Raw genomic sequence first — 56248 nt, 5'->3', positions numbered from 1 at the left:
TGCGCCACCGGCCCCGGATTGGCGAGACCCGTCGTTTCGATGATGATGCGGTCGAAATGCAGCTCGCCCGCCTCGCGCTTTTGCGCCAGGCTGGTCAGTGCCACGATCAGGTCGCCGCGTACGGTGCAGCAGATGCAGCCGTTGTTCATTTCGACGATCTGCTCGCTGCTGTCCTGCACCAGGATCTCGTTGTCGATGTTTTCCTGGCCAAACTCGTTCTCGATGACGGCAATCTTCAACCCGTGATCTTCCTGCAGGATGCGGTTCAGGAGCGTGGTTTTGCCGGCGCCGAGAAAGCCGGTCAGGATGGTGCTGGGAATTAAGGCCATGTTGTCGTCAGTCAGTGTGCTGCCCGGGAGCGGGCGAATAATCGAGCGATTATGCCGGATTTCGCCAATTGCTTCCAACTACCGCCATGCGGCTTGATGCGGATCATGCCGGAAACGCGTTTCCGGACCTTACTTTGCCTTGGCGCGCGGGTGCGCCTGGTCGTACACGGCCGCCAGGTGCTGGAAGTCGAGCGCGGTGTAGACCTGGGTCGAGGTGATGCTGGCGTGGCCAAGCATGTCCTGCACGGCGCGCAGGTCGCCCGACGATTGCAGCACGTGCGAGGCGAACGAGTGGCGCAGCATGTGCGGATGCACGTGCACCGGAGTGCCGGCGTCGATCGCATGCTGTTTCAGGCGCAACTGCACCACACGGGGCGAAACGCGCGTGCCGCGCTCGGACAGGAACAGCGCGGCGCTGCCGTCGGCCGGAGGCGGGCGCACCGCCAGCCAGGCCGCCAGCGCGGCGCGCGCGTGGCTGCCCACCGGCACCGTGCGCATCTTGTTGCCCTTGCCGGTGACCAGCACGTCGCCCGAGGCCAGGTCGATCCAGCCGAGCGAAGCGGCCTGGCCGTCGCCGCCCTTGGTGTAGGCCACGTCGAGCCCGGCCAGTTCGGCCACCCGCAGGCCGCTCGAATAGAGCAGCTCGAACATGGCGCGGTTGCACAGTTCGGCGCTGGTGAGGGTGGTGCGGCCGGGCGGCTGGCTCGAGACCAGCTGCACGGCGTCGTCCACCGCCAGCGCCTTGGGCAGCGGGGCCGGGCGCTTGGGGGCGCGCACGCCGTCGGTCGGGTTGGCCGCCAGCGTCATGTGTTCCGACAGCCAGCCGAAAAAGCCGCGCCAGCTCGATAGCTTGCGGGCGATCGAGCGCGGTCCCAGCTCCTGGCTGTGCAAAATCGAGGTCAGGCGGCGGATGTCGGCCTGGCGCACCTGCTGCCAGGGCATGCCCTTGGCCAGGGTGCTCAACTGTTGCAGGTCGCGCCGGTAGGCGTCGATGGTGTGCGGCGAGAGCTGGCGCTGTGTGGCCAGCTGGTCGAGGTAGCGCCCGACCCAGTCGGTGGCGTCGGGCGCGGCCGGATGGTCCATCTCAGGCGCGCAGGGCGGCCAGCGCGGCGCTGGCGGTTTCGCCGATGTGGACCAGGAAATCGGTGCCCATGCTGGCGGTGAAGCGTTCCGGATCGGGCGAGCCGAGGATCAGCAGGCCAAAGGCGCTGCCGTTGCTGCGCAGCGGCAAAATGACGGTCGACTGCACCGAGGCCGCGTCGGCCAGCCAGCGCACCGCTTCGAAGTCGTGGTTGCTGCCGCAGTAAGGCGCCAGCAGGCTGTTGGCGAACAGGCGCGCATCTTCCGACACGCCGTTGACATACCAGTTGCCGGCATGCGCCGGGGCCAGGTTCCACAGGCGCAGGGTCGCTTGCGGCACGCCGAAATGGGTGGCCAGGCCGTCGACCAGGGCGCGCGGCATGTCGCTGTCGTGGCGCGTCTTGAGCAGGGCCTGGGTCCAGCCGTGGAACTTGTTGGCGATGGCGGCGTTCGCTTCTGCCAGGCGGACCAGGTCCGACATGCGCAGTTCGAGCGCCTTGTATTTATCGCGCATCACTTCCATCTGGCGTTCCTGCAGCGAGACGGCCTTGCCGGTCAGCGGGCTCGACAGCTTGACCTCGCCCAGCAGCTTGGCGTGTTCCTGGAAAAAAGTCGGATGGCCGGCCAGGTAGTCGGCGACGGCGGTGGGGTCCAGTGTGGCTGTCATGTGCGTCTTTACGTGAAGTCTTGGTGCGGGGAATCGTGTTGCTGGCGAAAAAACTTCCCGCAATTCTAACCGACAGCTTGCGCGCGCCCATGAAAAAAGACGCCCGCAGGCGTCTTTTTTACAGGGCGGGGAAGTCCCGCACACTTACTTCAGAAGCGGTGACGTACGCCGATCTGGATGGCGTGGCTGTCTTCGCCCGCGACTTTGGTGAAGCCGCCCGGCGAACCGGCCCCGCCCGGCGTGTACTGGCCGTCGTTCTGGTTCTTGATGTGCGACAGCACCGAGTAGATATCGGTACGGGCCGACAGGTTGTAGTCGTAGCCGACCGCCACCAGGGTCGCATCGCTGTTCGACACGGTACGGTCGTTCTGGCGTGCCGCCGAGGCCATCAGGCGGCCCTGGCCCAGACGGTAGTGCAGGCCGAACTGGTAGCTGCTGGCATCGACCTGGCTGTTGCGGGTGATGTTGGTGGTGTAGATGCTGGTCAGGGCGGCTACGTTGGCAGCCGGCACGCCGGCGGCGCGCAGGCCCGGGGCGACCTGGCCGTTGAACACGGCGAGGTAGTCGGCCAGCAGGGCCGAATTGCGGTTGACCTGGTCGTGGTAGCCGGCGAAGAACTTGAAGTCGCCGACCTTGACCGAGCCGCCCACGGTGGTGGTGGTCAGGCTCTTGCGGCCTTGCAGGTCTTCACCCTGGTTGTGGCCTACGCCGATATCGAAAATGCTGGTTTTATAGGTGATCGCGCCGCCCATGAACTTGTTGTAGCGGCCCAGGTAGCCGGAGTTCTTGGCGCCGTACATGAGCGAGCCGCCGAAGCCGGACGGGGTGGCGATGCGGTACTGGATCGATTTCTGCGAGCGGATGTCCGCGCCCAGCGCGGTAAAGCCGGCGGTGCCGCCGGTGATGCCGCCCCAGGTGCCGCCGGTGCCGGTTTCGAACGCGTCAGCCGCGGCGAACACTTCGTAGCCAGGGGTGTACATGCGGCCGACCAGGATGGCGCCGAACGGGGTGACCATGCCGACCATGGCGGTACGGTCGAACAGGGCTTTCTCGGCGTTGACGGCAATCGCTGGCTGCAGGCCGGCGCGCAGGGTCGCCAGGGTCGGCGCCAGGGCCGGGGTTTTAAAGGCATCCATGCCCTTGGTCAGGTACAGGCCTTGATTCGGGTTGACCAGGCCGGGACTCTGGGTGCCGGTGTCGAGTTCGACGCGCGCTTCCAGATTGAAGATGGCCTTGTAACCACCGCCGATGTCTTCGGTACCTTTGAGACCGATGCGCGAACCGTCCGCGATACCACTGACGAGTTTGGCCGATTCACCTTTGGTTTTCATAAAACCGGCGTCGGCAATACCGTAAATGGTCACGCTGGACTGGGCCAGGACCGGGGCTGCGAAACAGATAGCGATTACACCAGCGATTAATTTTGTTTTCATTGTGTCTCCAGGAGATTATTTTGTCTAAAAACGAACGTGCGTACTAATTCGTTTTAACCAATATGCCATCGTTTTTTAGCCTTGTACAGAAAGCCGATCGCGCACGCAAGTGCTGGTTGCGAAAAAGACACAGACGAAGCAAAAACGTCAATACCGTCTTATCTGAAACACCACAGCATAACGCGAAAAACACCAGGGGCGCCGATGTTACCATCGCCGCCCCTGTTTTTATCCGACCGATTTATATTGCATGCGATTTATATCGCACTGCATCAAAAAGCGTGATTGACGCCCAATGCATAGATATTCATGCTCGATGGAATGGTCGGGCCTTTCTTGTTGGATGCATCCGCATAGACATATGTACGTGGCGACAGGCTGTATTCATAGCCGATCGACATTTGCTTGGTCTTTTGCATGCCCTGGTTCAAAGCGCCCTGGTTTTTCTGGCCATAACCGGCCAGGATTTTGCCCGCGCCCATTTTGTAATTGGCGCCGACTACCCACGAACGCGCTTCTTCGCTGTTAAAGAAGGTGTGGCCGCGGTCTTGCTGCACGCGCGTGGCCATCAGCTTCAGTTCCGGCGTGGCCATCACGTAGCCTGCCACCGAGACCAGGCGCGATTCGACCGCATTGCGTTCGGCGGCCAGCATGATGGCGCCGGCGGCGCCCGTGTAGGTGGCCGAGACCGAGTACGGATTGGCCGACGCTTCCGAGCCGGGACGGTATTGCGGGTTGGCCGCGGTGCCGCGCCCGATGAGCGCCGCCGAACCCGAGGCCGCTTCCTTGGTGCCGACCGTGGCATTGATCTGGAAGCCGTTGTACACGTTCGAGTTATAGAACAGGGCGTTGTTGAAGCGGTTGGTCGAATTGCCGATCGAGCCCAGCGGGTCCGAGGTGTAGCCGGCGACCATCAGGTCGGTCTGGAAACCGGCTGGGCTCGGCACGCCGTGGAAGGGCTCGAACAGGGTGCTGGTTTCCTGGAACGCGGTCAGGCCGCGCCCGAGGCGCACCATGCCGAAGGCGCCTTGCAGGCCGACCCGGCTCTGGCCCTGGAACAGGGGGCGCTGGACGCCGTTGGCGCCCTGCTCGATAGTGCCCGAGTCCGGTTCATAGCGAATTTCCAGCTGGAACAAGGCTTTCAGGCCACTGCCGAGATCTTCCACGCCTTTGAAACCGAGGGTGTTATTGGCGCGCTTGCCGATGTTGAGCGATTGGTCGGTACGTTTGATCATGCCGGCATCGACGGTGCCGTAGATGACCACAGAAGATTGTGCTTGTGCAAAGCCGGCGCTTGCGCCCAGAACTGCCAGAGCGACCAGTGATTTTTTCATGTACCCATCCTTAAAAGTGAATCAGTCGAATCCGCAAGTGCGTTGAGTTTTCAATTTTCTGAGCACCCGGATTAAGAAGCCTTAATTGCCTGGCCATGTCCCACTGGCTGTCCTGGTCGATTATGAGGGGTAGAATTGGTTGAAAGCCAATCATTCCGGCAGTGCTGTTGTATTTATGAAACGTCAGTGCGTATTGATACAGGCAAGAACAAGCGCATTTTTATGAAATCGTTTCATGCGGTATCCCACATATTCTTACTAACAAGCTTTGTGCGAAATCAAGGAAGTCGCCATCAGCGGACATCGCGCCGCGTGCCTGACGTAGACTTTAGAACGTCGGCTGCACCCGCATCAGCCAGGCAAATGTTGTATATTGGCAACCAAACCGGCGCCATGCGGTGCAGCAGGCTCAAGGAATTGATCTCGTCCCCGGGCCCCTCAACAAGGTGATGGCAACAATCATGGCAAACCGCGAAGAACTAGCGCTCATCCGTGGCGCGCGCGCAGGCCGCGCCCAAGCCCAGCTTGACCTGGGCACCCTGTATCTGTTCGGCAGCACGGGCTTGCCCAAAAGCCTGCCGACCGCCCTGCACTGGCTCGACCGTGCCGCACAGCAAGATTGCGCTGGCGCGTGCCAGCTGATCGGCAACCATATTCCGTTCGAGGTGGCGGTGCAGAGCCAGCGCCCGGTGGCCTGCTGGTTCGAGCAAGCCTACGACGATGGCAACCTGCGCGCCGGCCTGGTGCTGGCCCAGCTGATCCTGGGCGGGCATGGCGGCGACACGCCGCCCCCGGCGCGGCGCGAGAAAGCGTTTGGGGCGCTCCAGGCCGGGGCGGCGGCCGGCCTGGCCGAGGCCCAGTGGCTGCTGTCGCAGCATCGGCGCCTGGCCGGCGCGCTGGCGGTGGCGCCCGAGGTCCTGGCGCCGCCGCCGGCAACGCCCCTGGCGCGTCCGGCTGCTGCTGCGGGAACCGTCACGGCGCCGCGCCCGGCCGAGGCGCGCTGGATGCAGCGCGGCGCCGACAGCGGCTTGCCGCAGGCCCAGCTGTCGCAACTCGAGCTTGACTGGGAAGAAGGACGCCTGGACGCCTACGCGCAGCGCGCGCTGCCGCTGGCGCGGGCCCTGGTGCGCCGGGTGGGCACGAGCACGCGCGCCGCCAGCGGACTGAGCGCGGCGGATGTCACGCTGCTGTCGCGCTGCGCGCGCACTGGTGGCCGAGGCCGAGGCCAGGGATGCCGAGGCTGGCCGCGCCGATACGGGCCGTGCCGAGACTGGCCGTGCCGATACTGGCCGTGCCGAAGCCCATCATTTTTTCGAGCTGGCCGCGGCCGAACACGACCCTCATGCCCAGTTCGCCGTTGGGCTGTGGTGCGCGCGCATGCAGGTCGACGGCAAGCGGATTGCCGTGGGCGAAGGCTCGGCCAACTTCAAGAAAGCCATCCGCTGGCTGACCCTGGCCGGCAACCAGGGCCTGGCCCAAGCCTGGTACGCGCTCTCGCGCATCTACATCAAGCCCGAGTTCTCCCAGCGCAACGTGCTTGACGCCCAGCGCTATCTGGAGCGGGCCGCCGAAATGGGCTACCGCGACGCCCAGCTCGAGTGCGGCAACAGCGCCTGGCGCGCGCGCCGTGAGAATGAAAACAACGATGTGCGGGCGGTGTACTGGCTGCAAAAGGCGGCGCTGCAAGGCTGTCCGCTGGCGGCCACGGCGCTGCACAAGATCGCCCCGCGCTGCGAGGGCACGGCGTACACCGAAACCGGGGCCCTGGCCGCGTACGACCTGGGCGCTGCCCATCCGCTGCTGGCCGCGCGCCTGGAGCTGGCCGCCCTGTTCGGGCTGACCCGCGCCGAAGCGTTATTGCTCGATGTAACCGCGGCCGACCAGGGGCATTGCCTGGTGATCGATATCCGCGGCAGTTACGGGCGCAGCAAGCGGCGCCTGGTGGTGATCGATTCGATGCACGAGCGGCACGCGCTCGACCGCATCGTGCGCCTGTTCGACGGCATCGATTGCGGCCCGACCGGGCCGGAGGGCAATTACCGGCAGCGGCTGTACCGGCTCAAGACGCTGGTGCCGGAGTCCGAGCATGCCGACGGGGAGGTGGAGGCGTACGAGATGGCGGCGTGAGGGGAAGGTGGGGGCCGCAAGCCCCTGATCCGGGCTACACCTCGATCTCGCCCTCGAACACCGTCACCGCCGGTCCGCTGAGCATGACCGGCTCGCCATCGCCCGCCCACGCGATCGACAATTCCCCGCCGCGCGCACTGACGCGCACGGGCGAATCGAGCAGGCCGCGCCGGATGCCGGCTACCACGGCCGCGCAGGCGCCCGAACCGCAGGCGAGCGTTTCGCCGGCGCCGCGCTCGTACACGCGCAGCTTGATGTGCCCCCGGTCCAGCACCTGCATGAAGCCGGCATTGACCTTGTTCGGAAAACGCGCGTGCGCCTCGATCAGCGGCCCGGTCTCGAGCACCGGCGCCAGCTCGACATCCTCGACCACCTGCACCGCGTGTGGATTGCCCATCGACACCACCGACACGAACACCGTCTTGCCACCCTGATACTTGATCGGCAAGGGCCACAAGGTATCCTGTCCCTCGGCCCAGCCGCCCAGCCCGGCCGCGTCGAAGGGCACCCTGGCCGCGTCGAGCACCGGCGCGCCCATGTCGACCGTGATGCTGCCATCGGCTTCCAGGCGCGGCGTGATGATGCCCTTCATGGTTTCCACGCGGATACTTGACTGGGTCGTCAAACCCTTGTCGGTGACAAACTTGACGAACGCGCGCGCGCCGTTGCCGCACTGCTCGACTTCGCTGCCATCGTTATTGAAGATACGGTAGCGGAAGTCGCAGCCGGCGCCCTGGGCTTTTTCCACTACCAGGATCTGGTCGGCGCCGATGCCGAAGCGCCGGTCCGCCAGGCGCTGCCACTGGGCGGGCGTGAAATCGACCTGCTGGCTGATCGCATCGATAACGATAAAATCATTGCCGGCGCCGTGCATCTTGGTAAATGTGAGTTTCATGAGCGTCAGTATAGCGGTAGAAAAGCTAGTGTTTCAGGTACGGCGACGGTTCGCCGGGCGGACGGGTCTTGAAGCGCTTGTGCGTCCAGAAATACTCGGCCGGCGCCTCGCGCACCCGCTCTTCGATGAAGGCGTTCATGCGGCGGGCCGACTCGGCCATGTCAGCGCCCGGATAATCTTCCCACGCCGGATAAAACGTGACCTTCCAGCCCGTGTAATTTGGCAAGAACGTGGCCACCACCGGAATCACCTGCGCCCCGGTGGCGGCCGCAATCCGGCCCGGCGCGGTGAGGGTGGCGGCCGGAACGCCGAAAAACGGCACGAATTCGGCATCCTTGTCGCCGAAATCCATGTCCGGCAGCATAAAGTAGGGCACATGCTCGCGCATGGCGCGCAGGATCGGCTTGACGCCCTCCTTGCGCGAAAACAATTGCACCGGACGAAAGCGCGAGCGGCCCTTGCGCAACACCTCGTCGAACACGGCATTTTTCTGCGGCACGTAGATCGAGCTCAAGCTCGTTTCCAGCATCACCGCCACGCCGGCCACGTCCAGGCTCACGAAGTGCGGACAGAGCAGGATGGTCGGCCGGGCCGCGATCTGCGCCAGCGGCACGCCGGGATCGACCTTGATCAAACGGCGCAGGCGCGCTTCCGGCGCCCACCACAAGATGCCGCGCTCCCACACGCTGCGCGAATACGACTGGAAATGCTGGCGCGCCAGCACCACCCGCTGCGCTTCCGGCAATTCCGGCATGCACATGCGCAGATTGGTCAGGGCGATGTGGCGGCGTTTGCGCAGCACCAGGAACAGCAGGCTGCCCACGCCGCTGCCGAGCCGTCCCAGTACGGGCAGGGGCAACCAGTGCATCAGCCAGACCAGGCCGATCAGGACCTTCATGCGTCCACCTGCGCATCGGGCGCAGGCACGCCGCCGGGCTGCTTGTAGCGGTTATAACTCCAGAAATACTGGGCCGGGCAGCGCGCGATCAGCTGCTCCATGGCATGGTTGATGGTCGTTGCCTGCTCGGCCGGGCTGCCCGCCAGTTCCTGCCCGAAAGGCACGAAGCGCACGATGAACCCCTTGCCACCGGCACGCCGCTCGGCGTACACCAGGATGATTTCGGCATTGCCCAGCTGCGCCAGCTTGGCCGGCAGGGTCATGCTGTAGGCCGGGCGTCCGAAAAACGGCGCCCACACGCCTTCGCCCTGCTGCGGCACCTGGTCCGGCAGCACCCCGATCGGCTCGCCGCGCTTGAGGCACTTGGCCAGGATGCGCACGCCCGACAGGTTGGCCGGGGCCAGATGCAGGTTATTGCGCGCCCTGGCGCCCTCGATCAGCGGTTTCAGCGCCGCCTGCTTGGGCGGGCGGTACATCACGGTGAGCTTGGTGCGCAGCGCGATCTGCTGCGCGGTGATTTCGAAGCAGCCCAGGTGCGGGGTCAGGAACATGATGCCGCGTCCGCTGTCGATGACCGACTGGACGTAGTCCCAGTTCTCGTCGGTGGCCATGCTGGCCACTTTCTCGGGCGGCGCGCACCACACGAAGGCCAGTTCAATGATCGACTTGCCGGACTCGGCAATGGCGGCCGACAGATGCTGGCCAAAGCCGGCCGCGCGCATATTGGTGCGCATCAGCTTGCGGTAAGAAGGAGAGGCGAGATACACGAACCAGCCCAGGCCGGCGCCCATGACATGCAGGACCGGCAAGGGCAATTTCGATAAGGTGCGGAAAAGGGGAACTAACATGGTTTTTGACGGTGTATCAACAAACGGCCAGTTGCTTAGCCAAAATTTCTCAAGGAGCGTAAAATACCACGTATGCAGTATCCGCCGAGTTAATAGACAACTTGCGAAGCGGAATATAAATGTCGCTAAAGCGTCGCAGGCAACCCGGTTACTGCGACATCAACATCACCAGTAACAGGAGCATTGCATGTCAAACGACTATCTCTTCACGTCCGAATCCGTGTCCGAAGGCCATCCAGACAAGGTTGCCGACCAAATTTCCGACGCCATTCTCGACGCCATCCTCGAACAAGACCCGAAAGCGCGCGTTGCCGCCGAGACCCTGTGCAATACCGGTCTGGTCGTGCTCGCCGGTGAAATCACCACCCACGCCAACGTCGATTATATTCAGGTCGCGCGCGAAACCATCAAGCGTATCGGCTACGACAACACCGACTACGGCATCGACTACCGCGGCTGCGCCGTGATGGTGTGCTACGACAAGCAGTCGCCCGACATCGCCCAGGGCGTCGACGAAGGCGCCGGGCTCGACCTGGACCAGGGCGCCGGCGACCAGGGCCTGATGTTCGGCTACGCCTGCGATGAAACGGCCGAGCTGATGCCGGCCGCCATTCACTACGCGCACCGCCTGGTCGAGCGCCAGTCGCAACTGCGCAAGGATGGCCGCCTGCCGTGGCTGCGTCCGGACGCCAAATCGCAAGTCACGCTGCGCTATGTCGATGGCCGCCCGGTTGGCGTCGACACCGTGGTGCTCTCGACCCAGCACGCGCCGGAAGTGACGCACGCGCAGATCGAAGAAGCGGTGATTGAAGAAATCATCAAGAAAGTACTGCCGGCCGAGTGGCTGCACAACACGCGCTACCTGGTCAATCCGACCGGGCGCTTTGTGATTGGCGGACCGCAAGGCGATTGCGGCCTGACCGGGCGCAAGATCATCGTCGACACCTACGGCGGCGCGGCACCGCACGGCGGCGGCGCGTTTTCGGGCAAGGACCCGTCCAAAGTCGACCGTTCGGCGGCGTACGCGGCCCGTTACGTGGCCAAGAACGTGGTGGCGGCCGGACTGGCGCGCCAGTGCCAGGTGCAGGTCAGCTACGCGATCGGCGTGGCCAAGCCGATCAACATTACGGTGTACACCGAAGGCACGGGCGTCATTTCCGACGAAAAAATCGCCGCCCTGGTGATGGAACATTTCGACCTGCGTCCGAAAGGCATCGTCCAGATGCTCGACCTGCTGCGTCCGATTTACCAGAAGAGTGCGGCGTACGGCCACTTTGGCCGCGAAGAGCCGGAATTCACCTGGGAACGCACCGACAAAGTCGCCCTGCTGCGCGCCGAAGCCGGCCTGTCCTAAGCAACACCGCCGCAAACCGCCGCCAGCGCGGTTTGCACCCCCAACCGGGGTCAGAGCTATAATTAGAAACATTTCTAGTTAAAGCTCTGACCCCGGTTGTCGTTTCGGGCCTACTCCTGCTAAAAGCGCAAAAATCTGGCGACGTAACTTCCATTGTTTCCATTTGCAGCGCCCCACAATCGCCACTTCTTGCGTGCATTTTTTCACCATACAAAATTGCACAACCGGGGTCAGAGCTTTAATTAGAAACATTTCTAGTTAAAGCTCTGACCCCCGGTTGTAGGCGGTTTCGCAGGTTTTGCGGATTTTGCCGCACCCGAGAAATTTGGCTGGCGCAACTTGGCGTTAGCGGCTACACTTCTTCGTTCCGAGGAGCGTTGCGACGAAATGACCCATTTCGCCAGGCTCGGAAAGTCCACCGCAACTGCGCTCACGTTACTTTTTTCTAACTGAAAGGAGGGCGTGATGAACGCCGTACTCAAAACTTCGCAAGACTTCCATATCGCCGACATTTCCCTGGCCGCCTGGGGCGACAAGGAAATCAAGATCGCTGAAACCGAAATGCCCGGCCTGATGGCAATCCGCGAGGAATTCGCCGCGGCCCAGCCCCTCAAAGGCGCGCGCATCACCGGTTCGCTGCACATGACTATCCAGACCGCCGTGCTGATCCAGACCCTGGAAGCCCTCGGCGCCAAGGTGCGTTGGGCATCGTGCAACATCTACTCGACCCAGGACCATGCCGCCGCCGCCATCGCCGCCGCTGGCACGCCTGTGTTCGCCGTCAAGGGCGAAACCCTCGACGAATACTGGGATTACACCCACCGCATCTTCGAGTGGCCAAGCGAAGCCGGCCAGCCGGTGTATTCGAACATGATCCTCGACGATGGCGGCGATGCCACCCTGCTGCTGCACCTGGGCACGCGCGCCGAAACCGATCCGTCGGTGCTGGCCAACCCGGGTTCGGAAGAGGAAATCTGCCTGTTCAACTCGATCAAGAACCATCTGGCGACAGATGCCACCTGGTACTCCAAGCGTCTGCCGCAAATCCTCGGCGTGACCGAGGAAACCACCACCGGCGTGCACCGCCTGTACCAGATGCACAAAGAGGGTAAGCTGGCCTTCCCGGCAATTAACGTCAACGATTCGGTTACCAAGTCGAAGTTCGACAACCTGTACGGTTGCCGCGAGTCGCTGGTCGACGGCATCAAGCGCGCCACCGACGTCATGATCGCCGGCAAAGTGGCCGTCATCGCCGGCTACGGCGACGTGGGCAAGGGCTCGGCCCAGGCCATGCGCGCCCTGTCGGCGCAAGTGTGGGTCACCGAAATCGATCCGATCTGCGCACTGCAGGCGGCGATGGAAGGCTACCGCGTCGTGACCATGGATTACGCCGCCGAACACGGCGATATCTTCGTTACCTGCACCGGCAACTATCACATCCTGACCGAACAGCACATGCTGGCCATGAAAGACCAGGCCATCGTCTGCAATATCGGCCACTTCGACAACGAGATCGATGTCGCTTCGCTGAAGAAATATCAGTGGGATAACATCAAGCCGCAGGTCGATCACGTGATCTTCCCGAGTGGCAAGCGCATCATCCTGCTGGCCGAAGGCCGCCTGGTCAACCTGGGCTGCGGTACCGGTCACCCGTCGTACGTGATGAGCTCCTCGTTCGCCAACCAGACCATCGCCCAGATCGAGCTGTTCGCCAACACCGACAAGTACCCGGTCGGCGTGTACGTGCTGCCGAAGCACCTGGACGAGAAAGTCGCGCGCCTGCAGCTCAAGAAGCTCAATGCACAACTGACCGTGCTGACCGACGAGCAAGCCGCGTACATCACCGTCAGCAAGGAAGGCCCTTACAAGCCTGACCATTACCGTTATTAATCGGTAACGACGGCGCGTATCTGAAAAGAGCGCGCCGTTTTTTTGTTGTTTCCGATGTCTTTTTCACATTCACCTGACTCCCGCCTTCCTTATGCGCTTACTTTTGACGTGGTTGATTAATGCAGTGGCGCTATGCGCGCTGCCATTCCTGATGAGTTCGGTTCATGTCACCAATCTGGTGTCTGCCCTGATTGCCGCGCTGGTGCTCGGCCTGGTCAATACCCTGATTCGTCCGGTGCTGGTACTGCTGACCCTGCCCGTAACCCTGTTATCCATGGGGTTGTTTATCCTGGTGATCAACGCGCTGCTGTTCTGGACAGTCGCCACCCTGATCGACGGATTCCAAGTTGCAGGTTTCTGGTCGGCCTTTATCGCCGCCATCCTGTACAGCATCATCTCGTGGGCGCTGTCTACCTTACTCCTCAAAAAAGATGGCAACTCCTGACTTCAGCATTGAATTCTATCCGCCCAAGACGCCCGAAGGGGCGGACAAGCTGCGTGTGGCACGCGCCAAACTGGCGCTGCTGCAACCTAAATATTTCTCGGTGACCTTTGGCGCCGGCGGCAGCACGCAGCAGGGCACGCTCGACACGGTCGTCGAGATCCTCGGCGAGGGCCACCAGGCCGCTCCCCACCTGTCGTGCGTGGGGGCCTCGCGCGAATCGATCCGGGCCATCCTGAAACAGTTCCAGTCGCATGGGATCAAGCGCCTGGTGGCCTTGCGCGGCGACTTGCCAAGCGGCTACGGCGGTGCGGGCGAACTGCGCTATGCCAGCGAACTGGTCGAGTTCATCCGGGCCGAGACGGGCGACTGGTTTCATATCGAAGTGGCGGCGTATCCGGAAGTCCATCCCCAGGCCCGTTCGCCGCAGGATGACTTGCAGAATTTCGCGCGCAAGGTGCAGGCCGGCGCGAATGCCGCGATTACCCAGTATTTTTACAACGCCGATGCGTATTTTGCGTTCATGGACCAGACCCGCAAGCTGGGCATCGATATTCCCGTCGTGGCGGGGATCATGCCGATTACCAATTACACGCAGTTGATGCGGTTTTCGGACATGTGCGGTGCAGAAATTCCGCGTTGGGTGCGCTTGAAGTTGGCCAGTTTTGGCGATGATAGCGCGTCGATCAAGGCATTTGGGCTCGATGTGGTGACGCAGCTGTGCGAACGCTTGCTCGCCGGCGGCGCACCGGGCTTGCATTTTTACAGCATGAACCAGGCCGTGCCGACGACGGCCTTGTGGGAGCGCTTGAAGGCTGCTTGAGTCATCGATATTTGATTGTCGCGCTTGAGTCTGATCCGTCTTCCCCGCCTGCGCGGGGAAGACGGATCATAGGTCAGTAACGCAAGGGAGCGATTACCCCTCCGTCAGCACCACATCCAGCGCCACATCATGCTGGCCTGCGGCAAACGCCACCCGCTCCCCCGCATACGCCACCCCCACTGTCACCGGCCTCGGCTCCTTTTCCAGGGTGCGGTCGTAATACCCCCCGCCATACCCCAGCCTGAAGCGCTCCGCCGTAAATCCCAGACACGGCACCAGCAGCACGTCCGGCCTGCCGACCACCCTTTGCACCGCCGGCACCGCCACCCCCATGCGGTCGCTGACCATGGCCTCGCCCGGCACCCACTCCACGAACGCCAGCGCGCAATCGGGCGCCACCACCAGCGGCAGCGCCAGCCGCACCCCCGCGCCGGCCAGCGCAAGATAGACCGGCTGCAAATCCGGCTCGCCCCGCAGCGGCCAGTACACCCCCAACACCGGCTCCGTACCTCTCGCACTGTGACTGCGCCACCACGCCAGCACGCGCGCCCCGATCAGGGCGTCCAGGCGCGCCTTTTCCAGCGGATCGCGCGCGCGCCGGGCCGCCTTGAGGGCGGCGCGCAAGCTTGCCTTGTCGACAATATGTGCGATTGCATCATTTGCGTGCGCCGATGCTGGCTGCGCGGCATGCCCGCATGGTATTCTAGGTTCGCCGGTCATGTGTTAAATGAAGTATCAATGGAGAGTTGCATTCAGATGTTCCTGCCGAAATTGTTTGCCTTCGCGATTGCCGCCGGAGCCTGCCTGATCCCAGCGTACGCCCAGACGAGCGCGCCCCCGTACGACCCGCGCGCCGATGACGATACCTTCCTGCTGCTGCGCGAAGCCGCGCGCCAGGACGATGCCGCCAAGGCCAACGCCTACGCCGCGCGCCTGCAAAACTATCCGGTGCCCTCGTATGTCGATTATTATCGGCTCAAAACCCGGGCGCGGGTGGCGTCCGCCGATGAATTCCGCGATTTCCTCAAGCGCTACCAGGGCCTGGCCATCGCCGACCGCCTGCGCAATGACTGGCTGCTGGAACTGGGCCGCGCGCGCGACTGGGCCAATTTCGACCAGCAATACCCGCTGTTCGTGCTCAACGACGACACCCAGGTCAAGTGCTACGCCCTCATGTCGCGCGTGGCGCGCGGCGAGAAAGTGGCGGAGGACGCGCGCGCGCTGCTGGCCAATCCGCCCGGCTATGGCGACGCCTGCGGCTCGCTCATTTCCACCCTGGCCCAGTCCGGCCAGTTCGATGCCAACGACTTGCTGGCCCAGCTGCGCCTGGCCGGCGAAACCCGCGCGACCGGCCCGGCCAAACGCATCGCCGCGCTGCTCGGCGTGTCGGAACTGCACGCGACCCAGGCGGTCGACCTGCCGGCGCTGGCCATGGCGCGCGGTATCGGCGAGAGCCGCGCCGACCACGAAATCTACTTGATGGCGGTGGCGCGCATGGCGCGCACCAGCCAGAACCTGGCCGTGGTGGCCCTGAACAAGAACGCGCCGCGCCTGTCGCCCCAGGAACAGGCCATCGGCTGGGCCGGCATTGCGCACGCCGCCTCGCTCACGCTCGCTCCCGAAGCCTACGAATACTGGCAAAAGAGCGCCGGTGCGCCGCTCACGGCCGAACAGATCCAGTGGAAAGCCCGCATCGCCCTGCGCCGCGCCGACTGGAAAACCGTCAAGGCCACCATCGACGCGATGCCCGCGCCGATGCGCGCGCAACCGGTGTGGACTTACTGGCTCGGCCGCGCACTGCAGGCCGAACACGGTGCCCACGACCAGGCCGTGGCCCTGTACCAGCGCATCGCCGACCAGAACAGCTTCTATGGTCAGCTGGCGCTGGAAGAACTGGGCCAGCTCATTTCGATCCCGCCGCCGGGCCCGGCCCTCACGCCCGAGGAAATGGCGCCCATGGCCGGCAACCCCGGCCTGCGCCGCGCGCTCAAGTTCTTCAGCCTGCGCCTGCGCCTGGAAGGCACGCGCGAGTGGAACTGGGAGCTGCGCAAGTTCAGCGAACGCGAACTGCTGGCGGCCGCCGAATTCGCGCGCCAGAACCAGATCCTCGACCGCATGGTCAACACGTCGGACCGCACCCGCACCCAGTTCGACTACACCCAGCGCTTCCCGGCGCCGCACAACGACATCCTGCACCCGACCGCGCAGCAGCTCGGCCTGGACCGGGCCTGGGTGTATGGCCTGATCCGCCAGGAATCGCGCTTCATCATGGATGCGCAGTCGAACGTCGGCGCCTCGGGCCTGATGCAGGTCATGCCCGCTACCGGCGCCTGGGTGGCGCGCAAGATCGGCCTGGGCGACTACGTCAAGGGCAAGCTGACCGACGTGCGCACCAACATCCTGCTGGGGGCCAACTACATGAGCATGGTGCTCGACAACGCCGACGGCTCGCAAACCCTGGCCACGGCCGCCTACAACGCCGGACCGGGACGCATGCGCAACTGGCGCGGCAAGCTGGCCGAGCCGATGGAAGGGGCCATCTTCGCCGAGTCGATTCCCTATATGGAAACCCGGATCTATGTGAAGAATGTGATGTCCAACGCGACCAACTACGCCGCGCTGTTCGAGAACAAGCCGCAGTCGCTCAAGGCGCGTCTTGGCAAAATCACGCCGCGCAGCGCCCAGGGCAACGACCTGCCTTGATGCGCCTCCTGGCACAGAAGGAAGGTGCACGATGAAAGAGATGACGGTAGTGGTATTTGGCGGCTCCGGTTTCATCGGCAGCCATCTGGTGGCGCGCCTGTCGCAGGAGGGCGCGCGCGTCATCGTGCCGACCCGCCGCGCCGAGCGCGCCCGGCACCTGATCTTTTTGCCGCGCGTCGATGTGGTCGGCGCCAACGTCGCTGACGACGCCACCCTGCGCCGCCTGCTGGACGGGGCCGACGCCGCCATCAACCTGGTCGGCGTGCTGCATTCGCGCCGCGGCCAGCCGTATGGCCCCGACTTCAAGCGCGCCCACGTCGAGCTGCCGCGCCGCATCGTGGCCGCCTGCGCCGCCACCGGCGTCACGCGCTACCTGCACATGAGCGCCCTGGGCGCGGCCGCCGACGGCCCCTCGATGTACCAGCGCTCCAAGGCCGACGGCGAGGTAGCCGCGCGCGCCGAAGCCTCGGTGGCGGCCACGATCTTCCGCCCGTCGGTGGTGTTCGGCGAGGGCGACAGTTTTCTTAACACCTTCGCGCGCATGCAGAAGTGGCTGCCGTTCATTCCACTGGCCGGCGCCGCCACCGATTTCCAGCCGATCTACGTGGGCGACGTGGCCGACGCTTTTGTGCATGCGCTGGGCGACCTGAAAACGCGCCACCAGGTGTATTCGCTGGGCGGGCCGCAGATTTATTCGCTGGCCGAACTGGTGCGCCTGGCCGGGCGCTACGCCGGCCATGCGCGTCCGGTATTCGGCATTCCCGATCCGCTGGCGCGCCTGCAGGCGGCGCTGTTCGAACTGCTGCCGGGCGAGCCGGTGATCAGCCGCGACAACCTCGACTCGATGCAGGTCGATAACGTGGTCGATCCGGCCATCCAGGCCACCACCGCCGCCGCCCTCGGCCTGCAGCTGCGCGCGCTCGAAGCGGTGGCGCCGCGCTACCTGGCGCCGCACGAGCGCTTCGACGACTACCGCGCCCGCGCCGGGCGCTGATTCCTTCATTTTCTGCGGAAAGCGACACCATGCAAACCACCGAACTCGATCCGACCCTCTCGCAAACGCTGGACGACGCCAAAAAGGCCGGCCTGACGCTCATCATCGGCAACAAGAATTATTCGTCCTGGTCGATGCGGCCGTGGGTGGCGGCCACCGCCTTCGGCATTGCCTTCAACGAAGTGCGCGTGCTGCTCGACCAGCCCGATACCTCGGCGCGCATCGCCGAGTATTCGGGCGCGGGCCGGGTGCCGGTGCTGGTGGCCGGCGACATGACCATCTGGGACAGCCTGTCGATCTGCGAATACCTGGCCGAGCAGTTCCCGGAAAAGCACATGTGGCCGCAGGACGTGGCGGCGCGCGCGATGGCGCGTTCGGTCACGGCCGAAATGCACAGCGGCTTTGCCGATTTGCGCAGCGCGATGTCGATGAATATCCGCATGAGCCTTCCGGGGCGCGGGCGCACCCCCGGCGCGCAGGGCGACATCGGCCGCATCAGCGAGATCTGGGAAGAGTGCCTGTCGCGCTTTGGCCACCACCAGTTCTTGTTCGGCGACTTTTCGATCGCCGACGCGTTTTTCGCGCCGGTGGTGATGCGCTTTAAAATTTACGGCGTGGCGCTGGCGCCGGCCCTGCAAGCCTACTGCGAGCGCATCCAGGCCCACCCGGCGGTGGCGCGCTGGGTGCGCGAAGCGCTGGCCGAAACCGACATCGCCGCCCACCACGACGAAGAAATCCGCGGCAAGCCATAATAGCGTTTTAGTCAACACCATCTTCAGCATGAAAACATACATCGTGGGCGGCGCGGTGCGCGACGGCCTCCTGGGCCTGCCGGTGCAGGACCGCGACTGGATCGTGGTCGGCGCCACGCCCGAAGACATGCTGGCCGCGGGCTTTCGCCCGGTCGGCAAGGACTTCCCGGTCTTCCTGCATCCCAAGACGCAGGAAGAGTACGCGCTCGCCCGCACCGAGCGCAAGACCGCGCCCGGCTACCGCGGCTTCGTGTTCCACACCTCGCCCGACGTCACGCTCGAAGAAGACCTGGTGCGGCGCGACCTGACCATCAACGCGATCGCGCGCGCCGACGACGGCGCCATCACCGACCCCTTCGGCGGCCAGCGCGACCTGCAAGCGAAAATCTTCCGCCATGTGTCCGACGCCTTTGCCGAAGACCCGGTGCGCATCCTGCGCCTGGCGCGCTTCGCGGCGCGTTTTCCCGACTTTACGGTGGCGCCCGAAACGCTGGCGCTGATGCGCAGCATGGTCGCCGCCGGCGAGGTCGACGCCCTGGTGGCCGAGCGCGTGTGGCAGGAAGTGGCGCGCGGCCTGATGGAGCAAACCCCGTCGCGCATGCTGGCCGTGCTGCGCGAGTGCGGCGCGCTGGCGCGCATCATGCCGGAACTGGACGCCCTGTGGGGCGTGCCGCAGCCGCCGCTGCACCATCCCGAAGTCGACACCGGCGCACACATGATGCTGGTCGTCGACTACGCGGCCGAACGCGGCTTGGCGCTGCCGGTGCGCTTCGCCGCCCTGATGCACGACCTGGGCAAGGGCGCCACCCCGCCCGAGCACTGGCCGCGCCACCACGGCCACGAGCAGCTTGGGCTGGCGCTGATCGAGGCCGTCTGCGCGCGCCTGAAGGTGCCGGGCGAGTGCCGCGACCTGGCCGTCATGACCGCGCGCGAGCACGGCAACATCAGCCGCGCCCGGGAACTGCGCGCCAATACCCTGGTCACCCTGTTCGAGCGCTGCGACGCGTTCCGCAAACCGGCCCGCTTCGGGCAGATGCTGCTGGCCGCCGAATGCGATTTTCGCGGGCGCGGCGATGGCGGACCGGCAGACGATTTCCGCACCCGGCCGTATCCGCAGGGGCCCTACCTGCTGGCCGCCCTGGACGCGGCGCGCGCGGTCAACGCCGGCGAAGTGGCGCTGCGCTGCGGCGAAAACAAGCAGCAAATCCCGCACGCCGTGCACAGCGCGCGCGTCTCGGCCGTCAAGGCGGCGCTGCGCCTGGGCGACGACCCTGCTCAGGCGGACGACAGGGAAGAGACGAATCCTGCTATTCTTTGATCCGATATTGGCATTGACACGGAGAAACGGGATGCTGTCCACCTTGCGCCGGACTGTCGGCGCGCTCGCCTGCTGCTGGGCAGGTTCCGCTGCGGCCCAGGCGCTTGTCAATGAGCCAGTCCGACCGCTGCCCATGCAGGCGGTGGGCGACCCGGCGCGCATCGCGCTCGGCGAACGCCTGTTCCGCGACCCGCGTTTTTCGCGCGGGAACACGCACAGCTGCGCCACCTGCCACCAGCTGCGCCGGGGCGGGGCCGACGGCAAGGCCATCTCGATTGGCCCGGACGGCAAACCGGCGCGCTTTAACACGCCCACCGTCTACAACAGCAGTTTCAACTTTCGCCAGACCTGGACCGGGCGCTATAGCGGCGTCGAGCAACTACTCGACCACGTCATCGCCAAACCGGCGGTATTTGCCGACAATTGGGATGTGGTGGCCGCGCGCCTGACCCGCGACGAGGCGCTGGCGGCTCAGTTCAAGGACGTCTACGGCGACGCCCTGCGCCCGGCCTACGTGCGCGATGCGCTCGACCAGTATCTGCGCTCGCTGGTGACGCCCTCGCGCTTCGACCGCTACCTGCGCGGCGAGGCCAACGCCATCAGCGCCGAGGAAGAACGCGGCTACCTGCGCTTTAAGAGTTTCGGTTGCGGGGCCTGCCACCAGGGCATCAACCTGGGCGGCAACCTGTTCCAGAAACTGGGCGCGATGCGCGAGATGCCGGGGTTGGAAACGAGCGCCACGGACCTGGGCCGCTACCACGAGACCAAGCGCAATGTCGACCGCCATGTGTTCCGCGTGCCGGGCCTGCGCAACGTGGCGCTGACGGCGCCGTACTTCCATGACGGCTCGGTCGCCACCCTCGACCAGGCGGTGGAACTGATGTTCAAGTACCAGCTCGGGCGCACCGCCTCGCAGCAGGACAAAGATCTGATCGTGCGCTTCCTGCACACCCTGAGCGGCGAGAAGCTGGTGCCGGCCGAGCCGCCGGCGATGCCGCCGGCAGTGCAGCCGGCAGTGCAGCCGGGAGGGGCGCCGTGAGAACCATGCTCGGTTCCTGGCGCCGCATCGCCTCGCTGCTGCTGCTGATCGCGCTGATGGTGGTGCTGGGGGTGCTGTTCAACCGCACCCAGGCCGTCGACCTGGAAGCGCAGAACCGGGTCATGCTCAACCTGCGCGAGCTGGAAAAGCTCGATTCGGAGTGGAACGTCAATATCCTGCGCTCGCACATCGGCTTGAACAGCAACTACGACCCGCTCTCGACCCCGCTGCCGCGCATGCGCCAATTGCAGCTGCGCCTGGCCGCCGCCTTGCCGATGACCGGCAACCCGAAGGCCGAAGACGCGCTCGAAGAAGTCAAGCGCGCGCTGGTGAAGAAGGAAGAACTGGTCGAACAGTTCAAGACCCAGAACGCGATCCTGCGCAATTCGCTGATCTTTTTCCCGCCCGCGATCACCGACCTGAAGACCGAGTTGAATGGCATCGAAGGAGCCATCGTCCCGGGGCGCATCGTAGTGGCGCTCGATACCGCACTCAATAGCCTGCTGAGCGACATCCTGCGCTACAACCTGGCGCCGTCGCCGGCGCTGGCGGCGCAGATCGAACGCACGATCGCCTCGATGCAGCCCTTGCGCGGCGATTTTTCGGACAGCGTGAGCGACACCATCGATGAACTGGGACGCCATGCGCACGCGATTCTGCGTTACCGCCAGCTGGAAAACGAACTCGAAATGCAGATCGCGAACAGCCGCACGGCCGAGGCGATGGAAAAGCTGGGCGGCTTGTTCGACACCTCGTTCGACCAGGTGCTGATCGAAAAGCAGCGCTACCGCACGTATTTGTTTGCCTATTCCGGCCTGCTGCTGCTGCTCCTGATGTACGTGGCGCGGCGCCTGGTGCGCAGCTACAGCATCATCGGCGAGGTCAATCGCAGTTTGCAGGCGGCTAACGAGACCCTGGAACACCGCGTGGCCGAGCGCACCGCGGAGCTGGAAGCGCAGTCGGAGCGCCTGAAACAGCTGGCGCAGCACGACAGCCTGACCGGATTGATCAATTACGGTGAGCTCACGCGCCTGCTGGCGCATGCGCTGGTGCGGGCAGGGCGGCGCGGCGACGTGGTGGTGGCCATGTTCATCGACCTCGATGGCTTCAAGGCGGTCAACGACACCTACGGGCACGCCACCGGCGACCTGGTGCTGTGCGAAGTGGCCAGGCGGGTGCAGGAAAAGCTGCGCAAGGAAGATGCGCTGGCGCGCCTGGGCGGCGACGAATTCGTGATTTTGCTGGAAGAAGTCGCCGGGCGCGATGGTGCGCTGCGGGTGGCCCAGCAAACGCTCGACGCAATCCGTTCGATCACCGAAGCGGGCGGCTTCCCGGTGCGCATTTCGGCCAGTATCGGCGTGGCCAGTGCGAAGGGCAAGGAAGGCTTCATGCGCGGCGCGCCGGCCTTGCTGGCCGACGCCGACCAGGCCATGTACCAGGCCAAGCAGGGCGGCAAGAACGGCATTTCGTTCAGCCCGGATTCGCAGTGGAACGAGGTGCTTGTGGTGGAGGCGCCCGTGGCTGGCAGCGTGCCGGTGAAAACCCCGGTGCCCGCGCAGGGCGATTAAGTAAGTGTGCAGAAATTATTGTGTTTGTAGCGAACAGAAGCGGATGCTTGGCAAGGCGCACGCCGCGACGCAGTGCGAGCATTGCTAGCGGTGGGCAACACAGCAAGGCGCCGTTTATGGACGCTGGAAATTACAAGAATTTATGCGCACTTGCTTAGCCGCGTCAGTCATCGTCAACAATGCGCTATTGCCTCTCCCGCGCCCACCTCGCTCAATACTAAAGGCGCATTCGGCGTAGAATCAGCCGTATCCATGCCGTATGCATGCATTCGCAGGCTGCCAACGAGCTTGGCAGCCAACAGGCACTGCGGCCGGATGCGCTACAATGGGTAAATTGGTGCACTGCACAATAGACGTTTCGGAGTCCGGCCCATGTTCACAAACCCCTTCAGCAGCTGGCTCGGCAACCGCAAGAGCAGCAAAACCCGGCGCAAGGTGCTGGTCAAGCAGCTCCATGAACGCGACCGCCGCCGCGTGCTCAAGCATTTCCTCGCGCTGGACGATAGTGACCGCTTGCTGCGCTTCGGCACCAAGCTGCCCGACGAACTGGTCGAAACCTACGTCAATAAAATCGACTTTGCGCACGACACTGTATACGGCGTCTACAACCCGGTCTTCAAGCTGGTCGCGGTTGGCCACCTGGCGTTCGCGCCCAAGCAATCGACCCACGCCCTCTCCAGCACCACCAAGGACATCGTGGCCGAATTCGGCGTGTCGGTGTCGGCCTCCGCGCGCGGCCTGGGCATCGGCTCTAAATTGTTCGAGCGCGCCGCCATCCGCTGCCGCAACCTCGATGTCGACACTTTATATATGCACTGCCTCTCGTCCAACCAGACCATGATGCACATCGCGAAAAAGGCCGGCATGGAAATCCAGCGCGATTACGGCGAAGCCGACGCCTACCTGCGCCTGCTGCCGCCCGACCCGGCCAGCATGCTGCGCGAAGCCATCGACGAGCAGTTCGCCACCATCGACTACACCCTCAAGGCCAACACCCGCGCCGCCGTCAAGTTCTTCGTGCCGAAGAAGTAGGCTCCGCAATGCTCATGTCACTTTTGACGCGAGCTAACACCGGACAGGACAGTTCCCTGCGACTACCATGGTAGTCCGTAGATTGCTCGATCTCGTTATTTCGGCTTGGGCAGTTTCATGTCCACTATGCCTTTGTCGCCAAGCTGGTACGGCATGCGTATGAATGGACTGGTGTACCCCATCGCATCGCGGGTGACCATGTAGCGGCCATCCGATTCGGCAGTAGCCAGAATGATTGCGTCAGGCAGTTTGATCTTCTTCTGTGAGCCGAGAATGCTGTTGGCCCTGATGTCGATTGCCTTGTCAGTGATTTTCTGATTAATCTGGATGACCAGCAGACCAGCGAGCTTAGCCATTGAATCGGCATATTCCGCAGTCGTTATCGTTCCGTTACCAACGTCGCGTCGCAGCCCGACAGCGAACTCCATGTAGGTGATGTTGCTTATTGCGATGTCCGTGTAGTACAGAAGCTCTTTCCTGGCCGCGGGCACGCCTTTAAAGAAATCGATAACAATGTTGGTATCGATTAATGCTATCGCCATTCTTCTCGCATCTCTCGTTGGAACTCCACAGCGTCGTCACCAAATACGTCCTTGTCTTTCAGGCTGCCAAAGGCGCTCATGAACTTGGCCAAATCCGGCGATTGGGCGGATTCGGCGGCCGCAGGTGTCTGGCGTGTGGGCGGCGTGGTTTCACCCGTCAATCGTTTCCAACGAGATCGGCCAAGCGTCTTCACTGGGTCTGTCATATCGCACCTCATTTTGCTTAGATCCATGGGATCAGTGTAGCCCACTTCTGGCGCTTATCGCCTTGCTGAACAGGGTATACCTGATTCGATCAACGAGGGCAGCGCACAACGCCAACCTGCCTTGCAAGCTCATGGCGACCTTACACCAGCGGCAGCGCGGTGGTGTCCTTGATCCGCTGCAGCGCGAAGCTCGACTTCACATCGGCCACCGCCGGGTGGCTGAGCAAGGTCTGCATCATGAAGCGCGAAAAGTGGTCCATGTCTTCCACGTGCACGCGCAGCAGGTAATCCATCTCCCCCGTCATCGCGTAGCAGGCCACCACTTCCGGCCAGTGCTCGACCGACAGCGCAAAGTCCGCATGCGGCGAACTGGTGGCGCGGCGCGCACCGGCCGCGTTGCTGGATGCCTCGCTGTGCTTTTCCAGCCGCACGTTCACATACGCCAGCAAACCGAGCCCGATCTGGGCCGGATCGAGCAGCGCCACGTACTGGCGGATCACGCCCGCTTCTTCCAGTCGCTTGATGCGGCGCAGGCAGGGGGAGGGCGACAGGCTGACCCGGTCGGCCACGTCCTGGTTCGACAGGCGCCCGTCCGCCTGCAAGATCGCCAGAATCTTCCGATCTGTTTTATCGAGCACAATTTTTGGCATATTTTCTCCGAAAGCCGCATTCCAACGCAATATTATTGCTCAAATCACTGTGCGTGGGGCAGTGTTTGAAATTTAATGCCTGTGTCGCGGGACTATACTGTGCCCTATTAAAATAGGAGACTGTCATGCAATTTACGCCTTGGGAAAACCCGATGGGGACCGATGGATTCGAATTTGTCGAGTACGCGGCGCCGGATCCGAAAGCGCTCGGCGCGCTGTTCGAGCAGATGGGCTTCACCGCCATCGCGCGTCACCGCCACAAGGACGTCACCTTGTATCGCCAGGGCGACATCAACTTCATCATCAACGCTGAAAAAGACTCGTTCGCGCAGCGCTTCGCGCGCACCCACGGCCCGTCCGTCTGCGCCATCGCGATCCGCGTCGACGACGCCGCCATGGCTTACCGCCGCGCGCTCGAACTGGGCGCCTGGGGCTTCGACAACAAGACCGGCCCGATGGAACTGAACATCCCCGCCATCAAGGGCGTGGGCGACTCGCTCCTGTATTTCGTCGACCGCTGGCGCGGCAAGGGCGCCAACGCCGGTTCGGCGCCAGGCACCATCGGCGACATCAGCATCTATGACGTCGACTTCGTCGCCATTCCGGGCGCCGTGGCCAACCCGGTCGGCAACGGCCTGACCTACATCGATCACCTGACCCACAACGTGCACCGCGGCCGCATGAAGGAATGGGCCGAGTTCTACGAGAACCTGTTCAACTTCCGCGAAGTGCGCTACTTCGACATCGAAGGCAAATTGACCGGCCTCAAATCAAAGGCCATGACTTCCCCGTGCGGCAAGATCCGCATTCCGATCAACGAATCGTCGGACGACAAGTCGCAGATCGCCGAATACCTCGACGCCTACCACGGCGAAGGCATCCAGCACATCGCGCTTGGCACCGACAATATCTATCAGTCGATCCAGGGCATGCGCGACACCGGTATCGTGTTCCAGGATACGATCGAGACCTACTATGAGCTGATCAACCGCCGCCTGCCGGGCCATGGCGAGAACCTCGACGAACTGCGCCGCCTGCGCATCCTCGTCGATGGCCACAGCAGCGAAACCGAACGCGAACTGCTGCTGCAGATTTTCACGCAGACCGTGATCGGCCCGATCTTCTTCGAGATCATCCAGCGCAAGGGTGACCAGGGTTTTGGCGAAGGTAATTTCCGCGCGCTGTTCGAGTCGATTGAACTCGACCAGATCAAGCGCGGCGTCCTACAGGACACCACCACGGCGTAAAAGGCCGGGCGGCGTCCACGAGGCGCCGCACCGACCCCGCCGCACGAGAATAACGGAGACAACAATATGAACGCACCACTAGACCGGGCTCACCTCGATGCCGAGCCGTCGCACGAGATTTCGCTCGACGACAAATGGACGCTCGAGCGCGGCCGCGCCTTCATGACCGGCACCCAGGCGCTGATCCGCCTGCCGATGATGCAGCGCGAACGCGATCTCAAGGCCGGGCTGAACACCGCCGGCTACATCACCGGCTACCGCGGCTCGCCGGTCACCTCGGTCGACATGACTGCGGTCAAGGCCAAGAAGCACCTCGACGCCCACCACGTCAAGTTCCATCCCGGGATGAACGAAGACCTGGCCGCCACCGCCGTCTGGGGCACCCAGCAAACGAACCTGTTCAAGGACGCCAAGTACGACGGCGTGTTCTCGATGTGGTACGGCAAAGGCCCGGGCGTGGACCGCTGCGGCGACGTCTTCAAGCACGCCAACAACGCCGGCAGCGCAAAGCATGGCGGCGTGCTGGTGCTGGCCGGGGACGATCACGCGGCCAAGTCCTCGTCGACCGCGCACCAGTCCGATCATATTTTGAACGCCTGCGGCATTCCGGTGCTGTACCCGGCCTCGGTGCAGGAATACATTGACTACGGCCTGCACGCCTGGGCCATGAGCCGCTACACCGGCCTGTGGGTATCGATGAAGTGCGTCACCGACATCATCGAGTCCGGCGCCGTGGTCGACTTCGACCCGGACCGCGTGCAGATCACACTGCCGACCGACTTTGTGCTGCCTGAAGGCGGCCTCAATATCCGCTGGCCCGACACCGTGCTCGATATGGAAGTGCGGATGAACAGCTTCAAATGGTACGCGGCGCTGGCTTACGCGCGCGCCAACAAGCTCAATAAGATCATCTGGGACAGCCCAAAACCGAAGATCGGCATCATCACCGCCGGCAAATCGTACCTCGACACGCGCCAGGCGCTGGCCGACCTGGGCATCGACGAGCAAGCGGCCGCCGACATCGGCATCCGCCTGTACAAGATCGGCATGACCTGGCCGCTCGAAGCGGAAGGCGTGCACGAATTCGCCAAGGGCCTCGACGAAATCCTGGTGGTCGAAGAGAAGCGCCAGATCCTCGAATACGCGCTCAAGGAAGAACTGTACAACCTGCCGGACGGCCAGCGTCCGCGCGTGGTCGGCAAGTTCGACGACACCGGCGAATGGTCGAACAAGGGCGGCACCGGCCACGGCGACTGGCTGCTGCCGGCCACCTATGAGCTCAACCCGGCCCAGATCGCGCGCGCGATCGCCAGCCGCATTTCGCACTACTGCGCCGGCCATCCGGTCGAGCAGCGCGTGAAAGAGCGCATCGCCTACCTGGAAGCGAAAGAGCTGGTACTGAAAAACGTCAGCACCAAGCCCAATCCCGACACCGACCGCACCCCGTACTTCTGCTCCGGCTGCCCGCACAATTCGTCGACCAAGGTGCCGGAAGGTTCGCGCGCCCTGGCCGGCATTGGCTGCCATTACATGGTGCTGTGGATGGACCGCGAAACCTCGACCTTCACCCACATGGGCGCCGAAGGCGTCACCTGGGTTGGCCAGGCGCCGTTCACCAACGAGAAGCACGTCTTCACCAACCTCGGTGACGGCACCTACTTCCACTCGGGGATCCTGGCGATCCGCGCGGCGGTGTCGGCCAAGGTCAACATCACCTATAAAATCCTGTTCAACGACGCGGTGGCCATGACCGGCGGCCAGGAGTTTGACGGCCCGCTCGACCCGGGCATGATCAGCCGCCAGATCGCGGCCGAAGGCGTGGGTCCGATCATCGTGGTCACCGACGAACCCGAAAAATACCCGGCCGACTACAAGTGGGCCGAGGGCGTGACCGTGCGTCACCGCAGCGAATTGATGGACGTGCAGCGTGAACTGCGCGACAAGCCGGGCGTGTCGGCCATGATCTACGACCAGACCTGTGCGTCCGAAAAACGGCGTCGCCGGAAACGCAATGAGTATCCGGATCCAGCCAAGCGCGCCGTCATCAACGAGGCTGTGTGCGAAGGCTGCGGCGACTGCTCGGTGCAGTCGAACTGCCTGTCGGTCGAACCGCTGGAAACGGAACTGGGCCGCAAGCGCCAGATCAACCAGTCGTCCTGTAACAAGGACTTCTCGTGCGTGACGGGCTTTTGCCCGAGTTTTGTCACGGTCGAAGGCGGCTCGCTCAAGAAACCGAAGAAAGCCGCCAGCGGCGACGCGGCCCCGCCGCAGCTGCCGACGCCTGTCCTCAAGGGCACGGCCGCGCCTTACGGCATCCTGATCACCGGGATCGGCGGCACCGGCGTGGTTACCGTCGGCCAGATTTTGGCGATGGCGGCCCACGTCGAAGGCAAGGGCGCGATCGTGCTCGACATGAGCGGACTGGCCCAGAAGGGCGGCCCGGTGATGTCGCACGTGCGCCTGGCCGACAAGCAGGCCGATTTGCATTCGACCCGCGTGGGCACCGGCAGCGCCGATCTGGTGATCGGCTGCGACCTGATCGTCACGGCCAGCCGCGACGCACTCTCGCGCATGGGCGAAGGCCGCACTTACGCGGCGATTAATTCGACCGGTTCGTCGACGGCGGCATTCGTCAAGAATCCGGACTGGCAGTTCCCGGGCGCGTCTTCGCAGGCCGAAATCGTCAAGGCCTGCGGCGCCGAGCGCGTGGACTTTGTCGACGCCGGCCAGATCGCCACCGCGCTGATGGGCGACTCGATCGCTACCAATATGTTCATGCTCGGCTACGCGTGGCAAAAAGGCCAGGTGCCCCTGACCGAAGCGTCGATCATGAAGGCGATTGAACTGAACAACGTGTCGGTCGGCTTTAACAAGAGCGCGTTTACCTGGGGCCGCACGGCGGCGCATGACTTGCAGTCGCTCGTCAAAATGACCACCCCGGCCAAGGTGATTGAATTCAAGCGCACGCAAACCCTGGACGAGATCATCAACAAGCGCATCGAGCTGTTGACCGCTTACCAGGATGTCGCTTACGCCAACCAGTACAAGAGTTTTGTCGACCAGGTGCGCGCCGAGGAAGCGAAGCTGGGCAAGGGCACGCGCCTGGCCGAAGCGGTTGCGCGCTACTTCTACAAGCTGATGGCGTACAAGGACGAGTATGAAGTCGCGCGCCTGTACACCAACGGCGCCTTCCAGGAGAAGATCGCAGGCATGTTCGAGGGCGACATCAAGCTCAAGTTCCACCTGGCGCCGCCGCTGTTGGCCAAGCATGACGCCAACGGCCAGCTGGTCAAGCAGGAATTCGGTCCGTGGATGATGAAGGCATTTGGCCTGATGGCGAAGATGAAGGGCCTGCGTGGCGGTGCGCTCGACATCTTCGGCTACACGGCCGAACGCAAGATGGAACGCGCACTGATCGCCGAGTACCGCAACACGGTCGCCTCGCTCCTGCCGAAGTTGACTGCAGAGACCCTGGCGCAAGCGGTGGCCATTGCCAGCATCCCTGAAGATATTCGCGGGTACGGGCATGTGAAGGAACGTCACCTGAAGGCGGCAAAGGAGAAGGAAGCCGCGCTGCTGGCCGCCTTCGGCAAGCCGGCCTCGCCGGACGGCGTGATCCAGATCCATCGGGTCGCGTAAGACCGGGTCGCGTAAGACCGGGTCGCGTAAGACCGGGTCGCGTAGACCGGTTGGCGCAAGATGAATGGCCCGCTCTCCAGCGGGCCATTTTTTCGTCCCGGGTTATGATATCGGCATCGCAACCGACCAGGGCAGACCACCATGTTCATCACCGCCAAAGGCACTTTCGAGATCACCATGCAGGCCCCGCCATCGGGCGAGGGCGCCGGGCGCGTCTCGCTCGGGCGCATGCTGATCGATAAATATTACAGCGGCGACTTGATCGGCATCGGCCAGGGCGAGATGCTCTCGGCCGGCAATCCGGCGGCCGGGTCGGCGGGCTACGTGGCCATCGAGCACGTGACCGGGACCTTGGACGGCATGAGCGGCAGCTTCGCCTTGCAGCACGCCGGCACCATGCACCAGGGCGCGAGCCACCTGTCGATCAGCATCGTGCCGGGGTCGGGGACGGAAGGACTGACCGGCATCCAGGGTAAATTCAAGCTCGATATGGTCGACAACACCCACTACTACGAACTCGAATACACGATGGACCTGTTGTAAGCTGCGGAAGGCCACTAAACCTCAAGACCGTCGTTCCCGCCTGCGCGGGAAAGACGGTTTGGAGTACTGTGGTCAAAACGACGTCACGCTACGGCAGCAAAATCGCCGCCAGCACCATCCCCAGTCCCACCAGCGACACCGTCCACGCGATCGAGCGCACCACCGGAATGCCGGCCGCGTACAGCGGCACGTAGACCACGCGCGCGATCAGGTAAGCCCACGCGCCCCACAAGGTCAGGTCGCCTTCGCGCCCGCCCACGTGTGCGATCAGGATGGCGGCGGCGAACAGCGGCAGCGTCTCGAACAGATTGGCCTGCGCCCGTTGCAGGCGCGCCGTCACCACCCCCGGCGGCGGCGCCGGCTTGTCGCGCGCGCTCATGTTGTATTCCATCCCGGTCTCCTTGTTGCGCATGGCGCTGGCCGCCATGATCTGCACCACTGCCAGCACCAGGGTCCAGCCCAGGATCATCAATTCCGTCGTCATCGCGTGTTTCCCCGTAAACGCCGGCAATTGCCGACAATATGGTCAGATTAACAAAGAATTTGCCTCGGCCGTGCACGCTTGGTGTTGCATTCTGTGCACATGTATTGCGTTTAGGTAAATTGCACTGGCATTTCTCCCTTAAAATTGAACGTTTTGCATCTTTGCAGCTTGCTTAACACCTGGAGAACGCCATCAACGCCCCGACCAACGCCCCGTCCCCCGAGCTGACGGCCCGCCTGACCGCCCCCAGCGCCGCCTACAAGAACAGCGCGCGCCTGGCCGTCGCCGGCCTGCTGCTGTTCGTCGCGCTGTATTGCGGCCTGGCAGGCTGGTTCTTGTACACCCCCTGGCAGGTCTTCTTCGAAGGCGCCGGCAGCGACCTGGGTATTTTTGCCTGGGTCATGGCCATCTGTTCGCTGTTCATCGCGGTCATGATGATCAAGGCGATTTTCTCGGTCAGTAACGCCAAGTATGACGGCCTGCATGAGGTCACGGCGGATGACCAGCCGCGCCTGTTCGCCTACCTGTTCGAACTGGCCGACGCCGCCGGCGCGCCGCGTCCGCACCGGGTGTTCCTGTCGGCGACCGTCAACGCCGCCGTGTTCTACGACCTGTCGCTGTTCAACCTGATTTTCCCGTCCAAAAAGAATCTGCTCATTGGCCTGCCGCTGGTAAACACCCTCTCGCGCGGCGAACTGCGCGCGGTGCTGGCGCACGAATTCGGCCACTTCGCCCAGCGTTCGATGGCGGTCGGGCGCTGGGCCTACGTGGCCCAGCAGATCGTCGGCCACATGGTTACGCGGCGCGACAGCTTCGACGAATTTTTGGTCGGGATCGGGCGCATCGACTTTCGCCTGACCATCGCCGTCGGCGTCCTGCAAGTGATCATCTGGTCGATCCGTTCGCTGCTCGACACCGTGTTCCAGGTCGTCATGCTGATGCAGCGCGCCCTCTCGCGCGAGATGGAAATGCAGGCCGACCTGGTGGCCGTCTCGCTCACCGGCAGCGATGCCCTGGTCCACGCGCTGCACCGCACCCGCGGCGCCGACGACGCCTGGGACCGCGCACTGGCCTTCATCCAGGGTGAATACGCGGCCGGGCGCGCCACGCGCGATGCGTTCGCGGTCCAGACCCACATCCTCCAGCGCATGAGTAACATTCTCAACGACCCCAGTTACGCCAACGTGCCGCCGCTGCCCGAAGAACGGCGCCACGCGCACCGCGTGTTCAAGGCCGAACTGGCGCAGCCGTCCAAGATGTGGCTGACCCACCCGCTCAATCACGAACGCGAAGCGAACGCCAAGCGCATTTACGTACACGCGAAGATCGACCCGGCCAGCGCCTGGTCGATCTTCGAGCAGCCGGCGGCGCTGCGCGAACAGATCACGCGCACCCTGCTGGTGGGCGACCACAAGCCCACCTTCGTCGAGCTGGAAGAGTCGCTCAAGACGCTGGCGCGCCCGTTCAAGCGCGAACAGTACAGCCGCCGCTATTGCGGCATCTACTTCAGCCGCGCGCTGACGCGCCATGCCTCGGCCCTGACGCAACTGCGCGACGCCCACTACGCCGCCTCGCCCGCCACCCTGGCGAGCCTGTACCCGGCCACGCTGACGGACGACGTGCACCAGCTGCGCAACCTGAGCGATGAACGCACGCAGCTCGACGCCCTGATCGCCGGCCGCCTGACCGCGCCGGGTGGGGTGGTGCGCCTGCGCGGCGAAGAATTCCGCAAGAAGCAGCTGCCCGCCGCGCTGGCACGGGTGCGCGCCGAGATCGACGAGGTCGAGCAGCGCCTGTACCGGCACGACCGGCTGTGCCGCAGCTGGCACCAGGACATGGCGCGTCAACTGGGCGGCGGCTGGCAAGCCTATCTCGACGGCCTGCTGGCAATGGTGCACTACGCCGAACACCGCCTGGCCGACCTGTACGACGCCCAAGGCATGATGCACAACGCGGCCGCCGTGGTCACCGCCGTGAACCGCGTGACGGCCGAAGGCGTCGCCCGCGTGGTGGGGCAGGCCGCCGGACTGTACTCGGTGCTGGACCAGATCTACCGCGAGGCGGCGCAGGTGCACATCGACCCGCGCCTGGCCGCGCGCCTGGCCGTGGACACCGATTGGCAAACGGCGCTCGGCAACTTCAACATGACGCCGCCCCATGCCGACACCATCAACGACTTCATGCACTACTCGGACGGCTGGGTCAACGCCTTGTCGAGCTGGCTCGATGCGCTGCGCGCCGATGCGCTCGAAGAATTGCTGCTGACCGAAACCATGATCGCGCGCTGCTCGCGCGGCGGCGAAGCGATGGTACTGGCCCCGCCTCCCTCGCGCGCGCCCGCGTCGTACCCGGTGCTGCTGGCCGGCGCCGAACGCAAGCGCCAGCAGCAGCTTGGCTGGTGGGCGCGCTTCCAGCGTGCCGACGGCATGGTCCCGGGCGCGGCGCGCCTGCTGGTGGCGGCGTCGATCGTGATCGCCGTCCTGAGCGCCGGCTCGTTTACCAAAGGCGGCGTGTCGGCCTATGGCAGCGATCCGGTGATCATCGTCTACAACGGCCTCGGTTTGCCGGTCTCGGTCGACATCGACGGGCGCAAGGCGGTGGTGCCGGCGCACGTGAACCGTGAACTGAGCGTACCGGCATTGGGCAAGCACCACGTCGAAACGCGCAGCGGCGACGGCCGCCTGATCGAAGCGTTCGACGCCGTGGCCGAGCGCGGCGGGCACCCGGTGTACAACGTCGCCTCGGCCACGCCGCTGGTGCAGTGGCACGCCACGTACGGCAACGACAAGCCGGTTCCGGACGAGATGCTCGGCACCGTGCGCTGGGTCGACCGGCGCGCCGACTTCCGCTTTGAAAAACCGCCCGAGTCGATCTCCAGCAAGCATGGCGGCGGCTCGCGCAGCGTGCTTGACGGCCTGGCCGACGCCAGCCCGGAAACCCAGATCGGCGCGCTCGAGAACGAGGCCAAGGCCAAGCAGCTCGGCCTGCTGCACGCGCGCTGGGACGAGACCTCCGCCGCGCACAGCGAAACCTGGTTCACCTACGCCGCCACGTTTCCGGAGTTTGGCGCCATCCTGGCGGAACGCTTGAAGCGCGCCCCGCGCGACGTGCTGCTGCGGCGCGCCGAAATGGATGCGGTCGATGGCGCGCAAAAAGCGGCGCTGTGCAAGGACCTGGGCGCGCAAGCGGCCGCGCAGCCGGACGACGGCGACCTGGCCTACCTCGCGCTGCGCTGCCGCGACACGGGCCCCGGCGCGCACGGCGAGATGCTGGCGGCGCGCGCGCGCTGGCCCAAGAACCTGTGGCTGGCGCGCTGGTCGGCCTACGACAAGCTGCATTCGAAAGACTTCACCGACGCCGTGGCCGACCTTGAACAGATCGCGCGCGGCTCGGCGGCGGGCAGCAATTACGCCAGCATGGACCTGGCGCGCCTCAAGCGCTTGCTGGGACAGGATGCCGATCTCGCGCAACTGGCAAGCCGGTCGCCGCAACTGGAAGAGCTGCTCACGATCGAAAAAGGCGTCTTTCCGGCTGGCTCGCCGCTGCGCGCGTATGTCGCGCTGGCCAGCGGCCGCGTCGACGAGGCGTCCCGCATGGCCGCCTCCAATCCGGCGCGCGCCGCGCACGTGGTGCGGCTTGCCGCCGCCTCCGACGGCGCCGATACCGCCCTGATCAAGCGCGCCATGGCGCTGCCGTTCGGTGAAGGAATGGGCAGGGCCAACGTCTGGCTCGGCCTGGCGCTGGCGCACAAGCATGGCTACGATACGGCGCCTTACCGCAACGCGACGGGTTCGGCGGCCGGTCCTTATCAGGCGCCGATGCTCGCATTTATCGACGCTATCGCCGCCGGCAAGAATCCGCGCAGCGCCGAACGCCTGCTCGACACCATCCCGCCCGAGCAGCGCGCGTATGCCTGGAGCGCGGCGCTGGTGCTGTTGGGCGAGAAGGCCCCGCCTGAATGGCGCACCTCGGTCAGGCGCCTGCTGTTTTCATCGGAGCGGCCGTACTTCAAGAGCGCGTAACGACGCCAGATTGCCGATACCATGGCGCGCAAAGCGGACTATAATTTCCGGTTCGCGCGCACCGTGCGCCCTGTATTGACAACTTTGCCGGAGCTTTACCGATGATCCGTTCTGCGCTGCTGCTTGCCCTGCTGTCCGCTATTCCCTTCGCCCACGCCGCTCCCGACCTGACCACTGTCGCCGAGCGTTCGCAGTTCCAGAAAACCGGCCGCTACGACGAAGTCATCGCCCTGTGCGCCGCGTTCCAGAAGGCCTATCCGAAGCAGGTCAGGTGCATCGAGTTCGGACGCACGCCGGAAGGGCGCCCGATGCAGGCGCTGGTGGTCACGCGCACCGGCGCCTTCACGGCGCAGGCTGCGGCGGCGCGCGCGCTGCCGGTGGTGCTGGTCCAGGGCGGCATCCACGCCGGCGAGATCGACGGCAAGGACGCCGGCTTCCTGGCGCTGCGCGAGATGCTGGAAAACCGCGCCGCCCCTGGTGCGCTCGACAAGCAGGTGCTGCTGTTCGTCCCGGTCTTCAACGTCGACGGGCATGAGCGCTTCAAAGAGTGGAACCGGCCGAACCAGCGCGGCCCGGTCGAAATGGGCTGGCGCACCACCGCCCAGAACTTCAACCTGAACCGCGACTACGCCAAGGCCGATTCGATCGAAATGCAGTCGATGCTGGCGCTGGTGAACGCGTGGGACCCGCTGGTGTATGTCGACCTGCACGTGACCAACGGCGCCAAGTTCGAACACGACATCTCGATCCAGGTCGAACCGGTGCACTCGGCCGATGTGGAGTTCCGCAAGGCCGGGCTGGCGCTGCGCAGCGGCGTGCTGGCCGATATCACCAGGCTGGGCTCCATTCCGCAGCCGTTCTACATGTCGTTCGCCGAAGAAGACAATCCGGCGTCGGGCTTTGCCGACGGCGTCTCGGACCCACGTTTTTCGACCGGCTATTTCGCTTTGCGCAACCGGATCGGCGTGCTGGTCGAGACCCATGCGTGGAAGGACTATCCGACCCGCGTGCGCATCACGCGCAACTCGGTGGTGTCGGTGCTCGAACAGGTGGCGCAGCATGGCAAGGCGTGGCAGACGGCGGCGCGCGAGGCCGATGGTCGCGCGGCGCGAGTGGGCGGGACCGAGCTGCCCATGACCTACAAGGCGACCGATAAAAAGCGCATGATCGACTTCCGTGGTTACGCCTACACGCGCACGCTGTCGGATGTGTCGGGCGCGCTGATGACGCGTTACGACGAAAGCCGCCCGCAGGTCTGGACCGTGCCGCTGCGCGACGAGATCGTGCCGGACGTGATGGTCACAGCGCCCAAGGCCGGCTACATCGTGCCGGCCGCGCATGCGGCCATGGTGGGGCAAAAACTCAGCCAGCACGGCATCAGCTACCGCACCCTGGGTACGGCGCAGGCAAAGGCCGATGTGGAGACCTTCCGCGCCGAGAAGGTGACGTACGCTCCGGTCTCGCTCGAATCGCATGTGCGCGTGACCTTGCAGGGAGGGTGGAAGGCGGAGCCGCGCGCGATCGAAAAGGGCGCATTGTTCGTGCCGGTGGCGCAGGCCAAGGCGCGCCTGGTGGTGGCCCTGTTCGAACCGGCCGGCCCGGATTCGCTGGTGCAGTGGGGGATGTTCAACACCGCGTTCGAGCGCAAGGAGTATATGGAGGACTACGTGGCCGAAGATGTCGCGCGCGAGATGATGGCCGCCGACCCGGCGCTGGCGGCGGCGTTCAAGGCGAAGGTGGACAGCGATCCGGCGTTCGCCAAGAACCCGGACGCGCGGCTGGCATTTTTCGCCAAAAGGCATACCTCGTACGACGAGCGCTTGAATTTGTATCCTGTGCTGCGGACTGCGGTGGCGCCGTAAGGACACTTTGACGGAACGGCCGCCTGTGACTATTGTGTACGATGAGCTGATCAAACCGGACGTCGAACAGATTGCGCCCGTTGCGCATTGCGCTACAAGGGTTCAACGAGTGGCAAATGGGCGGCTATACGGCCACCAGAGACTGATCAGTGCGCGTTCCGCGTCCGGCGAGCTGCATAGTGCCGTGTACGGCTGGCTTCAAAATTGTTGAAAGTGATCGCATGGACAGTTATCAAGACCCCGAGCCTGGTAAGACGTACATAAGCCCTCGCCTTCCAGACTTTGACGACAAGAGCAGAATGGTAAGGATAGCTACCAAGCTTATCGAAAACCCTCAAAGCTACGCCTTCGCCCAAGTCAAGGACGAGATCGTTCTTCGCCACAAGGAGGGAGCAAAAAGCTGTATCACAGCAAAGTTCTTTGAAGACGACAGGAAGATGTTCGTCCTCAGTATTCAAGGCTACACCGTCGCTACAGGCAAACCCCACAATGCAAGCTTTTCTTTCATAGGGGATGAGATAGGTAAGCTCGTAGAATTTCTCCACCACATTCAAGCCATGCCGCTTGACGGTAACGGACCGAAGAAAATCACCGACGAAGCCTTGAGGCGTTTGATCCTTTCCAGCACTCAAGCAGAATCGCTCTACAAGGACAACCAGGAGCTTTTTGCCGAGGTCATCAGGTCAGCCATTACGAAGGATGATGTCATTGCAGTAGGCTACAGGAAGAGGCAACTGCAAACCTTCAAACGTTTACTTGAAGATCCTGACTACTTTGAAGAAGTCAAAAAGCAAAAAGAATGCAAGGACGAGGCGGTTTGGCAAAAGTATTTTGAGAAGAATCCTTGGATTTTTGGCTACGGCCTGAGCTATCTGTACCTGTCTTCACTGGACGACAACAAGTTAGAACAGTACGTACAAGGATTTACCGTTGCCCAGCATGGGAAACGGGTTGACGCACTCTTGCGAACACGCGGCGCCATCTCAAGCCTGTGCTTTGCGGAGATCAAAACGCACAAGACGTCCTTGCTTCAGAAAACGTACTACCGTAAAGGTTGCTGGGCACCTTCCGAAGACCTTGCAGGCGGCGTTTCGCAAGTTCAAGTCACCGTCGCTATGGCAAGCGATACACTGCGTCACAAGCTGGCAATGACCGACGACATGGGCGACCCTACGGGCGAGGTAGCCTACAACTATACACCTAAAGCATTTATGGTTATCGGAAGTCTGCAAGAGTTCAGTTCTGACAAAGGCGTTAACGAAGAACGATATCGTTCATTTGAGCTATTTAGGCAGAACACCACCAGTCCCGAAATTTTCACCTTCGACGAACTGTATGAGCGAGCAAAGTTCATCGTCATGCAACACGATAAATAATAGAAACAACCTAAACCATAACAACGAAAACCGATGAACAGCGCCGGATGTTGATTAAGACAGACGTAACATCGACGGCTCTAATTCCTGTTTAGAAAACGCATCCGTGATCCGGCAAGTAAAAGCACTTTACCGGAACCACATGTTTCCTGGCTAGCGTAAAAAAGCCCGCATCAGCGGGCTTTTCGGTTAAAACCGCTATCCTCACATCGGCTGCAGCGGAATCGTCCCCATCACCGGGGTCGAACACGGTTCTTCGTCAAACGCGATATCGCCCAGCGGGCTGGCCACGCCATCGGCCTTGATATCCTTGAACCCGAACAGATCCTGGTCCATCAGATGCGAGGGCACCACCGTCGACAGCGACGAGAAAATGCTCTCGACCCGGCCCGGATATTTTTTCTCCCATTCGCGCATCAGGTTCTTGATCTGCTTGCGCTGCAAATTCTCCTGCGAGCCGCACAGGTCGCACGGAATGATCGGGAACTGCTTGACCTCGGCGTAGCGCTCCGAATCGGCTTCCTTCACGTACGCCATCGGGCGGATCACCATGTGCTTGCCGTCGTCGGACACTAATTTTGCAGGCATGCCCTTCAGTTTCCCGCCGAAGAACATATTCAGGAAGAAGGTCTCGAGGATGTCGTCGCGGTGGTGGCCCAGCGCGATCTTGTTGCACCCGAGTTCATCGGCCACCCGGTACAAGATCCCGCGCCGCAGCCGCGAGCACAGCGAGCAGGTGGTTTTCCCTTCGGGGATCAGGCGCTTGACGATGCTGTAGGTGTCCTGGTTCTCGATGTGGAACGGCACGCCCAGTTTGGTCAAATACGCCGGCAGGATATCGGCCGGGAAGTTCGGCTGCTTCTGGTCCAGGTTGACGGCGATGATCTCGAAGTGGATCGGCGCGCGTTCGCGCAAGGTCAAAAGGATATCCAGCAGCGCGTAGCTGTCCTTGCCGCCCGACAGGCACACCATCACCTTGTCGCCGTCTTCGATCATATTAAAGTCGCCGATCGCCTGGCCGACCTGCCTGCACAGGCGCTTGTGCAGCTTGTTGTTTTCATGGGCGAGCTTGTCGCCGCTGCGCTCGATCAGGTCCGCTTCGCTCATGCTGTTTCCTTGATCTGGAATACTTCCACGCCCACGCCTTCGCAGTCGGGATACACATCCGGCTTCATGGTCGACACGCACACCGCGTGCACGTTCGGGTGCGCCAGCATGGCGCGCACCACGTCGTCGCACAGGGTCTCTTGCAGATGCACGTGGCCCTGCGCCATGCGGCGCGCGATGGTTTCGCGCATGAAGTCGTAGTCGACCACTTCGCCCAGCTGGTCATCCTTGGGCGTGGACAGCGCCAGCGGAATGTACAGGTCGACGTTGATCAGGACGCGCTGCTCGCCCTTCTTTTCGAAGTCGTGCACGCCGATGTTGATCATTACTTCGTAATTGCGCAGGAACAGGCGGCGGCAGGCGCTCAGCTTGGGGTGGGACAGGGCGGACAGCATAGGGAGTCTTTCAGGTTGTTTTATTTGGTAAGGAACATCACGTCGCGCGCCAGCGGCACCAGGTGCTGGCCGCCGTCGACCACCAGGGTGGTGCCGGTAATGGCGCGCGCGCCGGCCAGGTAGCACACGGCGGCCACGATGTCGTCCGGCGTGCTCGATTGCCCGAGCGGCGTCGCCTGGTGCGCTTGTGCGAAGCCGGCCTCGGTCTGCTCGCCCGAGACCATGGTGATCCCCGGCGCCACGCCGACCACGCGCACCGTCGGTGCGAGCGCTTGCGCGAGCATGCTGGTGGCGGTGTGCAGGGCGGCCTTGGACAGGGTGTACGACAAATAGTCGGGATTGAGGTTGTACAGCTTCTGGTCGAGCAGGTTGATGACGACCGCCTGTTGACCGGCGGGCGTGGCCGCGTGCAGGGCCTGGGCCAGCAGGATGGGTGCTGCCACGTTGGCTTGCATGTGCTGGGCCAGCAGCGCCGGCGAAAAGTCGGCCGCGCTGTCGAAGTCGAACTGGGATGCGTTGTTGACGATGCAGCCGACCGGCCCCAGTTTCTCTGCCGCGCGGCCCACCAGGGCGCGCACGCCGGCGTCGTCGGCCAGGTCGCATTGCAGCAGGGCGGCGCGGCGGCCCAGCGCGCGAATGGCGTCGGCCACCTCGCGCGCGTCGGCTTCGGACGAACGGTAGTGCAGCGCCACGTCCCAGCCGGCGCGCGCCAGGCCGAGCGCGATGGCGCGGCCGATGCGGCGTCCGGCGCCGGTCACGAGGGCGACCGGGGGACGTTCAGTGGGTGCGGCTTGTTGCATAAATGAGCAGAAGTATGGACAGAAAAACAGACAGATCGGGCGCCGTGCCGGCGCGAGTCGCTATTATCGCCTAAAGTTCGCTCACCCCTCCCAAAAGGACGCCTTTATGCACCCATCCGTTGTTCCGTCACCGGGTCGAACAGGATCGCCTTCGACAGGTCGAAGGCCAGGTTGATGCGCTGGCCCGGCATGGCGTGCGCGCGCGGGTGCGTGCGGCAGGTGGCGCGCACGCCGCCGACCCAGGTAAAGACCAGGGTATCGGGGCCGGTCGGCTCGGTCATCTCGACCAGGCAGGTCACTTCGGTCGGTTCGTACCCTTCGTGGGCGCCCGACTGGCGCGCGCTCAGGGCGTCGGTGACGTGCTCCGGACGGATGCCGAGGATGACTTCACGCCCGTGCAAGGCGCCGTATTCCGTGCCGCCGGCCGGCAGCGGCAGCAGGGCGATGTCGCCGTCCACGTCGAGCGTAAACGCGGTGCCGCCGCCGTGCTGCACCAGTTTGCCTTTCAAGAAATTCATCGACGGCGAACCGATAAAACCGGCCACGTACAGATTGTCCGGGCGGTCGTAGATTTCTTGCGGGCTGCCGTACTGCTGCACCACGCCGTCGCGCATGACGGCGATCTTGTCGCCCAGGGTCATCGCCTCGATCTGGTCGTGGGTGACGTAGACAATCGTGGTGCCCAGGCGCTGGTGCATCAGCTTGATCTCGGCACGCATCTCCACGCGCAGCTTGGCGTCCAGGTTCGAGAGCGGTTCGTCGAACAGGAACAGCGACGGGTCGCGCGCAATGGCCCGGCCCATGGCCACGCGCTGGCGCTGGCCGCCCGACAGCAGGGCCGGCTTGCGGTCGAGCAGGTGGGTCATCTGCAGCGTTTCAGCCACGCGCGCCACGATCTTTTCCTGTTCCGCCTTCGGCACCTTGCGGATGCCCAGGCCAAACGAGATGTTTTCGCGCACCGTCATGGTCGGGTACAGCGCGTACGACTGGAACACCATGGCGATGTCGCGCGACTTGGGCGGCACGTCATTGACCACCCGGTCGCCGATCAGGATTTCGCCTTCCGATACCGTCTCCAGGCCGGCGATCATGTTGAGCAAGGTCGACTTGCCGCAGCCGGAACCGCCGACCAGGATCAGGAACTGGCCATCCTCGATTTCGAGGTTGATGCCTTTTAAAATTTCAGCGCCGTTCGGGTACACCTTGCGCACATTGCGGATCGATAAACTGGCCATCGTTGTGTTTCTCCTGCCTTGAATGAGTTGAAATCAGCCCTTGACCGCGCCGGCGGTCAGCCCGCGCACGAAGTATTTACCGGCCACCAGGTACAGCCCCAGGGTCGGCAAAGCGGCGATGATGGCCGCGGCCATGTTGACGTTGTATTCGGTCACCCCGGTCGATGTGTTGACCAGGTTATTCAGTGCCACCGTGACCGGCTGCGCATCGGCGCCGCCGAACACCACGCCGAACAGGAAGTCGTTCCAGATCTGGGTGAACTGCCAGATGAAGCAGACCATGAAAATCGGCAGCGACAGCGGGAAGATCACGCGGCGGTAGATGGTAAAGAAGCCGGCGCCGTCGATGCGGGCGGCGTTGACCAGTTCTTCCGGCACCGTGACGTAGTAGTTACGGAAGAACAGCGTGGTAAACGCCACCCCGTAGATGATGTGCACGAGGATCAAACCGGTGGTGGTATTGGCCAGCCCGACCATGCCGAGCAGGCGCGCCATCGGCAGAATCACGACCTGGAACGGAATGAAGCAGCCGACCATGAGGGCGGTAAACACCACGTTCGAACCACGGAAGCGCCAGTGCGCCAGCACGTAGCCGTTGATCGATCCGATCAGGCTCGAAATGAGCACCGCCGGAATGGTCATGCTGACCGAATTCCAGAAGTAGGGCGCCAGGCCTTCGCAGCGCACGCCGGTGCAGGCGCCGCTCCAGGCGCGGCCCCAGGCTTCGGTGGTCGGGGCCATCGGCAGGTCGAGGATGGTGCCGGTGCGGATCTGTTCGAGCGACTTGAAGGACGTGGTCAGCATCACGTACAGGGGCGCCAGGTAGTACAGCGCCACCAGCGTGAGCAGCACGTAGATGAAAATCCGCCCGGGGGTGAGGCGGGGTTGTTCAGCGACCATGGCGGGCTCCTTTGGTTTCGAGGTACATCAGGGGCACCAGTACCGCCAGCACGGTGGCCAGCATCATCATGGCCGACGCCGCGCCCAGGCCCAGCTGGCCGCGCGTGAACGAGAACTGGTACATGAAAATGGCCGGCACGTCGGACGAGGTGCCCGGTCCGCCCGCGGTCAGCGCCATCACCAGATCGAAACTCTTGATGGCGATGTGCGAGAGCACCAGCAGCACGCTGAAGAACACCGGGCGCAGCGCCGGGATGACGATGCGCAGGTAGATCGTCGGCAGGCTGGCGCCATCGACCATGGCGGCCTTGATGATGGCGTCATCGACGCCGCGCAGGCCGGCCAGGAACAGCGCCATCACAAAACCCGACGACTGCCACACCCCGGCAATGACGACCGTGTAGATCGACATTTCGGAGTCCACCAGCCAGTCCAGGCGGGCGTTGACGAAACCCCAGTCGTGCAGCATTTTTTCCAGCCCGAGGCCGGGATTGAGAATCCATTTCCAGGCCGCGCCGGTGACGATGAACGAGAGCGCCATCGGATACAGGTAGATGGCGCGCAGGGCGCCTTCGGCGCGGATGCGCTGGTCGAGCAAGATGGCGATGGACAGGCCGATCGCCAGGCATAACAGGATGAACAGGCCGCCGAAGATGCCCAGGTTGGCCGCCGCCGTCCACCAGCGGTCCAGCCCGAACAGGGCGGTGTACTGGCCGAAGCCGGCGTACTCGAAGCGCGGCATCATGCGCGATTCGGTCAGCGACAGGAATGCGGTGAGCACGATGAAGCCGTACACGAAGACGAGCGACATCAGGATGGTGGGCGCGAGCATCAGGCGCGCCATCCAGGCGTCGATGCGGGCGGCCCAGCGCGAGGGAACCGCGGGGGCGCGCGTGCGCGCCTGCGGCCCCGGACTGGAAGTCAGGGAGGAAGCGGACATTTAGATCTCCAAAAGGCGGATGCGGGCCGGCGCCATGAAGCGCGCCGGCCTGGCAGGTACGCGCGCGGCCATGGGCCGCGCGGAGGTGCTACGGGAAGCTTATTGCGTTTTTGCCGCTTTGGCCAGTGCCTGCACCGCTGCCTGCGGGGTCATGGCCGAGTTCATGAACTTGGCAACCACGTCCTGGATCGCGCCGGCCTTGGCCGAGTCGAGTGCCATGCCGTGGGCCAGGCTTGGCAGCAGGGCGTTGCCCTTGTTGCTGGTGGCCATGTCATCCATCGACTTGGTGGCGCAGCTGTCGAACTTGGTGCGGGCGATGTTGGCGCGCGCCGGGATCGAACCCTTGTTCAGGTTGAAGACTTCCTGGAATTCCGGGCTCATCACGGCCGACGCGAGGGTCAGCTGGGCTTTCTGCTCTTCCGGATTCTTGACCGTGAACATGGCCAGCGAATCGATGTTGAAGGTGAAGGCTTTCTCGGTGCCCGGTGCGGCCACGCACAGGAAGTCCTTGCCCGCTACCTTGCCGGCGGCGGTGAATTCGCCCTTGGCCCAGTCGCCCATGAACTGCATGCCGGCCTTGCCGTTGATGACCATGGCGGTCGCCAGGTTCCAGTCGCGGCCGGCGGCATCCTTGTCGATGTAGGTCTTGATCCTGGCCAGGGTTTCGAAGGATTTGATCATGGTCGGGCCGGTCAGGCTGGCCGCATCGAGCTTGACCAGCGACTTGTTGTAGAAGTCGGCGCCGCCGACGCCCAGCACCACCGTTTCAAAGATGGTCGTGTCCTGCCATGGCTGGCCGCCGTGGGCGATCGCCACCAGGCCGGCTTTCTTGATCTTGTCGGCCGCGGCGAAGAATTCGTCGAAGTTGGTCGGCGTTTTGGCGCCGGCCTTGGCCAGGACCGCCGGGTTGATCCACAGCCAGTTGACGCGGTGCACGTTGACCGGTGCGGCGACGTAGTGGCCTTTGTATTTCATCACGTTGGAGATGACCGGTGGCAGCAGGCTGTCCCATTTGCCGGCGGTGGCGGCGCTGTCGATATTGGCCAGCACGCCTTCATTGCCCCATTCCTGGATGGCCGGGCCCTTGATCTGGGCGGCGGTCGGCGGGCTGTTGGCGATGACGCGCGCTTTCAGGGCGGTGGTGGCGTTTTCGCCAGCGCCGCCGGCGACAGCGAAGTCTTTCCAGACGACGCCCTTGGCTTCCATCATTTTCTTCAGTTCGGCGATCGATTTGGCTTCGCCACCGGAGGTCCAGTAGTGCAGCACTTCGACTTGCGGTGCCGCTTGCGCGACGCCAGCTAAGGTAACCAGGCCGGCTGCGGCCAGGAAGAATTTGATTTGTTTGATTTTCATCTGGTTCGTCTCCAACGATTTTTTGGTTTGACTGCGAGTGTGATTGATCAGCAAGGTGCGCGGGGTTCACCGCGCACGCTTGCTAGTTGACTGCTGGTGTTACCACCAGGCTTCGAGGTGGATGCCGTACGAGGTGCCGCTGGTGCGGTCGCCATATACCGGGCCGCCATTGTTGAAGGCGTTCACGGCGCCGGTGGCGGCGTCGTTCCATTTGCCGTAGCTGACAAAGGCGCGCAGCTCGGGACGCGCGTAGTAATCGCGGCCCAGGGTGATGGTCGGGGCGATGGTCAGTTTGGTCAGGCGCTGGGCCGACGGGTTCATATCGCTTTTCAGGCGGGTCACGCCCAGTTCCGCTTGCATCTTGAAGTTTTCTGCCAGGGCGTACACAGGGCGCGCGCCGACGGTGGTCCAGGTGTTGCTACCGGTGACAGGCGACTTGTCGCGCTGGTACAGGGCCACGAATTCCATGCTGAAGTCGCGGGTTGGCTGCACCACGATATCGTTGAACACGCGCACGCGCGTCACGTCCGAATCGAGCAGGGTGCTGCCGGAAGGACCCATGCGCGCGCAGCAAGGACCGCCGATGCCGGTGCCGGGGCCGACGCCGTACTGTACGCCGAAGGTGTTGCCGCCGCCGAAGAGCTTGGCCTGGCGGTGGAACAGCGAAACCTGGTAGCCGTTATGGGTCTTCTGGGCGATGTTGTCGTCGCCCTGGGCGTGGATCAGGCTGACCGCGATGTCGAGGGTGCCGTCCTGGTTGACCGGCAAGCCTTCGTAGACGATGTTCTGGCGCAGCGCCGAATTGGTGCTGCGCAGGGTGCGCACGCCGGTCAGCGGATCGGTGGAGTAGACGTTGTCGTCGTTATCCTTGAACACGGCGTAGCTGATCTTGCCCGGGCCCATAGGGTAGCCATCGACGCCGCCGCCGGTACCGTTCATGTTGATGTACTGCATGTCCAGCATGTGGATGTCAGGACGGTAGTAGTGACGCTTACCGGCCCAGATAATGCCGCCGTTCATGAACGGCAGGTTTTTCGCTTCCACGTAGGCTTTCGAGACGGCCAGTTTGGCGTCGCCGAAGTCCGAGCTGTTCTTGTAAGCATCGACCCAGAAGGTGCCGACAAAGGTGGCGCCGTTGCTGGCCTTGGCCAGCGCGTGGGTGTAGCCGAATTCCGTGAAGCTGTCGCACTCGTTGCCGAGGCGATAAGACATGCTGATGCCGCCCAGGCCGTAGCAGCTTTGCGAGCCGCCGTTGGTGGCCGAGCCGACGCCTGCGCGCAGGTAACCATGGAATCCCTCGGTCTCATGGTCGCCCGCAATGGCGCCACTGCTGGCGAACGCGAGCAGCAAGGCAGTGGCTAATGTACTTTTGGTAATACGTTTCATTTAGTCTCCTTATTAGTATGTAAAGTAGCGTGGCGAGGTGGCGCTACTTTGGTCAGCACGCTTGTGGCACTGTTATGTCGCGATCATTGCCACTTTCAGCGTGTTCCATCGACAACGTTGGCGACAGTAGCATCGTGTCCCCCGCTTAGGCCACTTGTCGCATATGGATATGAGTAATATTACAAGTCACTGATTTGTATGATAAAACTTTATTTTGGCCGGCTGAGCTTGCAACATAACTTTACAAATGCCGGCGCCCGCGCAGCGCCGGTTTTCACTGTGCGGACGAGTGCCATCGCGGGGTGGAAACGGATGACCCGGCCTGCAACAAAACGAAACAGTTCGCAAACTAACTTTGCATAGTGCTGTAGTAAAATTACATTTTGCGTGTGGAATTTTCGTTATACACTGTTCCGCAAACAGGAGAGCGTGATAGAGGCGCAAGCGACAACCGACAACGTCCCCCAGCAGAGAAGCGCCCGCAAGGAGGGGCGCGGCAAGCGCCTGATGGCGCTGTTGGCGCTGGCCATGCCCTTGCTGACGGCAGCCGCGCCCAAAACCGCTCCCGCGGCCGCCACGCCATCGGGCGCCGCGCCAGCTGATTCCCTGCAAGTACTGCACTGGTGGCAGTCCGCCAGCGAGCGGCGCGCGGTCGACCTGCTGGCCGAGCGCCTGGGCCAGCAAGGCGTCGCATGGCGCGACACGATGGTGCCGGGCGGCTCGGGCATCGGGGCCGGGATCGTGCTGCGCAGCCGGGTGCTGGCCAAGGATGCGCCCGAAGTCGCCCAGCTCAACGGCATCGTGGTGCGCGACTGGGCCCGCCTCGGGTTGCTGACCGACCTCGATCAGGTGGCCGCGCGCGGCAACTGGGATCGCCAGTTGTTGCCCGGTGTTGCGGCCCTGATCCGGCCAGGCCAGCATGTGGTGGCGGCCCCGCTCGGCATCCACCGTATTAACATCCTGTTTCACAACCGCGCCCTGTTCGCCCGCCACGGGCTGGCCGCGCCGTCGACCTGGCCCGAGTTCGAGCGCGCCGCCGAGGTCTTGCAGCGCGCCGGGGTCACGCCGCTGGCGCAAAGCAGCGAACCGTGGCAGGTCGCCACCCTGTTCGAAACGCTGGTGCTGGCCGAGGGCGGAGCGGTGTATTTCCGCCAGTTGTTCCAGCAGCGCGAGCCGGCCGCGTTCACCGATCCGCGCCTGGGCCGGGCGCTGGCCCGCCTGCGCGCCCTTAAAAGATGGATGGGTTCGCCCGTGCGCGAGTTGACCTGGGCCGAAGAAGCGCGCAAGCTCGCTGAAGGCAGCGCCGCCATGCTGGTCATGGGCGACTGGGCCAAGGGCGAACTGAACGCGCTGGGCTTGAACAGCGAGCGCGATTTCGGCTGCGGCGCCGTGCCGGGCACCGCCGCCTTTCACCTGTACACCGTCGACACGCTGAGCATGCTGGCCGCGCACCCGGCCCAGCGTGGCGCCCAGGAAACCCTGGCGGCGATGGTCATGCAAGCGGCCGTGCAGCGCGATTACAGCCGTGTCAAGGGCTCGGTGCCGGTGCTGCGCGCCCCCGACCTGGGCGCCATGGATGGCTGCGCTCGCGCATCATGGACCCTGTTCGCCAGCTCGGCGGCGGTGCACGCGCCGAGCATGGCGCACCGCATGGCCACCGACGAAACCGCACGCGACGCCATGGTGGCCGAGCTGCACCGCTTTTTTCTTAACGAAAGGGTCGCCGTTGCCGACACCCAGCGCCGTTTGGGCGTGATCGGCCGCCGCCCGCAAGACAGGTAACCGACTTACACCATGCGAAACATCCTTATCGTGGACGATGACCAGAAGATCAGGACGCTGCTCAAAACCTACCTGGAAAAGAACCAGTACTCGGTCACCCTGGCCCACAACGGCGCGTCCTTCTTCACCGAATTTAACCGCAGCGTGGACACCCTGTCGCTGGTGATCCTCGACGTCATGCTGCCCGACACCGACGGCTTCGCCCTGTGCCAGGCGGTGCGGCGGCGCTCGAACGTGCCGATCATCATGCTCACCGCCAGTTCCGACGAAGCCGACCGCGTGGTCGGGCTGGAACTCGGGGCCGATGACTATATTTCCAAGCCGCATAGTCCGCGCGAATTGCTGGCGCGCATCAAGGCGATCCACCGCCGCACCGGCATGGAAGCGGCCGCGCCGCCGCGCTATCACCGTTTCGGCGGCTTCACCATCGACGTGGTCGAGCGCAGCGCGGTGGACCACAACGGTACGCCGGTGGTGTTGTCGGGGCTGGACTTTCAGCTGCTCAAGTATTTCATCGACCATGCCGGCGAAATCCTCGACCGCAGCGTGCTGTGCGAAGCCACGCGCGGGCGCGACGCCGGGCCGTTCGACCGCTTTCTCGATGTCCAGATCAGCCGCCTGCGCCTGCGCTTCAACGATTGCGGCAAGCAACCCTGGCTGATCAAGACCGTGCGCGGGGCCGGCTACGTGTTTGCCGCGAGCGTGTCGAGCAGCCATGAATAAGCGCCCCGGCGGCTGGGCGCGCTGCCTGCCGCAATCGCTGCTCGGACGCTTGACCCTGCTGATGGTGGCCGGCGTCATGCTGACCCAGCTGGCCGGCAACTACATCTGGGCCAGCCAGCGCCGCGCCGAGTCGCAGGTCGAAGTGGCTAACGCCGCCCAGCAGCTCGGCCACAGCGCCGCCAGCGCGGTGCGCTTTTTCGTCAGCCTGCCGCCCAACTACCGGCCCTTGATCATCCAGCAGTTCGGCGAAATGGGCGGGACGCGTTTTTTCGTGAACCTGAACCGCAAGCCGGTGGCGGCCGAAAGCATCGGGCCGCAGCCGCTGGCCGACATTGCGATCGCCACCGTGCAATCGACCCTGCACGCCGACCTGCCCAACCACGCCAACGTGCGCGTGGCGTTCGTGTGGCCCGAACAGCTGGTGGTGGGCGACGACGGCACGCGCCTGTCGGCCCTGCCCGAAAACCGGGTGCGCCAGATCATGCTGGCCAAGCCGGCCCCGGTGCTGCTGATGCAGGTCGAAATGGAACCGGGCCACTGGCTGTACCTGGCCACCCTGATGCCTAGTCCGTATTTTCTCGACAGCGGTAAACTCTTTACGCGCGACCATCTGCTGCTGCACGCGCTGTCCTTGCTGGCGGTGGTGATGCTGTCGATTCCCGTGGTGCGCTGGACCACGCGCCCGCTCGCGGCCCTGTCGGAGGCGGCGACTGCGTTTGGCAACGGCGAGCGCATGCCGGCCCTGCCGGAAACCGGCAGCCGCGAATTCGTCAATACCGCGCGCGCGTTCGGGGCCATGCGCGAGCGCATCGGGCGCTACATCGACGACCGCGAGCGCCTGTTCGTCTCCATCTCGCACGACCTGCGCACGCCCATCATGCGCCTGAAACTGCGCGCCGAGCTGCTCGACGACGCCACCCTGCGCGCCGAATTCCACGAAGATATCGACGAACTGGAAATGATGGTCAAGGGCGCGCTGCAATGCGTGAAAGACAGCGACATCCACGAAACCCCGACCGAAATCCGGCTCGACAGCTTTTTGGCGCGCATGGTGCGCGGCGCCCAGCTGGCCGGGCACGAAGTCTCGTTCGAACCGGTCGGGCTGTCGGTGACGGCCAAGCCGCTCGCGCTCAAGCGCGCCATCGGCAACCTGCTGGAAAACGCGCTGCATTACGGCGAGCGGGCCCAGATCGCGGTGCGCGCGGTCGGCTCGAGCATCCGCATCGCGGTGCGCGACCACGGCCCCGGCGTGCCGGAAGACGCGCTGGCCCAGTTGTTCGAACCGTATGTGCGGCTTGAGCACGGGCGCAAGCAAAACAGCAGCGGCATGGGGCTGGGACTGGGCATCGCGCGCGGCATCGCCCAGGCCCACGGCGGCCAGCTGCTGCTGCAAAACGCCGAAGGCGGCGGCTTTTGCGCCACCCTGGTGCTGCCCAACGGGTCCACCTCGGTGGACGCCGACTGACATAATTGTTCATCCCTGCGCTTGTCGCTACAATGCCCGCATGACCTTACCTGCTCCCGATAGCGACGCGCTGGCCGCGTCCCACGCCCTGCAAAACCTGATCGCCGTTGAGATCGCACAGCACGACGGCGCGATTTCCTTCACCCGCTTCATGGAGCTGGCCCTGTACGCGCCCGGCCTGGGCTACTACACCGGGGGCGCCTCCAAGCTTGGCGCGGCCGGCGACTTTGTGACCGCGCCCGAAATCAGTCCCCTGTTCGGGGCCGCGCTGGCGCGCGTGGTCGCGCCGATCATGGCGCAGAGCGCGCCGGCGATCCTGGAGTTTGGCGCCGGCACCGGCAAGCTGGCGCGCGACGTGCTGACCGCGCTGGCGGCCGACGGCGTGGCGGTCGAGAGCTACGCCATCATGGAACTGTCGGGCGAACTGCGCGCGCGCCAGCAGGAAGCCTTAAAGGACTTCCCGCAGGTGCGCTGGCTCGATGACTTTCCGGTGTCGTTCGAGGGCGTGGTGCTGGCCAACGAAGTGCTCGACGCCATGCCGGTGGCGCTGGTGCGCAAGGATGCCGACGGCTGGCGCGAAATGATGGTGACGGTGGAGGCGGGTGAATTCGCGTATCTGGCGCGCGTGCCCGATGCCGGGCTGGCCGCCCACATCGCGCGCCAGATTGCGGACGCTGGCGAGCTGCCGCCGGGCTACCTGACCGAAGTGCACCCCATCGCCTGCGGCTTCATGGGGTCGCTGGCGCGCATGTTCGGCAAGGGCAAGGGCGCCGCCATTCTGCTTGATTACGGTTTTCCGGCGCACGAATACTATCTGGACCAGCGCATGGCCGGCACCTTGATGTGCCACTACCGCCACCATGCCCACCCGGAGCCGTTCTACCTGCCCGGTTTGCAGGACATCACCGCCCACGTCGACTTTACCGCCATGGCGCTGGCGGCGCAGGATGGCGGGCTCGATGTGCTGGCCTACATGAACCAGGCTTCGTTCTTGCTCGGCGCCGGCATTGGCGAACTGCTGCTGGCGCGGCACGACCCGTCCGACCTGCTGCGCTACCTGCCGCAGTCGATTGCCCTGCAAAAGCTGGTCTCGCCCTCCGAAATGGGCGAATTGTTCAAGGTGCTGGTGGTCGGCAGCGGCGTGGCCCTGCCGGACGCGCTGGCGCGGGCCGACCGCAGCCATCGACTGTAGAATATCTGGCAACTTGCAGTGCGGCTACAATACGCACTTCCAGTTACGCCGGGCGGGCTTGCCGGCGTGACCACATCGGCTATCATGGACGACCGCGCGCTTCCCCAACCTGACAACAATGGCCAAGATCCACACACATTATGACAACCTGAAGGTGGCGCGCCTGGCGCCGCAGGAAGTCATTCGTGCCGCCTACAAGGCCTTGAGCCAGAAGTACCATCCCGACAAGAACCCCGGCGACGACAAGGCCGCGCGCATCATGGCGATCCTCAACAGCGCCTACGGCACCTTGTCGGACCCGGTGCGGCGCAAGGAACACGACGAATGGATCGCGGCCGAGGAATGGGAAATCGAATGGCTCGAAAGCACCCGCGAGGAAGGGCGCGAGAAGTCGCGCGCCGAGGCCGCGTCCGGGTGGGACGGGGCGCCGGTCGAGGTGCTCAAGCCATACCGGGCCGTGCGCGACCCGCGCTGGTGGTTCGGGCTGATGCTGTGTTTCGGCCTCGGCTGCGCGGCCGGCGCGTTTTTCCTGAGCCAGGACCGGGTGGTGCCGGTGGCGCTGGCGTCGGCCCTGGGCACGCAGCGCAGCGCGGCGTCGACCCCAGCCCCGGCGCGCAGCGAGGCGCCGCCCGACGCGCGCGCCGACAGCTGGGCCGTGGCCAAGCCGCATGTGGCCGACGCCGGCACCCGTGCGCCCGATGTGCGGGCGCTCGGCGTGACCGAACTGGTGGTGCCGGCGCGGGTGGCCGACTGCGAGACCGAACTGCATTCCCTGATCGCGCCCAACGGCGAGCCGTGGCCGGTGCAGTCGGGCTATGTGGATGGCTTTCCGATCGGTAACCAGGGGCCGGAAACCCAGATCAGCATCGACAACACGCGCAACGGCTCGCCGGTGCTGGTCAAGATTTTCGACCTGGACCGGCGCTCGAACGTGCGCCATGTCTACGTGCTGGCGCGCGACACCTTCCTGGTTGACCGCCTGGCGGCGGGCAAGTACGAGGTGCGCTACCAGAATGTGGACGTGGGCGGCAGCCAGGCCGAATGCGTGGGGCGGCGCAAGCAGGCGGCGGCACGTTCTTCAGAACCGGGTTAAGCCGGATTTTTTTCATTCCGGGTACGCCCGGACTTGCCTGGATGTCCTCATGACCGTAATGCGAACGATTTTTTTGCTGGCGCTGGCCGCCGGCGCCATGCCCGCCGCCGCACAGGACGGTACGCGCAGCAAGCAGTATCAGCGCTGCATGGACAAGGCGGTCAGCAACCCGGCGATCATGGAATGCATCGCCGTGCAGTACGACACCGAGGACAAGCGCCTCAATGTCGCGTATCGCGCGCTGATGGCGCGCCTGCAGGGCGAGCGCAAGCAGCAGCTGCAGGACGCCCAGCGGCTGTGGCTGAAATACGCCGAGGCGAACTGCGTGTTCTATCACGATCCCGACGGCGGCACGGCGGCGGTCCTGTTGGCCGAGGAGTGTTCAATGAGCGCCCGCGCGGCGCGCGCGACCGAGCTGGAAAACCTGGCGCGGGTGCGCTGACTCACAGCGCACGGCCGTGCAACAGATCACCGAAGCGCGCCAACTGGTCGAGCAGGCCTGGCAGCGCCTGGAACACTGGGACCGCGACATGGACGCGGCCCAGGCGCTGTTCGGCGCCAGCGCCAGGATGCAGCCTTGCGCCATCACCTGGGCCGCCTACTTCGATCCGCATGCAACCTGAACCGCGCCGCCTGCTGATATTCGACCTCGACGAAACGCTGGTGCACGCCAGCGAGTTTGCGCTCGCCCATCCCTGCGACTTCGAGGTGGCGCCGTATTTGGTGTACTAGCGCCCGTTTGCGCGTGAACTGATCGAGTTGGCCGCCGCGCGCTTCGACCTGGCGGTGTGGTCGTCGTCGAGCGCGGCGTATGTGGCGGCGGTGGTGGAACGCTTGTTCGCCGGCGTGCCGCTGCGCTTCGCCTGGTCGGCGCAACAATGCGTACAGCGTGTCGATGTGCGCAGCAACAGCTACGTGTACATCAAGGATTTGCGCAAGGCGCAGAAGTTCGGCTACCCGCTCGAGCGCATGACCATCATCGATGACAGTCCCGAGAAGATTTGCAGGCAGCCGCGCTGCCACCTGGCTGTGGCGCCGTTCACGGGCGCGCGCGACGACGTGGCGCTGCTGGGGTTGCGGCAAGTCCTGCAGCTTGCTTGATTGCCAGGGATTGGGCGTAGCCGGGTTGGGCCGCCGACCGTTTGACCATCCCGCTACGATGCGACTGGAATGTTAAATCCGGGTATCATCGCGGCTTGGGCGAATGAACTTTCATCAACGTTGCATTGATTTCGTCGGTGCAAGAAAGCAACATTCTGGCAACGCGGTATGCGAATCGCTATAAAGGAGAACATTTTGGAATTCTTGGGTTATCACGGAACAAACGAAAAATCGGCGCGCAGCATCCTCACTGAAGGGGTGCAGGCGCGCTTTCTGCCGCCGATGGGACAAATCGGGCGCGGATTCTATCTGGCTAAAATGAACGGGACGCTGCCGCAGTGGGGGGCCGAGACCGTCACGTTTGGAGCGCGCAGCAAGCTTTCCTATTTTCAGCGCATGGTCGTGTATCTGTCCGGTAGCTACAACAACAGGTTCATCGACGATGCCGCCAAGTCGACGATCCTGAAAATCTACTCCACCCGGCCGTTGCGCGGGGTTCAATGGTCGATCATGAATGAACCGTCGCTTCAGTCGATTCGCTGGACCGAGGGAGGATCCCAAGGGCACATTGAGTCCGGTAGCCGCTGGCTGCAAATGGTGGTGCCATTTGAAGAACTGCAATATCTTCGGGCAGTACGCCATGACGGGAACCTTGAATCGTCCAACAGCTGGCTCGCCAGGGAAAGCCACGTTCCCGCTTCCGATCAACCGATTGACCGTCGCATGGGAAAAGTCGTGCCACTGACACGGCGTCATTCCGTGGGGTAGTGGCGTTTCGGGTTCTGTGGCATTAGCGCAGCCCTGGCCGGCGTCGACGAAGGATCTTAGTGCGACACTTCCCTGATCATCTCGGCGAGCTCCTTATTGCGCTGCTTGGTCAGCGCGTACAAACACGACGAGTGGACCAGCGGCTGCATGCTGCCGCCTTCATACCTGTCCGCCTCGTAATTGCATTGCAGGTCGCGAAATTTGATCCAGGCCAGTTGCACGGCCTTGATCTGGGCTTTTTCCTGCGCGTCCACCTTGCCCGTCAGTTCCTTGTAGTTCTTGTTCAGGAGCGCATCTTCGCGTCCGGCATCCTTGGCGGAACACCTGTTCATGTCGTATTGCGACATCGGGTCCTTGCAGTCGTCGGCCGCCGCTGCCGCTGCCGGATTGATCGTGGCGATGGCGGCGAGGAGGCCCACGCAAAGGGCGCGCACTGGAAATGTCATGGTGTCTTTTAAAAATTGGCTGAAAAGAAATCGTATCACGTCCGCCATCGCACCGGCCGCCAGCCCGGCAAGGTAGGATGTGCGGCTTGTGTCCGGCTGCGACACGCTGATGGGAAATGTGCATGAAACTCGATACCGCATTGAAGAACTTTGCCAGCGCTTTCGCAGCGGGCCCTGATAATTTCGGAACCGTTCAGCACCGGGCGCCCCAGCCGGTCGCTGCACCGATTCCCCTTGGCGCGGTCCTGACGCAGTACTACGCCAAACTGGCGATCGGAGACAAGGCGCAGGTATCCGGTGCGCTTCTCTTGCATCTGTTTGCGCTCGACAGGATCGACAGCGCCCAGCACGGGTGGCGCTGGATCGGCGCCAAAGACGGTTCGGTGACGGAAAACCCGCGCTGGAACCGGGATTGGGTTGTCATCGCGGACCATCATGGCGACGCCATCATCGTCGACGACAGCAGCGCCGGCGGTACGGTCTTTGGGGCCATTGGTTCGCATCACTTCAAGATCGCCGACGACCTGGCCGGCTTTTTGCAGGCCATGGCCGAGGCAATGCTGGTGGAGGTTGAAACGTATGACTACGAGGTGTACGACGACGATGACAACCCGCTGCCGGTCTTTCTCGATGAGATAAGTGCGATCGCAAGGCGCGTGCTCGGCCCTGATGGCGAAGCGGGCTTCATGGCGTTCTTTTTCGGTTAAGCACCGACTGCGTATGACACTCGACACCGCATTACATCACTTTGCCGCAGCCTTCGCCGCCGGTCCGGACAATGCCGGCACCGTTCGCTACCACGCGCCCGAGGCCATCGTCGAACCGATTCCGCTTGGGCCCATCGTGAGGGAGTATTACGCGCGCATGTTGCTGGGGGGCAGGCCGATGGTCGCAGGGATACTCATCCTGGACCTGATTAACCTCGATGACCTGGAGACGATCCAGCATGAGTGGGGATGGATGCGCGACAAAAGCGGCCGCGAGGTGATCGACCCCACTTGGAACCACGACCGGATCGTCATTGCCTATCGCCATGGCGATGCGGTCTCGGTCGACGGCGGCACGCCGGGCGGCGTTGTCCACGGCCACATTGGTTCCTGCACCTGCAAAATCGCCAATGACCTGGCCAGCTTCTTCCAGGCTATGGCCGAGGCGATGCTGGTCGAGGCGCACACCTATGACTACGAGGTGCGCGACGAGGATTGCACCCCGCTGCCCGCCTTTCTCGACGATATGCGCGCCATCGCCCGCCGCGTGCTCGGCGCGGAGTGCGAAGCGGGCTTCATGGAATTCTTTTTCGGCTGAGCGCGCGGCCGCCGGCGGATCAGCTCGCCAGCGACTCGATCAGCCCCATGTCGGCGGACGACATCAGCTTGTCGATATCGACCAGAATCAGCATGCGCTGGTCGATCGTGCCCAGCCCGATCAGGTAATCCGAGCCGAACGCGGTGCCCATTTCCGGCGC

The 56248-nt window shown here is 63.8% G+C and carries 53 protein-coding genes, 1 pseudogene and 1 riboswitch (2 of these 55 running past the window's edge); of the genes and pseudogenes, 29 read left to right on the top strand and 25 right to left on the bottom strand.

All coding sequences use genetic code 11. The annotated features are described in order from the left end of the window. The 7 genes from F1609_RS10595 to F1609_RS35210 form a co-directional block, all read right to left on the bottom strand. On the bottom strand, positions 1-329 hold the beginning of the coding sequence (locus F1609_RS10595; RefSeq protein WP_167076384.1) for a CobW family GTP-binding protein. Its footprint begins 733 nt before the window's first position; the window shows 329 of its 1062 coding nt (coding positions 1-329); it begins with the start codon at positions 327-329; its stop codon lies beyond the left edge, outside the window. A 129-nt stretch (positions 330-458) separates the two neighbouring features. After that, a complete protein-coding gene (locus tag F1609_RS10590) occupies positions 459-1412 on the bottom strand; it encodes a tyrosine recombinase XerC (protein WP_167076383.1) in 954 nt (317 codons plus the stop codon). 1 nt (position 1413) lies between these two features. Next, positions 1414-2076, bottom strand: a complete 663-nt coding sequence (locus tag F1609_RS10585) for a DUF484 family protein (RefSeq protein ID WP_167076382.1) — start codon at positions 2074-2076, stop codon at positions 1414-1416. A gap of 149 nt (positions 2077-2225) precedes the next feature. Beyond that, on the bottom strand, positions 2226-3509 hold the full coding sequence (locus F1609_RS10580; RefSeq protein WP_167076381.1) for a porin: 1284 nt from the start codon (positions 3507-3509) through the stop codon (positions 2226-2228). Positions 3510-3781: 272 nt separating this feature from the next. Beyond that, positions 3782-4843: a porin gene (locus tag F1609_RS10575; protein ID WP_167076380.1), complete on the bottom strand. Its 1062-nt coding sequence runs from the start codon at positions 4841-4843 to the stop codon at positions 3782-3784. A gap of 479 nt (positions 4844-5322) precedes the next feature. After that, positions 5323-5616, bottom strand: a complete 294-nt coding sequence (locus F1609_RS35505; protein ID WP_308609363.1) for a hypothetical protein — start codon at positions 5614-5616, stop codon at positions 5323-5325. Beyond that, positions 5556-5819 (bottom strand): hypothetical protein, encoded by a 264-nt coding sequence (locus F1609_RS35210; protein WP_308609361.1) that lies wholly within the window; start codon positions 5817-5819, stop codon positions 5556-5558. Before F1609_RS35210 ends, F1609_RS35505 begins: the two co-directional genes overlap by 61 nt. Before the next feature lie 200 nt (positions 5820-6019). Between F1609_RS35210 and F1609_RS35205 the strand changes: the two genes are divergently transcribed. After that, entirely contained in the window at positions 6020-6970 is a 951-nt protein-coding gene (locus tag F1609_RS35205; RefSeq protein WP_308609360.1) for a tetratricopeptide repeat protein, read from the top strand. A gap of 34 nt (positions 6971-7004) precedes the next feature. Here the strand turns inward: F1609_RS35205 and dapF are convergent, their stop codons facing one another. From dapF to F1609_RS10555, 3 genes are read right to left on the bottom strand one after another with little or no spacing between them, the layout of a single operon-like run. Next, complete coding sequence (gene dapF, locus F1609_RS10565; protein ID WP_167076379.1) at positions 7005-7865, bottom strand: diaminopimelate epimerase; 861 nt, start codon at positions 7863-7865, stop codon at positions 7005-7007. Between the two features lie 25 nt (positions 7866-7890). Further along, positions 7891-8763: an LpxL/LpxP family acyltransferase gene (locus F1609_RS10560; protein ID WP_167076378.1), complete on the bottom strand. Its 873-nt coding sequence runs from the start codon at positions 8761-8763 to the stop codon at positions 7891-7893. Next, on the bottom strand, positions 8760-9611 hold the full coding sequence (locus F1609_RS10555; RefSeq protein ID WP_167076377.1) for a lysophospholipid acyltransferase family protein: 852 nt from the start codon (positions 9609-9611) through the stop codon (positions 8760-8762). Before F1609_RS10555 ends, F1609_RS10560 begins: the two co-directional genes overlap by 4 nt. A 187-nt stretch (positions 9612-9798) precedes the next feature. Here F1609_RS10555 and metK point away from each other — a divergent pair, with 187 nt between their 5' ends. The 4 genes from metK to metF all read left to right on the top strand — a co-directional run bounded on the left by metK (position 9799) and on the right by metF (position 14120). Then, on the top strand, positions 9799-10965 hold the full coding sequence (gene metK, locus F1609_RS10550) for a methionine adenosyltransferase (RefSeq protein WP_166881229.1): 1167 nt from the start codon (positions 9799-9801) through the stop codon (positions 10963-10965). Positions 10966-11328: 363 nt separating this feature from the next. Continuing rightward, positions 11329-11404: riboswitch (S-adenosyl-L-homocysteine riboswitch) on the top strand. Between the two features lie 26 nt (positions 11405-11430). Continuing rightward, entirely contained in the window at positions 11431-12855 is a 1425-nt protein-coding gene (gene ahcY / locus F1609_RS10545) for an adenosylhomocysteinase (RefSeq protein ID WP_167076376.1), read from the top strand. A 91-nt stretch (positions 12856-12946) separates the two neighbouring features. Next, positions 12947-13300 carry a phage holin family protein gene (locus F1609_RS10540; protein WP_167076375.1) on the top strand — a complete coding sequence of 118 codons (354 nt, stop codon included), beginning with the start codon at positions 12947-12949 and terminating at the stop codon, positions 13298-13300. Further along, complete coding sequence (gene metF / locus F1609_RS10535; protein ID WP_167076374.1) at positions 13287-14120, top strand: methylenetetrahydrofolate reductase [NAD(P)H]; 834 nt, start codon at positions 13287-13289, stop codon at positions 14118-14120. Before F1609_RS10540 ends, metF begins: the two co-directional genes overlap by 14 nt. A gap of 93 nt (positions 14121-14213) precedes the next feature. On the opposite strand, the gene F1609_RS10530 is transcribed toward metF, so the two are convergent. Continuing rightward, positions 14214-14840, bottom strand: coding sequence for a 5-formyltetrahydrofolate cyclo-ligase (locus tag F1609_RS10530; RefSeq protein WP_167076373.1), 627 nt, complete (start codon positions 14838-14840; stop codon positions 14214-14216). An 18-nt stretch (positions 14841-14858) separates the two neighbouring features. Here F1609_RS10530 and F1609_RS10525 point away from each other — a divergent pair, with 18 nt between their 5' ends. From F1609_RS10525 to F1609_RS10495, 7 genes are all read left to right on the top strand, one after another. Further along, on the top strand, positions 14859-16823 hold the full coding sequence (locus F1609_RS10525) for a lytic transglycosylase domain-containing protein (RefSeq protein ID WP_229421773.1): 1965 nt from the start codon (positions 14859-14861) through the stop codon (positions 16821-16823). A gap of 31 nt (positions 16824-16854) precedes the next feature. Further along, positions 16855-17817: a complex I NDUFA9 subunit family protein gene (locus tag F1609_RS10520; protein WP_167076372.1), complete on the top strand. Its 963-nt coding sequence runs from the start codon at positions 16855-16857 to the stop codon at positions 17815-17817. Between the two features lie 29 nt (positions 17818-17846). After that, a complete protein-coding gene (locus tag F1609_RS10515) occupies positions 17847-18569 on the top strand; it encodes a glutathione S-transferase family protein (RefSeq protein WP_167076371.1) in 723 nt (240 codons plus the stop codon). Between the two features lie 28 nt (positions 18570-18597). Next, on the top strand, positions 18598-19887 hold the full coding sequence (locus F1609_RS10510; protein WP_167076370.1) for a multifunctional CCA addition/repair protein: 1290 nt from the start codon (positions 18598-18600) through the stop codon (positions 19885-19887). A gap of 31 nt (positions 19888-19918) precedes the next feature. Then, a complete protein-coding gene (locus F1609_RS10505) occupies positions 19919-20926 on the top strand; it encodes a cytochrome-c peroxidase (RefSeq protein ID WP_167076369.1) in 1008 nt (335 codons plus the stop codon). Between the two features lie 5 nt (positions 20927-20931). Beyond that, complete coding sequence (locus F1609_RS10500) at positions 20932-22494, top strand: DAHL domain-containing protein (protein WP_167076434.1); 1563 nt, start codon at positions 20932-20934, stop codon at positions 22492-22494. Between the two features lie 372 nt (positions 22495-22866). Beyond that, on the top strand, positions 22867-23526 hold the full coding sequence (locus F1609_RS10495) for a GNAT family N-acetyltransferase (protein WP_167076368.1): 660 nt from the start codon (positions 22867-22869) through the stop codon (positions 23524-23526). A 95-nt stretch (positions 23527-23621) separates the two neighbouring features. Here F1609_RS10495 and F1609_RS10490 read toward each other — a convergent pair whose 3' ends face one another. The 3 genes from F1609_RS10490 to F1609_RS10480 form a co-directional block, all read right to left on the bottom strand. Then, positions 23622-24068 carry a PIN domain-containing protein gene (locus tag F1609_RS10490; protein ID WP_167076367.1) on the bottom strand — a complete coding sequence of 149 codons (447 nt, stop codon included), beginning with the start codon at positions 24066-24068 and terminating at the stop codon, positions 23622-23624. Continuing rightward, positions 24059-24274 (bottom strand): hypothetical protein, encoded by a 216-nt coding sequence (locus F1609_RS10485; RefSeq protein WP_167076366.1) that lies wholly within the window; start codon positions 24272-24274, stop codon positions 24059-24061. The genes F1609_RS10490 and F1609_RS10485 overlap by 10 nt, the downstream gene beginning before the upstream one ends. Before the next feature lie 140 nt (positions 24275-24414). Continuing rightward, positions 24415-24924, bottom strand: a complete 510-nt coding sequence (locus F1609_RS10480) for an Lrp/AsnC family transcriptional regulator (protein WP_099873715.1) — start codon at positions 24922-24924, stop codon at positions 24415-24417. Positions 24925-25049: 125 nt separating this feature from the next. Here F1609_RS10480 and hppD point away from each other — a divergent pair, with 125 nt between their 5' ends. The 3 genes from hppD to F1609_RS10465 all read left to right on the top strand — a co-directional run bounded on the left by hppD (position 25050) and on the right by F1609_RS10465 (position 30353). Continuing rightward, positions 25050-26171: a 4-hydroxyphenylpyruvate dioxygenase gene (hppD, locus tag F1609_RS10475; protein WP_167076365.1), complete on the top strand. Its 1122-nt coding sequence runs from the start codon at positions 25050-25052 to the stop codon at positions 26169-26171. 66 nt (positions 26172-26237) lie between these two features. Beyond that, positions 26238-29810, top strand: a complete 3573-nt coding sequence (locus F1609_RS10470) for an indolepyruvate ferredoxin oxidoreductase family protein (protein WP_167076364.1) — start codon at positions 26238-26240, stop codon at positions 29808-29810. Between the two features lie 141 nt (positions 29811-29951). After that, complete coding sequence (locus F1609_RS10465; RefSeq protein ID WP_167076363.1) at positions 29952-30353, top strand: DUF3224 domain-containing protein; 402 nt, start codon at positions 29952-29954, stop codon at positions 30351-30353. Between the two features lie 88 nt (positions 30354-30441). Here the strand turns inward: F1609_RS10465 and F1609_RS10460 are convergent, their stop codons facing one another. Beyond that, complete coding sequence (locus F1609_RS10460) at positions 30442-30837, bottom strand: MAPEG family protein (protein WP_167076362.1); 396 nt, start codon at positions 30835-30837, stop codon at positions 30442-30444. Between the two features lie 335 nt (positions 30838-31172). On the opposite strand from F1609_RS10460, the gene F1609_RS10455 reads away from it, so the two are divergent. From F1609_RS10455 to F1609_RS10445, 3 genes are all read left to right on the top strand, one after another. Beyond that, complete coding sequence (locus F1609_RS10455; RefSeq protein ID WP_167076361.1) at positions 31173-34859, top strand: M48 family metallopeptidase; 3687 nt, start codon at positions 31173-31175, stop codon at positions 34857-34859. Between the two features lie 101 nt (positions 34860-34960). Beyond that, entirely contained in the window at positions 34961-36721 is a 1761-nt protein-coding gene (locus F1609_RS10450; protein WP_167076360.1) for a M14 family metallopeptidase, read from the top strand. 221 nt (positions 36722-36942) lie between these two features. Beyond that, on the top strand, positions 36943-38097 hold the full coding sequence (locus tag F1609_RS10445; protein ID WP_167076359.1) for a Shedu immune nuclease family protein: 1155 nt from the start codon (positions 36943-36945) through the stop codon (positions 38095-38097). Between the two features lie 204 nt (positions 38098-38301). Here the strand turns inward: F1609_RS10445 and ttcA are convergent, their stop codons facing one another. The 8 genes from ttcA to F1609_RS10405 form a co-directional block, all read right to left on the bottom strand. Next, positions 38302-39204 (bottom strand): tRNA 2-thiocytidine(32) synthetase TtcA, encoded by a 903-nt coding sequence (ttcA, locus tag F1609_RS10440; RefSeq protein WP_167076358.1) that lies wholly within the window; start codon positions 39202-39204, stop codon positions 38302-38304. Continuing rightward, positions 39201-39599 (bottom strand): dihydroneopterin aldolase, encoded by a 399-nt coding sequence (locus F1609_RS10435; RefSeq protein WP_167076357.1) that lies wholly within the window; start codon positions 39597-39599, stop codon positions 39201-39203. The genes ttcA and F1609_RS10435 overlap by 4 nt, the downstream gene beginning before the upstream one ends. Before the next feature lie 20 nt (positions 39600-39619). Beyond that, the gene (locus F1609_RS10430) at positions 39620-40399 is read right to left on the bottom strand and encodes an SDR family oxidoreductase (protein ID WP_167076356.1); all 780 of its coding nucleotides are present in this window, start codon (positions 40397-40399) and stop codon (positions 39620-39622) included. A gap of 104 nt (positions 40400-40503) precedes the next feature. Then, positions 40504-41634, bottom strand: coding sequence for an ABC transporter ATP-binding protein (locus F1609_RS10425; protein WP_167076355.1), 1131 nt, complete (start codon positions 41632-41634; stop codon positions 40504-40506). A gap of 33 nt (positions 41635-41667) precedes the next feature. Next, a complete protein-coding gene (locus F1609_RS10420) occupies positions 41668-42534 on the bottom strand; it encodes a carbohydrate ABC transporter permease (protein ID WP_167076354.1) in 867 nt (288 codons plus the stop codon). Further along, positions 42524-43378 (bottom strand): carbohydrate ABC transporter permease, encoded by an 855-nt coding sequence (locus F1609_RS10415; protein ID WP_229421798.1) that lies wholly within the window; start codon positions 43376-43378, stop codon positions 42524-42526. Before F1609_RS10415 ends, F1609_RS10420 begins: the two co-directional genes overlap by 11 nt. 195 nt (positions 43379-43573) lie before the next feature. Next, positions 43574-44827, bottom strand: a complete 1254-nt coding sequence (locus F1609_RS10410) for an ABC transporter substrate-binding protein (RefSeq protein WP_167076352.1) — start codon at positions 44825-44827, stop codon at positions 43574-43576. Between the two features lie 99 nt (positions 44828-44926). Then, complete coding sequence (locus F1609_RS10405) at positions 44927-46213, bottom strand: maltoporin (RefSeq protein ID WP_167076351.1); 1287 nt, start codon at positions 46211-46213, stop codon at positions 44927-44929. A 429-nt stretch (positions 46214-46642) separates the two neighbouring features. On the opposite strand from F1609_RS10405, the gene F1609_RS10400 reads away from it, so the two are divergent. The 9 genes and pseudogenes from F1609_RS10400 to F1609_RS10360 all read left to right on the top strand — a co-directional run bounded on the left by F1609_RS10400 (position 46643) and on the right by F1609_RS10360 (position 54337). Next, positions 46643-47995, top strand: coding sequence for an ABC transporter substrate-binding protein (locus F1609_RS10400; RefSeq protein ID WP_370661614.1), 1353 nt, complete (start codon positions 46643-46645; stop codon positions 47993-47995). Between the two features lie 12 nt (positions 47996-48007). After that, entirely contained in the window at positions 48008-48718 is a 711-nt protein-coding gene (locus F1609_RS10395; RefSeq protein ID WP_167076350.1) for a response regulator, read from the top strand. Continuing rightward, complete coding sequence (locus tag F1609_RS10390) at positions 48711-50183, top strand: ATP-binding protein (protein WP_167076349.1); 1473 nt, start codon at positions 48711-48713, stop codon at positions 50181-50183. Before F1609_RS10395 ends, F1609_RS10390 begins: the two co-directional genes overlap by 8 nt. A 40-nt stretch (positions 50184-50223) precedes the next feature. Further along, complete coding sequence (locus F1609_RS10385) at positions 50224-51375, top strand: class I SAM-dependent methyltransferase (protein WP_167076348.1); 1152 nt, start codon at positions 50224-50226, stop codon at positions 51373-51375. 118 nt (positions 51376-51493) lie between these two features. After that, positions 51494-52468 carry a J domain-containing protein gene (locus F1609_RS10380; RefSeq protein WP_167076347.1) on the top strand — a complete coding sequence of 325 codons (975 nt, stop codon included), beginning with the start codon at positions 51494-51496 and terminating at the stop codon, positions 52466-52468. A gap of 49 nt (positions 52469-52517) precedes the next feature. Then, positions 52518-52910 carry a lysozyme inhibitor LprI family protein gene (locus tag F1609_RS10375; RefSeq protein WP_167076346.1) on the top strand — a complete coding sequence of 131 codons (393 nt, stop codon included), beginning with the start codon at positions 52518-52520 and terminating at the stop codon, positions 52908-52910. Between the two features lie 16 nt (positions 52911-52926). Beyond that, entirely contained in the window at positions 52927-53091 is a 165-nt protein-coding gene (locus F1609_RS10370; RefSeq protein WP_167076345.1) for a hypothetical protein, read from the top strand. A 121-nt stretch (positions 53092-53212) separates the two neighbouring features. Further along, positions 53213-53569: pseudogene (locus tag F1609_RS10365) on the top strand (NIF family HAD-type phosphatase); the annotation flags it as partial. 195 nt (positions 53570-53764) lie between these two features. Then, positions 53765-54337 (top strand): hypothetical protein, encoded by a 573-nt coding sequence (locus F1609_RS10360; protein WP_206752952.1) that lies wholly within the window; start codon positions 53765-53767, stop codon positions 54335-54337. Between the two features lie 56 nt (positions 54338-54393). On the opposite strand, the gene F1609_RS10355 is transcribed toward F1609_RS10360, so the two are convergent. Next, positions 54394-54783, bottom strand: coding sequence for a lysozyme inhibitor LprI family protein (locus F1609_RS10355; protein ID WP_167076342.1), 390 nt, complete (start codon positions 54781-54783; stop codon positions 54394-54396). A gap of 122 nt (positions 54784-54905) precedes the next feature. Between F1609_RS10355 and F1609_RS10350 the strand changes: the two genes are divergently transcribed. Both F1609_RS10350 and F1609_RS10345 read left to right on the top strand, forming a co-directional pair. Next, on the top strand, positions 54906-55490 hold the full coding sequence (locus F1609_RS10350; RefSeq protein ID WP_167076341.1) for a hypothetical protein: 585 nt from the start codon (positions 54906-54908) through the stop codon (positions 55488-55490). Between the two features lie 13 nt (positions 55491-55503). Further along, entirely contained in the window at positions 55504-56088 is a 585-nt protein-coding gene (locus tag F1609_RS10345; RefSeq protein ID WP_167076340.1) for a hypothetical protein, read from the top strand. Between the two features lie 19 nt (positions 56089-56107). Here the strand turns inward: F1609_RS10345 and F1609_RS10340 are convergent, their stop codons facing one another. Further along, on the bottom strand, positions 56108-56248 hold the 3' end of the coding sequence (locus F1609_RS10340; RefSeq protein ID WP_167076339.1) for a chemotaxis protein CheW. Its footprint extends 366 nt past the window's final position; 141 of the gene's 507 nt are visible here — the last part of the coding sequence; its start codon lies beyond the right edge, outside the window; its stop codon occupies positions 56108-56110.

Source organism: Massilia aquatica, assembly GCF_011682045.1.
GTDB classification, from domain to species: Bacteria; Pseudomonadota; Gammaproteobacteria; order Burkholderiales; family Burkholderiaceae_D; genus Telluria_A; species Telluria_A aquatica.
Note: the sequence above shows the minus strand (reverse complement) of the source record. Positions and strands in the feature narration are given on the sequence as shown.

What these genes read in the sequence shown, in the direction of transcription:
- F1609_RS10590 (WP_167076383.1), bottom strand. Translation starts at nt 1,412, where the DNA reads ATGGACCATCCGGCCGCGCCCGACGCCACCGACTGGGTCGGGCGCTAC.
- F1609_RS10585 (WP_167076382.1), bottom strand. Translation starts at nt 2,076, where the DNA reads ATGACAGCCACACTGGACCCCACCGCCGTCGCCGACTACCTGGCCGGC.
- F1609_RS10580 (WP_167076381.1), bottom strand. Translation starts at nt 3,509, where the DNA reads ATGAAAACAAAATTAATCGCTGGTGTAATCGCTATCTGTTTCGCAGCC.
- F1609_RS10575 (WP_167076380.1), bottom strand. Translation starts at nt 4,843, where the DNA reads ATGAAAAAATCACTGGTCGCTCTGGCAGTTCTGGGCGCAAGCGCCGGC.
- F1609_RS35505 (WP_308609363.1), bottom strand. Translation starts at nt 5,616, where the DNA reads ATGCCCGCCCAGGATCAGCTGGGCCAGCACCAGGCCGGCGCGCAGGTT.
- F1609_RS35205 (WP_308609360.1), top strand. Translation starts at nt 6,020, where the DNA reads ATGTCACGCTGCTGTCGCGCTGCGCGCGCACTGGTGGCCGAGGCCGAG.
- dapF (WP_167076379.1), bottom strand. Translation starts at nt 7,865, where the DNA reads ATGAAACTCACATTTACCAAGATGCACGGCGCCGGCAATGATTTTATC.
- F1609_RS10560 (WP_167076378.1), bottom strand. Translation starts at nt 8,763, where the DNA reads ATGAAGGTCCTGATCGGCCTGGTCTGGCTGATGCACTGGTTGCCCCTG.
- F1609_RS10555 (WP_167076377.1), bottom strand. Translation starts at nt 9,611, where the DNA reads ATGTTAGTTCCCCTTTTCCGCACCTTATCGAAATTGCCCTTGCCGGTC.
- metK (WP_166881229.1), top strand. Translation starts at nt 9,799, where the DNA reads ATGTCAAACGACTATCTCTTCACGTCCGAATCCGTGTCCGAAGGCCAT.
- ahcY (WP_167076376.1), top strand. Translation starts at nt 11,431, where the DNA reads ATGAACGCCGTACTCAAAACTTCGCAAGACTTCCATATCGCCGACATT.
- F1609_RS10540 (WP_167076375.1), top strand. Translation starts at nt 12,947, where the DNA reads ATGCGCTTACTTTTGACGTGGTTGATTAATGCAGTGGCGCTATGCGCG.
- metF (WP_167076374.1), top strand. Translation starts at nt 13,287, where the DNA reads ATGGCAACTCCTGACTTCAGCATTGAATTCTATCCGCCCAAGACGCCC.
- F1609_RS10530 (WP_167076373.1), bottom strand. Translation starts at nt 14,840, where the DNA reads ATGACCGGCGAACCTAGAATACCATGCGGGCATGCCGCGCAGCCAGCA.
- F1609_RS10525 (WP_229421773.1), top strand. Translation starts at nt 14,859, where the DNA reads ATGGAGAGTTGCATTCAGATGTTCCTGCCGAAATTGTTTGCCTTCGCG.
- F1609_RS10520 (WP_167076372.1), top strand. Translation starts at nt 16,855, where the DNA reads ATGAAAGAGATGACGGTAGTGGTATTTGGCGGCTCCGGTTTCATCGGC.
- F1609_RS10515 (WP_167076371.1), top strand. Translation starts at nt 17,847, where the DNA reads ATGCAAACCACCGAACTCGATCCGACCCTCTCGCAAACGCTGGACGAC.
- F1609_RS10510 (WP_167076370.1), top strand. Translation starts at nt 18,598, where the DNA reads ATGAAAACATACATCGTGGGCGGCGCGGTGCGCGACGGCCTCCTGGGC.
- F1609_RS10505 (WP_167076369.1), top strand. Translation starts at nt 19,919, where the DNA reads ATGCTGTCCACCTTGCGCCGGACTGTCGGCGCGCTCGCCTGCTGCTGG.
- F1609_RS10500 (WP_167076434.1), top strand. Translation starts at nt 20,932, where the DNA reads ATGCTCGGTTCCTGGCGCCGCATCGCCTCGCTGCTGCTGCTGATCGCG.
- F1609_RS10495 (WP_167076368.1), top strand. Translation starts at nt 22,867, where the DNA reads ATGTTCACAAACCCCTTCAGCAGCTGGCTCGGCAACCGCAAGAGCAGC.
- F1609_RS10490 (WP_167076367.1), bottom strand. Translation starts at nt 24,068, where the DNA reads ATGGCGATAGCATTAATCGATACCAACATTGTTATCGATTTCTTTAAA.
- F1609_RS10485 (WP_167076366.1), bottom strand. Translation starts at nt 24,274, where the DNA reads ATGACAGACCCAGTGAAGACGCTTGGCCGATCTCGTTGGAAACGATTG.
- F1609_RS10480 (WP_099873715.1), bottom strand. Translation starts at nt 24,924, where the DNA reads ATGCCAAAAATTGTGCTCGATAAAACAGATCGGAAGATTCTGGCGATC.
- hppD (WP_167076365.1), top strand. Translation starts at nt 25,050, where the DNA reads ATGCAATTTACGCCTTGGGAAAACCCGATGGGGACCGATGGATTCGAA.
- F1609_RS10470 (WP_167076364.1), top strand. Translation starts at nt 26,238, where the DNA reads ATGAACGCACCACTAGACCGGGCTCACCTCGATGCCGAGCCGTCGCAC.
- F1609_RS10465 (WP_167076363.1), top strand. Translation starts at nt 29,952, where the DNA reads ATGTTCATCACCGCCAAAGGCACTTTCGAGATCACCATGCAGGCCCCG.
- F1609_RS10460 (WP_167076362.1), bottom strand. Translation starts at nt 30,837, where the DNA reads ATGACGACGGAATTGATGATCCTGGGCTGGACCCTGGTGCTGGCAGTG.
- F1609_RS10450 (WP_167076360.1), top strand. Translation starts at nt 34,961, where the DNA reads ATGATCCGTTCTGCGCTGCTGCTTGCCCTGCTGTCCGCTATTCCCTTC.
- F1609_RS10445 (WP_167076359.1), top strand. Translation starts at nt 36,943, where the DNA reads ATGGACAGTTATCAAGACCCCGAGCCTGGTAAGACGTACATAAGCCCT.
- ttcA (WP_167076358.1), bottom strand. Translation starts at nt 39,204, where the DNA reads ATGAGCGAAGCGGACCTGATCGAGCGCAGCGGCGACAAGCTCGCCCAT.
- F1609_RS10435 (WP_167076357.1), bottom strand. Translation starts at nt 39,599, where the DNA reads ATGCTGTCCGCCCTGTCCCACCCCAAGCTGAGCGCCTGCCGCCGCCTG.
- F1609_RS10430 (WP_167076356.1), bottom strand. Translation starts at nt 40,399, where the DNA reads ATGCAACAAGCCGCACCCACTGAACGTCCCCCGGTCGCCCTCGTGACC.
- F1609_RS10425 (WP_167076355.1), bottom strand. Translation starts at nt 41,634, where the DNA reads ATGGCCAGTTTATCGATCCGCAATGTGCGCAAGGTGTACCCGAACGGC.
- F1609_RS10420 (WP_167076354.1), bottom strand. Translation starts at nt 42,534, where the DNA reads ATGGTCGCTGAACAACCCCGCCTCACCCCCGGGCGGATTTTCATCTAC.
- F1609_RS10415 (WP_229421798.1), bottom strand. Translation starts at nt 43,378, where the DNA reads ATGGCGCGCCTGATGCTCGCGCCCACCATCCTGATGTCGCTCGTCTTC.
- F1609_RS10410 (WP_167076352.1), bottom strand. Translation starts at nt 44,827, where the DNA reads ATGAAAATCAAACAAATCAAATTCTTCCTGGCCGCAGCCGGCCTGGTT.
- F1609_RS10405 (WP_167076351.1), bottom strand. Translation starts at nt 46,213, where the DNA reads ATGAAACGTATTACCAAAAGTACATTAGCCACTGCCTTGCTGCTCGCG.
- F1609_RS10395 (WP_167076350.1), top strand. Translation starts at nt 48,008, where the DNA reads ATGCGAAACATCCTTATCGTGGACGATGACCAGAAGATCAGGACGCTG.
- F1609_RS10390 (WP_167076349.1), top strand. Translation starts at nt 48,711, where the DNA reads ATGAATAAGCGCCCCGGCGGCTGGGCGCGCTGCCTGCCGCAATCGCTG.
- F1609_RS10385 (WP_167076348.1), top strand. Translation starts at nt 50,224, where the DNA reads ATGACCTTACCTGCTCCCGATAGCGACGCGCTGGCCGCGTCCCACGCC.
- F1609_RS10380 (WP_167076347.1), top strand. Translation starts at nt 51,494, where the DNA reads ATGGCCAAGATCCACACACATTATGACAACCTGAAGGTGGCGCGCCTG.
- F1609_RS10375 (WP_167076346.1), top strand. Translation starts at nt 52,518, where the DNA reads ATGACCGTAATGCGAACGATTTTTTTGCTGGCGCTGGCCGCCGGCGCC.
- F1609_RS10355 (WP_167076342.1), bottom strand. Translation starts at nt 54,783, where the DNA reads ATGACATTTCCAGTGCGCGCCCTTTGCGTGGGCCTCCTCGCCGCCATC.
- F1609_RS10350 (WP_167076341.1), top strand. Translation starts at nt 54,906, where the DNA reads ATGAAACTCGATACCGCATTGAAGAACTTTGCCAGCGCTTTCGCAGCG.
- F1609_RS10345 (WP_167076340.1), top strand. Translation starts at nt 55,504, where the DNA reads ATGACACTCGACACCGCATTACATCACTTTGCCGCAGCCTTCGCCGCC.